Annotated in this window: 50 protein-coding genes, 1 tRNA gene and 3 pseudogenes (2 of these 54 only partly in view); 24 read left to right on the plus strand and 30 right to left on the minus strand. The window is 58.7% G+C overall.

The genetic code is table 11. The features are described from left to right. The 14 genes and pseudogenes from BLT55_RS07315 to BLT55_RS07375 all read right to left on the minus strand — a co-directional run. Nucleotides 1-69, minus strand: the beginning of a protein-coding gene (locus BLT55_RS07315) for an amino acid ABC transporter ATP-binding protein (RefSeq protein ID WP_054999465.1). The gene continues 729 nt to the left of window position 1, outside the view; only the first 69 of its 798 coding nucleotides appear in the window; it begins with the start codon at nt 67-69; its stop codon lies beyond the left edge, outside the window. After that, nucleotides 62-712, minus strand: coding sequence for an ectoine/hydroxyectoine ABC transporter permease subunit EhuD (gene ehuD, locus BLT55_RS07320; protein ID WP_054999464.1), 651 nt, complete (start codon nt 710-712; stop codon nt 62-64). The genes BLT55_RS07315 and ehuD overlap by 8 nt, the downstream gene beginning before the upstream one ends. A gap of 2 nt (nt 713-714) precedes the next feature. Then, a complete protein-coding gene (gene ehuC, locus BLT55_RS07325; RefSeq protein WP_054999463.1) occupies nt 715-1392 on the minus strand; it encodes an ectoine/hydroxyectoine ABC transporter permease subunit EhuC in 678 nt (225 codons plus the stop codon). Between the two features lie 55 nt (nt 1393-1447). After that, nucleotides 1448-2320: an ectoine/hydroxyectoine ABC transporter substrate-binding protein EhuB gene (gene ehuB / locus BLT55_RS07330; protein ID WP_054999462.1), complete on the minus strand. Its 873-nt coding sequence runs from the start codon at nt 2318-2320 to the stop codon at nt 1448-1450. A gap of 258 nt (nt 2321-2578) precedes the next feature. Next, a complete protein-coding gene (locus tag BLT55_RS34715) occupies nt 2579-3448 on the minus strand; it encodes an ABC transporter ATP-binding protein (RefSeq protein WP_412778948.1) in 870 nt (289 codons plus the stop codon). Between the two features lie 18 nt (nt 3449-3466). Continuing rightward, nucleotides 3467-4273 (minus strand): annotated as a pseudogene (locus BLT55_RS34720) (ABC transporter ATP-binding protein); the annotation flags it as partial. After that, a complete protein-coding gene (locus BLT55_RS07340) occupies nt 4270-5187 on the minus strand; it encodes an ABC transporter permease (RefSeq protein ID WP_054999460.1) in 918 nt (305 codons plus the stop codon). The pseudogene BLT55_RS34720 and the gene BLT55_RS07340, both read right to left, overlap by 4 nt. A 4-nt stretch (nt 5188-5191) precedes the next feature. Beyond that, entirely contained in the window at nt 5192-6142 is a 951-nt protein-coding gene (locus BLT55_RS07345; RefSeq protein ID WP_054999459.1) for an ABC transporter permease, read from the minus strand. Then, entirely contained in the window at nt 6139-7770 is a 1632-nt protein-coding gene (locus BLT55_RS07350) for an ABC transporter substrate-binding protein (RefSeq protein ID WP_054999458.1), read from the minus strand. The genes BLT55_RS07345 and BLT55_RS07350 overlap by 4 nt, the downstream gene beginning before the upstream one ends. A gap of 416 nt (nt 7771-8186) precedes the next feature. Continuing rightward, nucleotides 8187-8843, minus strand: coding sequence for an NAD(P)H-binding protein (locus BLT55_RS07355; protein ID WP_054999457.1), 657 nt, complete (start codon nt 8841-8843; stop codon nt 8187-8189). Nucleotides 8844-8903: 60 nt separating this feature from the next. Then, nucleotides 8904-9290 carry a nuclear transport factor 2 family protein gene (locus BLT55_RS07360; protein ID WP_054999456.1) on the minus strand — a complete coding sequence of 129 codons (387 nt, stop codon included), beginning with the start codon at nt 9288-9290 and terminating at the stop codon, nt 8904-8906. A 54-nt stretch (nt 9291-9344) separates the two neighbouring features. Then, nucleotides 9345-10448, minus strand: a complete 1104-nt coding sequence (locus BLT55_RS07365; protein ID WP_054999455.1) for an alkene reductase — start codon at nt 10446-10448, stop codon at nt 9345-9347. Nucleotides 10449-10505: 57 nt separating this feature from the next. After that, on the minus strand, nt 10506-11087 hold the full coding sequence (locus tag BLT55_RS07370; protein ID WP_054999454.1) for a TetR/AcrR family transcriptional regulator: 582 nt from the start codon (nt 11085-11087) through the stop codon (nt 10506-10508). 123 nt (nt 11088-11210) lie between these two features. After that, nucleotides 11211-11969, minus strand: coding sequence for an SDR family NAD(P)-dependent oxidoreductase (locus tag BLT55_RS07375; RefSeq protein WP_054999453.1), 759 nt, complete (start codon nt 11967-11969; stop codon nt 11211-11213). Between the two features lie 159 nt (nt 11970-12128). Here BLT55_RS07375 and BLT55_RS07380 point away from each other — a divergent pair, with 159 nt between their 5' ends. Continuing rightward, nucleotides 12129-13028, plus strand: coding sequence for an AraC family transcriptional regulator (locus tag BLT55_RS07380; RefSeq protein ID WP_054999470.1), 900 nt, complete (start codon nt 12129-12131; stop codon nt 13026-13028). 24 nt (nt 13029-13052) lie between these two features. Here the strand turns inward: BLT55_RS07380 and BLT55_RS07385 are convergent, their stop codons facing one another. The 3 genes from BLT55_RS07385 to BLT55_RS07395 form a co-directional block, all read right to left on the minus strand. Next, a complete protein-coding gene (locus tag BLT55_RS07385; RefSeq protein WP_007249406.1) occupies nt 13053-14912 on the minus strand; it encodes an ABC transporter ATP-binding protein in 1860 nt (619 codons plus the stop codon). Between the two features lie 403 nt (nt 14913-15315). Then, nucleotides 15316-16008, minus strand: a complete 693-nt coding sequence (locus BLT55_RS07390) for a hypothetical protein (RefSeq protein WP_054999452.1) — start codon at nt 16006-16008, stop codon at nt 15316-15318. Between the two features lie 385 nt (nt 16009-16393). Further along, a complete protein-coding gene (locus BLT55_RS07395; RefSeq protein WP_054999451.1) occupies nt 16394-17308 on the minus strand; it encodes a LysR family transcriptional regulator in 915 nt (304 codons plus the stop codon). A gap of 310 nt (nt 17309-17618) precedes the next feature. Here BLT55_RS07395 and BLT55_RS07400 point away from each other — a divergent pair, with 310 nt between their 5' ends. The 5 genes from BLT55_RS07400 to pgm all read left to right on the plus strand — a co-directional run bounded on the left by BLT55_RS07400 (nt 17619) and on the right by pgm (nt 26508). After that, a complete protein-coding gene (locus BLT55_RS07400) occupies nt 17619-18641 on the plus strand; it encodes a zinc-dependent alcohol dehydrogenase family protein (RefSeq protein ID WP_054999450.1) in 1023 nt (340 codons plus the stop codon). Between the two features lie 688 nt (nt 18642-19329). Next, entirely contained in the window at nt 19330-20832 is a 1503-nt protein-coding gene (locus BLT55_RS07405; RefSeq protein WP_054999449.1) for a hypothetical protein, read from the plus strand. Nucleotides 20833-20926: 94 nt separating this feature from the next. Then, nucleotides 20927-22327 (plus strand): aminotransferase-like domain-containing protein, encoded by a 1401-nt coding sequence (locus BLT55_RS07410; RefSeq protein ID WP_054999448.1) that lies wholly within the window; start codon nt 20927-20929, stop codon nt 22325-22327. 177 nt (nt 22328-22504) lie between these two features. After that, on the plus strand, nt 22505-24757 hold the full coding sequence (locus BLT55_RS07415; protein ID WP_054999469.1) for an ATP-dependent DNA helicase: 2253 nt from the start codon (nt 22505-22507) through the stop codon (nt 24755-24757). A 104-nt stretch (nt 24758-24861) separates the two neighbouring features. Continuing rightward, nucleotides 24862-26508, plus strand: a complete 1647-nt coding sequence (gene pgm / locus BLT55_RS07420; RefSeq protein WP_054999447.1) for a phosphoglucomutase (alpha-D-glucose-1,6-bisphosphate-dependent) — start codon at nt 24862-24864, stop codon at nt 26506-26508. A gap of 106 nt (nt 26509-26614) precedes the next feature. On the opposite strand, the gene BLT55_RS07425 is transcribed toward pgm, so the two are convergent. Beyond that, nucleotides 26615-26890: a peptidylprolyl isomerase gene (locus BLT55_RS07425; protein ID WP_054999446.1), complete on the minus strand. Its 276-nt coding sequence runs from the start codon at nt 26888-26890 to the stop codon at nt 26615-26617. 141 nt (nt 26891-27031) lie between these two features. On the opposite strand from BLT55_RS07425, the gene BLT55_RS07430 reads away from it, so the two are divergent. Next, nucleotides 27032-28201 (plus strand): PilT/PilU family type 4a pilus ATPase, encoded by a 1170-nt coding sequence (locus BLT55_RS07430; protein WP_054999445.1) that lies wholly within the window; start codon nt 27032-27034, stop codon nt 28199-28201. Between the two features lie 58 nt (nt 28202-28259). Here BLT55_RS07430 and BLT55_RS07435 read toward each other — a convergent pair whose 3' ends face one another. The 7 genes from BLT55_RS07435 to BLT55_RS07465 all read right to left on the minus strand — a co-directional run bounded on the left by BLT55_RS07435 (nt 28260) and on the right by BLT55_RS07465 (nt 36283). After that, nucleotides 28260-29837 carry an ABC transporter ATP-binding protein gene (locus tag BLT55_RS07435; RefSeq protein WP_054999444.1) on the minus strand — a complete coding sequence of 526 codons (1578 nt, stop codon included), beginning with the start codon at nt 29835-29837 and terminating at the stop codon, nt 28260-28262. Nucleotide 29838: 1 nt separating this feature from the next. Beyond that, nucleotides 29839-30861, minus strand: coding sequence for an ABC transporter permease (locus BLT55_RS07440; protein WP_054999443.1), 1023 nt, complete (start codon nt 30859-30861; stop codon nt 29839-29841). Next, entirely contained in the window at nt 30861-31925 is a 1065-nt protein-coding gene (locus BLT55_RS07445) for a microcin C ABC transporter permease YejB (protein ID WP_007249419.1), read from the minus strand. The genes BLT55_RS07440 and BLT55_RS07445 overlap by 1 nt, the downstream gene beginning before the upstream one ends. Further along, a complete protein-coding gene (locus BLT55_RS07450; protein WP_054999442.1) occupies nt 31926-33794 on the minus strand; it encodes an extracellular solute-binding protein in 1869 nt (622 codons plus the stop codon). It abuts the gene before it with no gap. Between the two features lie 186 nt (nt 33795-33980). Further along, nucleotides 33981-34262: a peptidylprolyl isomerase gene (locus BLT55_RS07455; protein ID WP_007249421.1), complete on the minus strand. Its 282-nt coding sequence runs from the start codon at nt 34260-34262 to the stop codon at nt 33981-33983. A gap of 80 nt (nt 34263-34342) precedes the next feature. Next, a complete protein-coding gene (locus BLT55_RS07460; RefSeq protein WP_054999441.1) occupies nt 34343-35425 on the minus strand; it encodes a 3-deoxy-7-phosphoheptulonate synthase in 1083 nt (360 codons plus the stop codon). 627 nt (nt 35426-36052) lie between these two features. Then, complete coding sequence (locus BLT55_RS07465) at nt 36053-36283, minus strand: DNA-binding protein (RefSeq protein WP_007249423.1); 231 nt, start codon at nt 36281-36283, stop codon at nt 36053-36055. 82 nt (nt 36284-36365) lie between these two features. Here BLT55_RS07465 and BLT55_RS07470 point away from each other — a divergent pair, with 82 nt between their 5' ends. The 6 genes from BLT55_RS07470 to BLT55_RS07495 all read left to right on the plus strand — a co-directional run bounded on the left by BLT55_RS07470 (nt 36366) and on the right by BLT55_RS07495 (nt 41666). Then, the gene (locus BLT55_RS07470; RefSeq protein WP_054999440.1) at nt 36366-36707 is read left to right on the plus strand and encodes a helix-turn-helix domain-containing protein; all 342 of its coding nucleotides are present in this window, start codon (nt 36366-36368) and stop codon (nt 36705-36707) included. 191 nt (nt 36708-36898) lie between these two features. Further along, nucleotides 36899-37543, plus strand: coding sequence for a response regulator transcription factor GacA (gene gacA / locus BLT55_RS07475; protein ID WP_054999468.1), 645 nt, complete (start codon nt 36899-36901; stop codon nt 37541-37543). A gap of 2 nt (nt 37544-37545) precedes the next feature. After that, nucleotides 37546-39369: an excinuclease ABC subunit UvrC gene (uvrC, locus tag BLT55_RS07480; RefSeq protein WP_054079997.1), complete on the plus strand. Its 1824-nt coding sequence runs from the start codon at nt 37546-37548 to the stop codon at nt 39367-39369. A gap of 32 nt (nt 39370-39401) precedes the next feature. Next, complete coding sequence (gene pgsA / locus BLT55_RS07485; RefSeq protein ID WP_007249427.1) at nt 39402-39962, plus strand: CDP-diacylglycerol--glycerol-3-phosphate 3-phosphatidyltransferase; 561 nt, start codon at nt 39402-39404, stop codon at nt 39960-39962. 67 nt (nt 39963-40029) lie between these two features. Then, nucleotides 40030-40105: transfer RNA gene (locus BLT55_RS07490), tRNA-Gly, on the plus strand. Between the two features lie 136 nt (nt 40106-40241). After that, nucleotides 40242-41666, plus strand: coding sequence for an IS1182-like element ISPsy6 family transposase (locus BLT55_RS07495; RefSeq protein WP_055001182.1), 1425 nt, complete (start codon nt 40242-40244; stop codon nt 41664-41666). Nucleotides 41667-41922: 256 nt separating this feature from the next. Here the strand turns inward: BLT55_RS07495 and BLT55_RS07500 are convergent. Next, nucleotides 41923-42198, minus strand: a pseudogene (locus BLT55_RS07500) (type II toxin-antitoxin system ParD family antitoxin); the annotation flags it as partial. Nucleotides 42199-42735: 537 nt separating this feature from the next. On the opposite strand from BLT55_RS07500, the pseudogene BLT55_RS07505 reads away from it, so the two are divergent. Beyond that, nucleotides 42736-43403 (plus strand): annotated as a pseudogene (locus BLT55_RS07505) (DUF3313 domain-containing protein). A 20-nt stretch (nt 43404-43423) separates the two neighbouring features. Here BLT55_RS07505 and BLT55_RS07510 read toward each other — a convergent pair. Together BLT55_RS07510 and BLT55_RS33895 are read right to left on the minus strand one after the other, a co-directional pair. Then, complete coding sequence (locus tag BLT55_RS07510; RefSeq protein WP_054998850.1) at nt 43424-44860, minus strand: aminotransferase-like domain-containing protein; 1437 nt, start codon at nt 44858-44860, stop codon at nt 43424-43426. A gap of 510 nt (nt 44861-45370) precedes the next feature. Further along, complete coding sequence (locus BLT55_RS33895) at nt 45371-45649, minus strand: hypothetical protein (RefSeq protein WP_223862772.1); 279 nt, start codon at nt 45647-45649, stop codon at nt 45371-45373. Here BLT55_RS33895 and BLT55_RS33900 point away from each other — a divergent pair. From BLT55_RS33900 to BLT55_RS07550, 10 genes are all read left to right on the plus strand, one after another. Continuing rightward, entirely contained in the window at nt 45630-46151 is a 522-nt protein-coding gene (locus BLT55_RS33900) for an SGNH/GDSL hydrolase family protein (protein ID WP_223862773.1), read from the plus strand. The two genes, BLT55_RS33895 and BLT55_RS33900, sit on opposite strands and share 20 nt — an antisense overlap. 152 nt (nt 46152-46303) lie before the next feature. Next, nucleotides 46304-46519, plus strand: a complete 216-nt coding sequence (locus BLT55_RS33905; protein ID WP_223862774.1) for a hypothetical protein — start codon at nt 46304-46306, stop codon at nt 46517-46519. Nucleotides 46520-46606: 87 nt separating this feature from the next. Beyond that, a complete protein-coding gene (locus BLT55_RS07520) occupies nt 46607-48508 on the plus strand; it encodes an iron-containing redox enzyme family protein (RefSeq protein WP_223862775.1) in 1902 nt (633 codons plus the stop codon). 18 nt (nt 48509-48526) lie between these two features. Continuing rightward, on the plus strand, nt 48527-49570 hold the full coding sequence (locus tag BLT55_RS07525) for a hypothetical protein (RefSeq protein WP_054998849.1): 1044 nt from the start codon (nt 48527-48529) through the stop codon (nt 49568-49570). A 13-nt stretch (nt 49571-49583) separates the two neighbouring features. Continuing rightward, the gene (locus tag BLT55_RS07530) at nt 49584-50207 is read left to right on the plus strand and encodes a LysE family translocator (RefSeq protein WP_042912828.1); all 624 of its coding nucleotides are present in this window, start codon (nt 49584-49586) and stop codon (nt 50205-50207) included. Nucleotides 50208-50296: 89 nt separating this feature from the next. Next, on the plus strand, nt 50297-52138 hold the full coding sequence (locus BLT55_RS07535) for a carbamoyltransferase family protein (protein ID WP_054998848.1): 1842 nt from the start codon (nt 50297-50299) through the stop codon (nt 52136-52138). A 29-nt stretch (nt 52139-52167) separates the two neighbouring features. Then, nucleotides 52168-52317, plus strand: coding sequence for a hypothetical protein (locus tag BLT55_RS33420; RefSeq protein ID WP_167359954.1), 150 nt, complete (start codon nt 52168-52170; stop codon nt 52315-52317). 20 nt (nt 52318-52337) lie between these two features. Beyond that, entirely contained in the window at nt 52338-53657 is a 1320-nt protein-coding gene (locus BLT55_RS07540) for an aspartate aminotransferase family protein (RefSeq protein ID WP_054998847.1), read from the plus strand. 59 nt (nt 53658-53716) lie between these two features. Continuing rightward, nucleotides 53717-54319 (plus strand): formyltransferase family protein, encoded by a 603-nt coding sequence (locus BLT55_RS07545; RefSeq protein ID WP_054998853.1) that lies wholly within the window; start codon nt 53717-53719, stop codon nt 54317-54319. 62 nt (nt 54320-54381) lie between these two features. Continuing rightward, a complete protein-coding gene (locus tag BLT55_RS07550; protein ID WP_007249439.1) occupies nt 54382-55011 on the plus strand; it encodes a LysE family translocator in 630 nt (209 codons plus the stop codon). Nucleotides 55012-55168: 157 nt separating this feature from the next. Here the strand turns inward: BLT55_RS07550 and BLT55_RS07555 are convergent, their stop codons facing one another. Together BLT55_RS07555 and xylG are read right to left on the minus strand one after the other, a co-directional pair. After that, nucleotides 55169-56305, minus strand: coding sequence for a sugar ABC transporter permease (locus tag BLT55_RS07555; protein WP_054998846.1), 1137 nt, complete (start codon nt 56303-56305; stop codon nt 55169-55171). Next, on the minus strand, nt 56306-57389 hold the 3' portion of the coding sequence (xylG, locus tag BLT55_RS07560) for a D-xylose ABC transporter ATP-binding protein (RefSeq protein WP_054998845.1). The gene runs 488 nt beyond the window's last position; 1084 of the gene's 1572 nt are visible here — the last part of the coding sequence; its start codon lies off the right edge, out of view — the gene reads right to left on this strand; it ends in the stop codon at nt 56306-56308.

The following is a 57389-nucleotide window of genomic DNA, read 5'->3' on the forward strand; positions in this document are numbered from 1 at the left end:
GACCACTTGCCTGAGCTGTATCTGCACCTCAGTGGCGGGCAGGGCGGCGTTGTGTGCGAGATCAGGCATGATTGCGCCTTTCCAGGTAGTTGAACAACAACGAGGTCGGCACACTGATCGCCAGGAACATCAGTGCCATCACCGTGTACGGCTCGTTGTAGCGATAGGTCATGCCCGCGATCTGCTTGGCGGCCTGAAACAGTTCGGGGATGGTGATCACCGCCAGCAGCGGCGTTTCCTTGAACATGCCGATCAGGTAGTTGCCCAGCACCGGCAGCATCGGTTTCAACGCCTGCGGCAGAATGATGCGTCGCCAGGTGTCGCCCCGGTCGAAGTCCAGCGCACGCGCCGCTTCCCATTGCCCGGCAGGGATATCTTCGATTGCGCCGCGACAAGCCTCGGCGATATAAGCCGCGTAATAGCACCCCAGGCCGATCACGCCGGTGGTGATCGCCGGGAAGGTGACGCCTGCCAGCGGCAGCGCGAAGAACAGCACATACAACTGAACCATCAGCGGCGTGTTGCGGAAAAAGCTCAGGTAAGCCTTACTCAGGCAATGCACGAGGCTGATCTGCGAGCGTAATGCCAGCGCCAGAATCAGGCCCAGCAGCACCGCCAGCAGAAACCCCAGCACCACGACCTGAACGGTGACCAGCAAGCCCTGAAACAGCTCGGGCATGATCGACCAGGCGAATGCAACATCGAACTCCATGGTCAATTCCTCGCCCGACGCCACGCCGTCGCGTGTCGTTCATAACGCCTGACCAGCCAGCTGAGCGGCCAAGCCATCATGAAATAGCAGACCAGCACGATGCTCCAGATCAGTGTCTGCTGGCCCAGCGTGGTGACCAACTGGCTGCCACTGAAGGTCAGGTCGGTGAGGGTGATCAGCGAGACCAGCGAGGTGGTTTTCAGCAGCTCGACCAATTGATTGCCCATCGGCGGGATCATGAACGGCAAGGCCTGCGGCAGGATGAGGCGGCGAAACGCGCTGACCGGCCCGAAATCCAGTGCCCGCACCGCATCGCGCTGCCCCTGGCTGACGTTGATCAGTGCCGAACGGATGATCTCCGAACCGTAGGCTGAAAACGTCAGGCCCAGACCCAGTACTCCGGTGGTCATCGGCGACAGGCGAATACCGAACAGCGGCAGGATGAAGAACAGGTAAAACAGCAGCACCAGCGCTGAAATACCACGCAATACTTCGACGTACAACGTGGCAAACCAGCGCAGCGCCCGGAACGGCGACAGGCGCATCAGGGCGATGACGAAGGACAGCACCAACACCAGCAACTCGGCGAGGAAGGTGATCTGCAGCGTAACCAGTGCGCCGTGCGCCAGTTGTCTGGCGATGAAACCGGCGGTTTCCAATGTGGCAGGGTCAACAGGCATGGCCTTACTCGTGTGGCTCAGGGCCTTTACTGCGCGCCCTCGCGGGCCGTGCAGGTCACAGGTTGCAGCGTTGTGCTGCGGTAACGGTCGGCTCAGCCAGCTCGTTTTCGGTGTAGCCGTACTTTTCAAGAATCTTCAGCAGTTCGCCCGACGCCCGGAGTCTGGCCAGTTGCTCGTTGAACGCTTGCTCGAAGGCCGGATCGTTTTTCGGCAGGCCGTAGGCGTGGTAATTCCAGCTCGGTTTGCCATTGGCATCCGGGATCTGCTCGAACGGCAAGGCCCGCTCGATATCCGCACTGTTGGCTTTCTTGATCAGGCTGATGACTTCTGCATCCGGGAAATACACCACGTCGACCCGACCGGCCTGCAAGGCGGCCAGCGCCTCGGTGTCCTTGTCGAACAGCACCACATTGCTGTTGGCGATACCGCTGTCTTTGGCTTCCTGAACCTGATTGCTGCCCGGTTGCGTGGCCAGCCGCGCTTTGCCGTGGGTGGCCACGTCTTTGAGGCTATGCAGGTTCAGCGGGTTACCGGCCTTGACGATGAACGCACCGCCGGAGCGCGTTACCGGGTTGGAGAACGAGATGACTTTGCAGCGGTTCGGGTTGATGAACAGACCGGCGCCGATCAGATCGAAACGGCCTGCGGCAAGGCCTGGTACCAGCGAGCCGAAGTCAGTGATAGGTGTCTCGATCTGCGTGATGCCCAGCGGTTCGAGAATCGCCCGCAGTATCTCGACATTGGCGCCTGTGGCCTTGCCGTCGGTGCCGATGTAGGCATACGGCTGCTCGTTGGCGATGCCTGCGGTCAGGCCATCGCTACGACCTTTTTCCAGCAGCCCGGCCAGCGCCGGAAAAGACATGACGGCGTTCAACAGCAACGCCGAACCGAACAGGGCGGGGAAGGACAGGGGGTTGAGACCTTTCATTGCGTGTGCTCGAAGTAAGGGAAAAGGGGCGTCTCGCTGAAGCGGCCTGATCGTGTCGATCAAGCGCCTACATTCGCGTCGTCTTGCCTGCTTCCTGCGTGGCAATGCGTTTTTGCATAGAGCGCAACTCTATAGCTATAAAAAAATAAGTTTAAATATCGATAGGGAATATGCATATGCGTTACCAAATGTTTCCGCAGAACGGGTTCAGCGTGCATAAAGAAGTCGCCCAGCTTTAAGTCGCAATGTTTGCAGTGGTCAGTGTCGCGCGACTGCTTGTGGGTGATTGTTTGCAGAGGCAGGTGTTCCGTGCTGAGCCGCCACCTGCTGCTCAAGGCGACGGCCAGGGATGGCGTCAATCAATTCCTGAGTGTAGGGAGCTGCAGGGCGCTCGAAAACGTCGCTGGCCTGGCCTTGTTCGATGGTCTTGCCCTGCTTGAGCACCAGCACCTGATGAGCGATGCTGGCAACCACCGCCAGATCATGAGAAACTAGGACATAGGCCATTCCGGATTCGGCTTGCAGCTCGACCAGCAGGTCGAGAATCTGCGCCTGTACCGATACGTCCAGCGCCGACACTGGCTCATCGAGCAGCAGCAAATCCGGCTGCAGCGCCAGCGCTCTGGCGATTGCTACGCGCTGGCGCTGTCCGCCTGACAGTTCACGCGGTAGCCGGTCCAGATAGGCCACTGGCAGGTGCACTCGCTCGATGAGCTGGCGGGCGGCCTGTTCCAGTTCCCGGCCTTTCAGCAGGCCGAACGAGACCAGCGGCTCGACGATACTTTCGAATAACGTGAAGCGTGGGTCGAGCGCTGCGAACGGGTTTTGCTGCACCAGCTGAATGCGTCGTCGCAACGGTCTGAACTCGCGCCAACCCAGGTCGGTGACGTCACGCCCTTCAAGCAGCACTCGTCCGGAGGTCGGTTTCTCCAGGCCCAGCGCGATGCGCAGTGCGGTGCTCTTGCCCGAACCGGACTCGCCGACGATGGCCAGGGTCTGACCGGGAAATACTTTGAAATTGACGTCCTGCAACGCGTGTAACTCGGCCTGCTCACCTTTGACGTAAGGCAGTCGGTAGGTCTTGCCGATGTTACTCAGCGTCAGCAGTGGCGTGTCATTGGCCAGCACAGGGCGTGATGCCAGCGAGCTTTTGCGCTGACCGAATGCGGGAGCGGCGGCGATCAACGCACGCGTGTAGGCATGGTCCGGGTTGATAAGAAGCTGCTCGGGCGTGCCTTGTTCGACCAGTTCGCCTTTGTTCATGACCAGCACCCGGTCAGCGCGGTCGGCGGCCACGCCAAGGTCGTGGGTAATGATCAACAAGGAAATGCCGCGCTCGCTGACCAGGCGTTGCAAATGATCGAGGATTTTACGCTGCACGGTGACGTCCAGCGCGCTGGTAGGCTCGTCGGCGATGATCAGGCGTGGATTGCCTGCCAGTGCGATGGCAATCAATACACGCTGGCGCATGCCGCCGGACAGTTCGTGCGGATACTGGCGGGCGCGCAACACAGGTTTGTTCAGACCGACTTGCTGCAACAGCTCCAGCACATCGGCATCGACTGTCGGATAACGTCCGCCACGCGCTTGCAGCAGCGCTTCGGCAATCTGCCGACCGATACGCAAGGTCGGGTTGAGGCCGACCATCGGGTCTTGTGGCACCAGACCGATCAGGCTGCCGCGAACCCGGCGTTTCTCGCGCTCGGAGGCATGGCTCAGATTCTGCCCATCAATATGCAGTTCGCCCTGGGTAATGGTTGCGTGGTCCGGCAGCAGACCGAGGATTGCGTTGGCCATCGTCGACTTGCCGGAACCGGACTCACCGACAATTGCCACGGTTTCGCCTTGCGCAACCTGAAACGAAACGTTGTGCACGGCCTGATTGATCTGGCCGTCGAAACGATAGGCGACGCCCAGGTGCCGGATGTCGATCAGTTGCGGGGCGTCAGTCATCGTTGAACCTCTTCCAGCGTACGGGCGATGTGGTTGAAGCTGAACACCACGGCGACCACGAACAGGCCGGGCAACAGCGAAACCCAGGGAGCAGTCATCAGAAAGTGTCGGCCGTTGGCGATCAACGTGCCCCATTCGGCGGCGGGCGGTTCTGCGCCAAAACCGAGAAAGCTCAGCCCGGCAGTCGCCAGAATGGCCGCACCGAAGTCCAGCGTGGCGAGCACTGCTACCGGGCCCCAGGCGTTGGGCAGAATGTGTCGCAGCAGGGTGCGGGTCCAGCTGGCGCCGCCCAGCCGCGCCGCCTCGACGTAGGGCAGAGTCTTGACCCTCAGCACTTCAGCGCGGGTGGTGCGGGCGAAGCCGGGGATGATGCCCACGCCCACTGCGATGGCCACCGGAAGGGTGCCGAAACCGATGGCCGTGACAATCGCCAGCGCCAGCAGCAAACCGGGGAGGGCCAGCAATACGTCGACAAAGCGCATGATTACAGCGTCTATCCGGCCGCCTGCGAAGCCGGAAATCACTCCCAGGCTAAGGCCGCCCGCCATGGCAATACCTACCGCCAGCAGCGCCGCCTGCACCGACAGGCTGGAGCCATGCACCACGCGAGTATAAAGATCACGGCCCAGTTCGTCGGTGCCAAACCAGTGCACGCTATTGGGCGGAGTGAGCTTGTCGGTGGGTGAGGTGGCGTAAGGCGCGTAGCTGGTCAGCAGGTTGGGCGCCAGCGCGGCCAGCAGCGCAAAGGCCACCAACGCCACGGCGAGCACAAACCCCGGTCGGCGCAGCAGCGGCTTGACTGCTTCGATGACTCTACTGAATCTGCTGCGGCGTCGCCATTGCGCCGCGGATGGGTTTTTAGAGGTGAGAACAGCCTGGGTCAGGCGTGCAAGGCGATCGTCGAAAATGGTCATGGCGTCAGGAGACCTTTGGCGTGTGGGCGATGCGCGGATCCAGCGCGGGGTACAGCAGGTCAACGATCAGATTGACCACAACGAAGGCCGCTGCCGAGACCGCAACGATGGCCAGTACCACCGGAATGTCCTGGCGCAGCACGGCTTCCTGAGCCAGGCGGCCGACCCCGGCGCGGGCAAAGATGGTTTCCACCAGCACGGCCCCGGAAACGGTGTTGCCCACTTGCAGACCGATCAGCGTCAACAGCGGCAGGGCGGCGTTCTTGAACGCATGGCGGGCTTGAACCTGCGCGCGGGTCAGGCCTTTGGCGTAGGCGGTGATGATATAGGGTTCTTTCCACACGCCCTGAAAGCCACGTTGCAGAACCTGGGCGTACACCGCAGCGCTGGGGATCGCCAGCGTGACGGCGGGCAGGATCAGGCTGGCAAAGCCCTGATTGCCGGTTGCCGGGAACCAGCCGAGGCTGAACGCGAACAGCTGAATGAACAGCAGGCCCATCCAGAACACCGGCACCGAGAAGCCCAGCGACGGCAAGCGTGACAGCGCCACTTTCAGCGGCTGCCAGCTTACATAGGCGGTGAGGTACGCCAGACCGATCCCACCGATCAGCGAGAGCACAATGGCCAGACCCGCCAGGCTCAGGGTTTGCGGCAGACGCTCGACCAGCAGTTCCGAGACCGGGCGGTTGAGGGTCAGCGAATTGCCGAAATCGCCGTGAATCGCGCCCCACAGCAGGTTGAAATACTGTTCGAAAACCCCGCGATCCAGCCCGTAATACAATTTGGCCTTGGCCAGATCCTGGGCGGACAGGGAGTCGATCTCGACCCCCGAAGCGCTGAGCATGATCGACAGCGTGTCGCCGGGCAGCAGATACAGAATGAAATAGGTGATGCTGTAGGCACCCCAGAGCACCAGCAGCGCCTGCGCGATCCGGCCGAGGATATAGCGGCTCATGGCGCTGCAAATTCGATGTCGTTGAACAGCGCGAAACCTTCGGCGGTCCAGTGGAAGTTACGCACGTTTTTCGCCGTGGCGGCCTGCCAGACCCGCTCGTAGACCGGAAACGCCGAGCCTTCGTCAATCAGCAGATCCTGCAGGTCGCCATAGGCTTTTGCGCGCTGCTCGCTGCGCGTGGCGGTCAGTCCGGCGTCGAACAGTTCAAGCGCTCTGGGCAGCGTTTCGGGCGCGTAGAGGTTGGTGGCCAGGGTCGAGCTGTTGGCACTGCGCGGGTCGATAATGGTTTGCAGGATGATCGGGTCGGCGCGGGTCATGTAGGTGGAGGTCAGGTCATAGTTACCCGCCGCGTTGGCGGCGGCCCATTCTGCGGTGGTCACGACATTGAGTTTGAGTTCGATACCGACCTTGCGCAGTTGATCCTGAATCAATACGTCGCCAGCGGTTTCAGCGGGCGACAGGTTATAGGCCAGCTTCAGACGTTTGCCGTCCTTGTAACGATAGCCGTCGGCGTTTTTCTGCCAGCCGGCTTCGTCCAGCAGGCGCCCGGCACCTTGAGGATCGTAGGCCAGTTTGTCGGCCTGGCTTTTGTAGAACGGAGTGGTGATGTCGTAAATGCCTGTGACCACCGGAAATTGCGGGTTGTAGACGGTGGCCGCATAGGTTTTGCGGTCGATGGCCTTTTGCAGCGCCAGGCGCACGTTACGATCGGCCAGAATCCGATTGCCGCGAGTGTTGGGGTACATGTTCAGGGCCGGCCCTGGCAGTGAACGGCTCTGGATGGTCGCGCCTTTGGACGTGAACAGGTTGAGGTCCACCTCGGAAAACGGATTGCGAGGCCAGAGGATATCGACCTGGCCCTGCACGAACTGGCCGTTGCGCACGCTCTCTTCGGGAACGTAACTGACCTCGACCGCATCCAGATGCGCCTCGCCCTTGTTTTGCGCATTGGCCGATGGCCACGCATAGCCTTTGCGCTTGGTCAGGCGCAGACCGCTTTCCGGCGTGTAGCGTTCCAGCACAAACGGCCCGGTGCCGATGATCGCGCCCAATGAGCGTTGTTTGACGCTGAGCGCGTAGGATTCCGGAGCGAGAATGGCGAGGTTGGTGGTGGAGGTGGCTTGCAGGAATCCGGCATTGGGTTTGGCCAGTACCAGCTTGACGGTGAAGTCATCCAGCACTTGAGCGTGGTCATAGCCCTTCAGATAAGTCGCGCCAAAGGTGGCGGGCAACTGGTCGGCGAACGCCTTGTTGGTGTCATAGGCGGTTTTCACCGCCTGCGCATCGAAACGCGTGCCGTTGCTGAAGGTTACGTCCTTGCGCAGATGAAAGGTGTACGCCAGCGCATCGTCACTGACCTCCCAGCGTTCAGCCAGCCACGGAATGATCTTGCCGGTCTGCGGGTCCTGATCGGTAAGGGACTCGGCGACATTGCGCAGTACCACCCGGTGCTCTAGCCAGTAGACCTGGAACGGATCAAGGCTGACCAGCGTGGTGTTGTCTCTGAAAAACGCGACCTTGAGCGTCTTGCCAGGCTGACTGTCCTGGCCCGAAGGTGAGCAGCCGAGCAGAACGACGGCGCTGATGGCGGTGAGCAGCAAGCGCGATAGCAGAGGGCGACCAGTCATCGCACTGCCCTCCGGTGTGCGAGTCGGTCCGGTGATGGCAAAGGGTGAGTGCGATACATGGAAAAATCCTCTTAAAATCGAGCGCAGCGCTCCAGCTGGTTTTAAGAACCTATTCTTATGATGTGAGGCTGTAGAAGTCTTTTTTCTTCTAAGCTAATATAGAATTTTATGAATACTTGGGTAAAGTATTATTATTTTTTAGCATTTATCGATCGGCGGCGGAGATTTGCGAGAGAACATCATGCTGGCGAGCAGACGCGAAGATTCCTGTATTTTGCCCTCAGGTCTTGTTGCGTACGGTTTCGAAGGCCGATGCTGCGTCCTATAATCCGCGCTTCAAGGACTGCCCGACGCAATGCCTTTTTGGTGAAGAATTATCAGAGGCGGTGAGCTCGTTTAGTCATTGCTGATCCGCATCAGCGCTGGCTGAATGCTTTTACCGCCTGTTCGACAGGTGTGGGGCCTTCGGTAACCTCGATGATCTGTCGGGATACTTCAGGCTGATCGACCAGTGCCGCCAGAAAAGCCGCTACGTCATCGCGCGCGATGTCGCCGTAAGGAATGGCCAGGCCTGCGCGAATCTTGCCCGAACCCGCGCGATCGACCAGGGTGCCCGGCCTTATGATGACCCAGTCCAGGGCGGACGATGCCAGGCATACATCGGCGTTTTTCTTCACTTGCATGTAATTCTCGAAGCCCGCGGAGGTGTCTTTACCGCGTGCGGCTTCGGGAAATGCCGACACCAACAGAAAACGCCGCACGCCGGCGAGTTCAGCGGCTGCAACTGAAGTTTTCAGCCCTTCGCCGTCAATGGCGTTGGTCAGCTCAATGCCTGCGCCCCCGGCTCCGGCGGTGAAAATCACCACGTCGCTGTCCGCCATTGCGCAGGCCAACGCAGGTGCATCCATCTCGACAAGGTTTCCGAGCAAGGGCAGGGCGCCGGTCGCTTTGATCAGCGCCGACTGTTGTTCCTTGCGGTGCAAGGCGATTACTTCATGACCGTTGTCACCAAGGTTTTTTATGAGGCGCAAACCAACCTTGCCTGCGGCCCCGATGACAAAAACTCTGGACATCAGATATTCCTCTGTTAACGGGGTGCCGGCACTCTTTGGTGTCGGCACGCTCTTGTCGAATCAACCTTCGAACTGGTGGTAAACCCTGGCAATCACTTTCCAGTTGCCATCGATTTTGATCAGCGTCAGGTAGTCATTGTAATCAGCACCAATCGCGTCTTTTTCCATGTCAATGCGAACCACGGCGGTGGTTGGGGTGATAGCGAGTATGTCCAGGCGCGTGGTGATATCAGGCGCAGTGCCGTTGGTTTCGACAAACGTGTACAGGTTGCTGATCGGCCCGCCCAGCAATTGACCGTTGGTGAAGCCATACATCACCGCATCCTTATGGAAAGCTTCTTCGATAGTGGCGACGCTACCGATACGCAAGCCCTCTACGTATTTGCTGGCGGTGGCGATGACAGCGTTGTAATCACTGGTGGGTACGGCTTTGATGTTTTTGCTCATAAGGTGGTACTCCTGGGTTGGGAACAGCTAAAAGAGCAGGGGGTCACGCCGCTTTCAATACGTCCCGAGCGGCCAGTCGGTGTAGCCTTTGGCACCGCCGCCGTAGTACGACTCACGAGGGGCGATGGTCAGTTCGGCCCCATGAAACAGGCGAGCGACGAGGTCGGGGTTGGAGATGAACAGGCGGCCGAAGGCGACTGCGTCGATCTTGCCCTGCGCCCGACGCTCGATCGCCATTTCAAGGTCGTAGTTATTGTTGCCAATGAACGGGCCGTTGAACTGAGCGCTCAAGGCATCCATGTCGACCCCTTCCGGGACTTCGCGGGACGTAGCCGTTGCGCCTTCGACAAAGTGCAGATACGCAAGATTGAACGTGTTCAACCGCTGGATCAGGTAACCATGCAGGCCCATTACGTTGCTGTCCGGCGCGGTGTTGCCGGCATCGGGCGTCACCGGCGACAAGCGAATGCCGACCCGGTCGCTACCCCAGATGTCCACGATGGCCTGAGTCACTTCCAGCGTCAGGCGAGCGCGGTTTTCTATCGAACCGCCGTATTGGTCGGTGCGCTGATTGGTGGAGTCGCGCAGAAACTGATCAAGCAGATAGCTGTTGGCCGAGTGCACTTCGACGCCATCAAAGCCGGCCCGTTTGGCGTTTTCGGCTGCGTGCCGGTACTGCTCGATGATGTCGGGAATCTCATCGGTTTCTAGCGCGCGCGGCATGGAAACGGGCACAAAACCGTCGACGGTATACGTGTTGCCTTCGGCCTGGATGGCGGAGGGCGCGACCGGGGCTTCACCAGCGGGTTGCAGGTCGACACTGGAGAACCGGCCGACGTGCCAGAGCTGGCTGACGATCTTGCCACCGGCGGCATGCACCGCGTCGGTGACTTTCCGCCAGCCCGCGACCTGCTCTTCATTCCAGATCCCGGGCGTTGCAGCGTAGCCTCGGCCTTGAGCGGAAATGTTGGTCGCCTCGGCCACGATCATTCCTGCTGTCGCACGTTGCGCATAGTAGGTCGCGTGCAGGTCGTTTGGCACACCGTCCTCGGCATAACGGCTACGTGTCACAGGCGCCATCACAATCCGGTTCGCCAAATCTATTGAGCCCATCCGCACGGGAGAGAAAAGATCGGTGGTTTTACTCAAATCATTCATAAGTAATGTCTCGAAGTAGACCGGTCGTCTACTAGAAATGGTTAAAAAAAGCACCCGCTACTTGAGCAGGCGCTTGGTCATGTTCAGAGCTTTATCGAAGGACTCGGTGGACTTGTTGACCTTTACCAGCAGGGAGGCGCCAAGCCAGAGTTGATAAAGCGATTCTGCGAAACCCTGATGATCGTCTTCGGGATGAATGCTGCCGTCGGATGCACCCATTTCTACACATGCGGTGATGCGCTTGATGATTTGTGCAGTGCCGACTCCCAGCACGCGACGCATGTCCTCTGACAGATCGCACACTTCAGCACCCAGTTTGACGACCAGGCACTTACCTTCGGGAAGGTCGGTGCCTTGGGTTTCTGACCAGTACATGAAATAGGCCAGTAATCGCTCCGCACCTGTACCGGGGCGTGCCATAAGAGCGTCAACCCGGCCCAGGTACTCGGAAAAATACTCTTCCAGCAGCGCCTGACCAAATTCTTCCTTCGATTTGAAATAATAGTAGAACGAACCTTTGGGTACGCCCGCGGTGCTCAATACTTCTGCGAGACCGACAGCGGTGTACCCTTTGTTCGTCATCAGCGACCTGGCAACATCGATGATGTGCTGGCGCATGTCGTGGGCTGGTTTCTTCATAATGGCGAGCAGACTACTCGCAAACCGACCGGTCGTCTAGTAGGTGCTTGCCTTGATCTTTCAACCGCTAGCGAAAGGTGTTCGGGTGAAAATGGATATTCCGCGTGGCAACCGAAGCTGCCCTTAGAGCAATTGCCCGCCGGAAATGTCGAACGTGGTGCCGTTAGCCCAGGCCATGTCATCGGACAGAATGGCCGCAACCGCGCCGCCTATATCATCCGGCAGACCGACACGGCCCAACGCGATGCCTTGTGCCACATAGGCGTTCACGTCTTTATTGTCGCGCACTGCACCGCCGCCAAAATCGGTTGCGATGGCGCCCGGGGCAATCGCATTCACCCGAATATGGCGCGAGCCGAGTTCTACGGCCATGTAACGGGTCAGCACTTCGAGCGCGGCTTTGACCGCCGCATAGAGGCTGTAGCCGGGCAGGGTGAAGCGCACGAAACCGGAGGAAACATTGAGGATACGGCCGCCGTCTTGCATGAGCGGCAACAGTTTTTGCGTGAGGAAAACCGGGCCGCGAAGGTGCGTGGCGACCAGTGAGGCAAACTGTTCTTCGGTTGCGTCGACGAAGTTTGCGAAGAGACCATTGCCGGCGTTGTTGACGAGAAAGTCGAAACGCTCGCGGTTGAAGTCGGTTTTCAGCGTGTTGATTACTGCGTTTGAAAACGCTGGATAAGTGGCGGTATCGGTCATGTCGAGCGGCAGCATCGACACCTTGCCGCCTTGCGCCTCGATTTCCTGCTTCAGCGATTCGGCCTCGGCCACGCCGCTGCGATAAGTACCGATGATGTGTACACCGCGTTTGGCGAGATGAAGGGCCATGTTGCGGCCGAGGCCACGGCTGGCGCCGGTGATAAGTGCGATTTGCTGGGTCATGGGTTTATCTCTGCTGGGTTTGGGCGCGCCTGTCGGCGCTTTCCTGACCCGCTCAAGATAGGCAACAAGGGGTTTGTAACCCACGCCCGATACGCTCAATTGATTGCCTGATTGTCTCAACCCGCTTGAGCTGTGGCGGGGCGCATGCATAATCGCGGCATGAACAATGACCTCGCGCCGCATCTCGCTATCGCCCTGCGCCATGCGCCACCGGGCCTGACCGCTACGCCAATCCCACGGGTGGATATCTGCGTCGGCCAGGGCTTTACGGAAAAGGCACCGTGCCTGTATCGCTCGATGATCTGTTTCATCCTGCAAGGGTCGAAGCGCATCGCGATCAATGAGAATCTTCTGAGCTACGACAGTGAGCATTACCTGATCAGCGCCCTGGACCTGCCTTTGAGTGGGCAGATTCTGGATGCAGAAGGCGGGCAGCCTTATGTGGCGGTCTCAGTGGTGCTGAACCCGGCCCTGTTGGCGGAGTTGGCGGCGAGCATGCCGGCGATTCACGAGAGCACACAGAAAGGCATCGGTATTACGATAAACCCGATGTCCGCGCCGCTGCGAGACACGCTGCTACGCTTATTGTCACTACTCGACACACCTGACGATATCCCGGTTCTGGCGCCCATGGTTGAACGGGAATTGCTCTATCGTCTCCTGCAGGGGCCTCAAGGACGGCTGCTGCGGCAGATTGCACAACCCGAAGGCGCGCTGAGCAGCATCCGCCGCGCCGTTGCCTGTATTCGAGACAATTACAACGTCCGGCTGCGCATCGATGCATTGTGCGATGCCAGTGGCATGAGCCGCGCCAGCCTGCATCGCCATTTTCTGTCGATGACCGGCCTTAGTCCTGTGCAGTATCAGAAACAACTCAGATTGCAGGAAGCTCGCCAGCTTTTGCTGGCTGGCGAGCATCGCGCATCTGACGTGGCATTCGCGGTCGGCTATGAAAGCGCATCACAGTTCAGCCGCGAATACCTGAGGCAATTCGGCGCATCGCCTGCCCGCGACGTGCGTGAAATACGGCAGGCGATTGCTGCTTCGGCACGGACGTAAACAGCCGTAGCGGGCCGCTCACGCTCATGCCTGGTCCGCCGACTCGGCCACGCCTTGATCCTCGCCCAGGAACCCGCCGCTCTGGTGATGCCACAGCCGCGCATAAACACCGTTCTTCGCGAGCAGTTCGGCATGCGTGCCTTGCTCGATGATGCGCCCGTCATCCATGACAATGAGCCGGTCCATGGCCGCAATCGTGGACAAGCGGTGGGCGATGGCGATCACGGTCTTGCCTTGCATCATTTCATCGAGGCTTTCCTGAATGGCCACTTCGACTTCCGAGTCGAGCGCGCTGGTGGCCTCGTCAAGCAGCAGGATCGGAGCGTTTTTCAGCATCACCCTGGCAATCGCGACACGTTGACGCTGGCCGCCCGAAAGCTTGATGCCGCGCTCACCCACCAGGGTGTCGTAGCCGCTGTGGCCTTGTTTGTCGCTCAACTGGCTGATGAAGCCATCAGCCTGCGCATTGGCGGCGGCACGGCGGATTTGTTCGTCGGTCGCATCGGGTCGGCCATAGGCGATGTTGTCGCGAATGGACCGGTGCAGCAGAGACGTGTCCTGAGTGACCATGCCGATGGCGCTGCGCAAGCTGTCCTGAGTGACATGCGCGATGTTTTGCCCATCGATGCGAATCTCGCCTTCATCCACGTCGTAGAAGCGCAGCAGCAGGTTGATCAGCGTGGATTTCCCGGCGCCCGAGCGGCCCACCAGGCCGATTTTCTCGCCCGCACGAATGTTCAGGCTCAGGCCCTCGAGTACCTGACGTTCGCCGTTGTAGTTGAAGCCCACATTGTCGAAGGTCACCGCGCCACCCACCGTCTTCAGGACAGTCGCGTCAGGCGCATCCTGCACCTTGGGGCCGCGGGTCAGCGTGGCCATGCCGTCCTGCACGGTGCCAATGTTCTCGAACAAAGAGGTCATCTGCCACATGATCCAGTGCGACATGCCATTGATGCGCAACGCCATGGCAGTAATTGCCGCCACAGCACCTGTACCGATCTGACCTTGATGCCACAGCCACAGGGCGTAACCGCCAGCGGCCATGATCAGCGCGACCACTAATGCCTGATTGACGATCTCGAACTGGCTGACCAGACGCATCTGGCGCAAGCCGGTCTGCTTGAAATCCTCCATCGCTGCGCGTGCGAAATGCGCTTCACGCTTCGAGTGGGAGAACAGCTTCACCGTGGTGATGTTGGTGTAGGCATCCGAAATACGCCCGGTCATCGAGGAGCGCGCATTGGCCTGCTCCTGGCCGACCTTGCCCAGCCGCGGCACGAAGTACAGCATGGCCAGCCCGAACAAGATGATCCAGGCAATGAATGGCAGCATCAGTTTCAGGTCGAAGGCGCCGGCCAGTGCGATGATCGCGACAAAATAAACGCCGATCCCCGGTGCGATCTCGATAAGGGTGAACAGCACATCGCGCACCGACAGCGCAGTCTGCATCACCTTGGTGGTGACCCGGCCGGAGAATTCGTCGGAAAAGAACGAAAGACTTTGCCGCAGCATCAGGCGATGGAAGTCCCAGCGCAGCCGTAGCGGCAGGTTGATCGCCAACACCTGATGCTGAACCATCGTGCGCAACGCCACCAGCGCAATACTGGCCAGCAATATGATGCTGATGCTCCACAGCACACGACTTTCCTGCAAAGCCCCATCGCCGCCGGCCTGCCAGGTCGAAAGCAGGTCCACGACCTGCCCGAGGAAAGAAAACAGCCAGGCCTCGTAAAGCGATACACCAGCACTGAGCAGCGCCAGTGCAAGGATGTAGCCGCGAGCGCCCCGCGTACAGGCCCAGAGAAACCGCGCCAGGCCATCAGGCGGTGGCGGTACTTCGTCAGGCGGAAAGGGGTCAAGCCATTTTTCAAATGCGCGAAGCATGGTGATCTCCAAAACGAACCCGTGAAGATTCGGGTATTAAAAGCCGATGTGCAACCTGTCGAGACGCTGCTTGCCCGTGCACTTGGGGTTGAACTTGCGGGTCAGTGATCGTCGGCAACTCTGCGCAGGATGTCCCACGGTGCCATTACCTGTGTCACTGCGGACAAAGGGTGAGTTCAATCGCTTATCTGGATGGCAGTGTCGCATCCAACAGGCTGTCGGTGACTCGACCTTACGCTGGCTTGGGGATGTTGCATTGTTTGCGGGACAGAGAGTGACTGTTTATGCATTGGGCTAACTGCTCGCAGCCATTTCGCTGACCATCGGCCCTGCTATTTGTGCAAAACACGGTCGCCAGCCGGGCGACCGCGATGGCGTTATCGGGTCACCGGCCGATCAGTCATCAGGCAATGCTGTAAGCGTTGAAAGCCTTGCCCTGTTGCAAAGCGGTGATGATGTTTTTACGGGTCACCGGCAGTTCGCTGCCTTCATTGTCGACGAAGTTGGTTTCTTGCAGTTCGGCTTCATCACCTTCACCGACGAAGGTAAACCCGAGAAACTCCAAGGCTTCGCGGTCGACGTTAAGGTTGGAGCGCGGGGTGCGCGATGGCAGGCTGACACTTTGGCCGTCCTTGCTGATGGTGTAGACCTCGGCTTCCTTTTTGGCACGCGCTGTCTTGCTCTTCGCGGTAGACGGATTGCTGATCGCCTGATGCGTCTGGTTCAGCACCTTGAGCGCCAGGCCGTAGACCAATTCCTGAAACGCCGGGTCGTTCTTGTAGCTGGACAGAATCCGGCTGATCGGGAACTGCGTGCCAAGATCGGCCAGCGCCGCGCTGTCTGCCGCTTCGGCATCCTTGAGGCGCTTCAACTGGCCCATCAGTTCGTAGGCATTGTCATCATCGTGCTCATCCTGCGCCAAGCGAATGGCGGCACGCAGCTCGCGGATTTCTTCGCTTTCCTTGGCGGTCTGGAACGCATCAAGCACCATCTCGCTGATGGTCTTGGCCTGCGGCACATGCTGCGAAAGACCAATGGCGCTTTCATATTCCAGCTTGGAGGAGGACAGGGCTTCGTTGGTCTGGGAGTCAGGCATTGAATTTCACTATTCAGATTTGAGACATTTCAGATTTGAGGCGCGAAACGCTCAGGGCGTTTCGGGGGGGGCGTAATTTAGTGGAGCGACGCGAGGATGTCACGGACCATTAGCGGGGAGGTCTGGCTTGACTCCTTTAGCCACTGGCGGCAATTGGCTTGATCTGGATCACGCAATTGCCCGCTTTGTTTGTCCTTGAGCCAAGGGCCTGAGCGAGGCGGCTTGCTCTTTGGGTGTGATGTTCGCTAAATCCAGTAAATTGTGGCTAAACGAGCAAAAGCGCAGTAAGACACAAAATATGGGAATTAAGCAGCTTGAACGATGCCATTGGGCCACGCTGGTCTCCAATCCCGGCCTGACCGGTCGCCTGTTGATCGTGCGAAACCTACAAACTGTCCGGATCCCCAAAAAACATCTGAATCCGCGACCTCAACCACCGCTCCCCCGGATCATTATCCTGCGCGCCCCTCCAGGCCATGTGCAGTTCAAACGTACGCGTCTCAATCGGCAGGTCTTCAGCTCGAACACCTCCCGCCGCCGTCAGCACCTGCGCAGCGTAATCCGGCACGGTGGCGATGATGTCGGTGCCGGTCAGCAGCGTTGCCAGGCCGTTGAACTGCGGGACGGCGAGGACGACGTGGCGTTTGCGTTCCAGTTTTTCCAGGTGTTCGTCGATAAAACCGCTCAGGTCGCCGGCGAATGACACCAGGGCATGGGGGCGGGCGCAGAAGTCGTCGAGGCTCAAGGGGCCGGGAATCGAGTCAGCGCGCAGGAGTTGAGGCTTGCTGCGGCGCAAGACCTTGCGTTTGGCGTTGGCGGGCAGGTCTTGGGTGTAGCTGACGCCGACCGAAATTTCGCCCGAGGCCAGCAGCGGCGGCATCAGGATGTAGTTGACCCGCCTGACCACCAGTACAATTCCCGGTGCTTCGGAACGCAGGCGCTTGAGCAGGGTGGGCAGCAGCGCGAATTCGACATCGTCGGACAGGCCGATGCGGAATACCGAGGTGCTGGTGGCCGGGTCAAACTCCGAAGCACGGCTGACGGCGGTCGAGATGGAGTCCAGTGCCGGGGAGAGCAGACCGAAGATTTCCGTCGCGCGGGCAGTTGGCTCCATGCTGCGTCCGGTGCGCACGAACAGGGGGTCATCGAAAAGACTGCGCAGGCGCGAAAGCGCGGCGCTGATTGCCGGTTGGCCGAGGAACAGTTTTTCCGCCGCGCGTGTCACGCTTTTTTCATGCATCAGGGTTTCGAAAACGATGAGCAGATTGAGGTCGACACGACGCAGGTCGTTACGGTTCATACAGAATATCTCGGGCCATTGGTCGGTTGAGGACGTGAGCAGGGTGCGATAGTACGAGCAAACGCTGATCAGGCGCAGCGAAAATTAATCACCGCGCCGTCGAATGTCCACATGGCTTGCAATGTTTCGTCGACATGCGAACAATGGCGGCCGTTCTGCCTGTCGGCTGCCAGACGCTGTCTGGCTGTGACCTGTAGCGCACAGGACACAATCGATGACAGGCATGTCGACTATTAATAGCCACCGATGGTGTTACCGGCAATGCCCGGATAAAGTTTGTGGCATCAAGGTTTACTAGGCGAGGTTCTAAATGTCCCGCACGATCCGTTTTCACCAGTTCGGCCCGGCCGAGGTGCTCAAGGTTGAAGAGCAACCCGTCGCGTCGCCTGCACCCGGCGAGGTGCAAGTGCGCGTGCAGGCCATTGGTGTCAGCTGGTATGACGTTCTCTGGCGGCAAAATCTCGCTTCGACCCAGGCGCGGCTGCCTGCCGGTCTGGGTTACGAAATGGCGGGTGTGGTCACTGCGCTCGGCGAAGGGGTCGATGACCTGCACGTAGGCGACAAAGTGGCCAGTTTTCCTGCCGCCGACGCCAACCAGCATCCGGTCTATGGCGAGTCCATCGTGATGCCGCGTCTGGCGCTGACCCGCTACCCGGATGTGCTGACGCCTGTCGAAGCCAGCGTGCATTACACGCCGTATCTGGTGGCCTATTTTGCCTACGTCGATCTGGCGCGTATCAAGGCTGGGCAAACCGTGCTGGTCACCGATGCCAGTCATTGTTCCGGGCCTGCGTTCGTACAGTTGGGCAAGGCGCTGGACGTACGTGTCATCGCCGCGACCAAGACTGAGGATGCGCGTGAGTATCTGTTGTCGCTGGGCGCCGACAAGGTGGTCGTCACCGAAGAGCAGGACCTGTTGATGGCGATCAACAAATACACCGACAACCGCGGCGTCGATGCGGTTTTCGATGGTCTGGGCGGCCCGCAGATGTCGATCATGGGTGACGTGCTGGCGCCACGCGGCAGTCTGGTGCTGTATGGCCTGCAAGGCGGCAATCAGACTCCGTTCCCGGCCTGCGCAGCCTTCCAGAAGAACATCCAGTTTTACGTGCACTGCCTGGGTAATTTCACCGGCAAACCGGAATTGGGCATCACTCAGGATCAGCAGGCCTTGCAGCGTGCCTTGCAGGACATCAACCAGATGACGGCCGACAAGGTATTGAAACCGTTGCAGACGCGCAGCTTCCCGTTCGAGCACGTGGTGCAGGCGCACCGTTACATGGATGTCTGCCCGATTGGCGGGCGTGCGGTACTGGAAGTCGAGTCTGTCTGATTCAGCACGTTTTTAAAGCTGATGTCTTTTATCCAGAAAGCCTTCCACCCGAAAGGCTTTTTTGCATAAAGTCGGGGGAGGCAGACGATTGATTAATTGTCTGCCGATCTGTTGCGCGAATGAAGTAAGTATTCAAACCTAGGGAGGCGCTGATTTATTCGATTTTTCGTCCCTGCAACGCTCTGGAGGCCTTGATTTATCTGGGGGCAACAGCTGGGTTTTAGAATAAATCAGCGTCTCCCTAGAAGTGTGACTGGCGGGTAAGTGGTCGGCGTGTCATTAGCGGTTTATAGATGTTTATAACGTTCCTCTGTGGCGAGTGTATGCAGTTGAAGTTTCCTACGAGCGAGGCTGTAAGTGCGACGCACATAAAAAGTGTGGCACGCAGGAAGACCTGATTGCGTGGCTCAGGCAGCAGCTGTCAGCCAGGCATTCACTGACGCTTTGATTCATAATTTCGCTTGAGCATTAAACAAAAAGTTTAAAGTCATGGCGATGATCCCCCTCGGCTGCGGCCCGTTGTGTAAGGCAAAGTGTATATTGTAATTATTTTGGAGGGGCTGATAATACTTGGGTAATTATTACTCAGGGAATGAGTCATGCTCGACTACACATTTGATTGTCAGGCTGATGTTCAATGCTGTGCCCGCCCGTTGCCGTGTCTTGTTCGACGGGCAGGTGACCTACAATGAGTTCTATCCACGAACAGGCAATGAATTACGTCTACCAACAAGTGCTGCAGCGTTTGTTGGGGTATTTCAGTCGTGCTGAGCGTACGGCATTGCAGTTGCTGATTCAGCGGTTGATTGTCGCCGCTGGCGGGATCGAGCGAATATCCGGCTTCAAAGTGCTGGTGGCCTTCGGAGGCGGCAAGGACAGCGCCTACACGCTGGCTTTTTTGCGCGCCGCTCAATTGAGTATTGCCTGTCGCTCGCCCGGCACTTTCAATCTGCGCGTCGCCACTCGCCGTCATGCGGGCATGACCCCGGCGGTGATGGGCAATATCAACCGCACCTATTCGGCATTGTTTCTGTACGACGATCCGCGGGTCGAGATGCTGGTGATCGACAACCAGTACACGCAAGCCTTTGAGCCGGACCTGCCTTTTTCCAGCGCCGGTCGCGAGCAGAACCGCATGGACGTGCTGCTCGGTGGCCATCTTTCCGCCGGAGACGCGCGCACCACGTTCTGCAATACCTGTTACCTGGGCCTGGCAGAGTTTCTGGGGCGCGCGCTGAGCTGGGGCAGCGGTGTCGATGCGGTGCTGAGCGGTGATTCGCGCCGGGAGCAAAAGCAGTACATCACCTGGCTCATGCGCCTGGCGCAGCGCACTGGCCAACACCCCGGCCATTGGGGCAACCAGACGCTGAGCGGCGTTCTGAAGATGATCGACGCCATCGGTCAGGCCTATTATCACGAGCTTTACGGGGACGATCCGCAAGGTCTGCGCGCCAGTCGGGCTGCCGCCGTGGCCGGCAAAGCCAGCGCGCCAGCGTTCATCACCATCGCCGATCTGGTCAGCTGCAAGGCTGATGAGCACTGGAGTCTGCTCACCGAGTTTCTGGATTTCCGTTTCGACGATCTGGCGTTCAGCTTCAGTGAATCGGACTGCGCCAATCCGTTGCTGATGGCACACATGCGTGGCCTCAGCGCGCAATATTTGCACGAGCGCAGCTACGCCGACGGGATTGCCGAGTACCTGGAGCTGGCGGCTTCGCTTATGCGCCGAAAGCAGATGCCGCCTCGGTTGATTGATAAAGCGTTGAGTGCTTATGCCGGGCAGGCGCGTATCGACATGCGCCGCGAGCTCGCTTCAAACTTTGCTCAGGAAGGTTTTGGCCTGAGCGAAACCCAACTGGTCTGTATGTTGTTCTCGCCCTTCGTCGATCAGGGCCGTGGTCTGGAAGCGTTTTTGCGCAGTTGCCATCCCGGCATGCTGGTCGCGCTGCCAGACCTGCACAAGGCGCTGTCAGGCTCAACTGCCCCGGATCAGGTCATGCAATGGCTGGTGGACATCAGCGGTTTGAGTCTCAAAGGGCTGCAGAACCTCTATGACAAGCAGCGCGTGGACTTTGCTGATCCGGATTCGCTCATCGCCAGAATACGTGCCGCCGACCCTGACAAGGGGCGGGTCATGAGCCTAGATCCGGCCACCGGCGAGGCGCTGGCAGAGGTGCTCTCCGGGCGCTGAACCGGGGGGCGGATCAGGGCTGTGGCCGGTCGCCTGGCAGCAGCCCTGTGGTGATCGCCCGGACTTATTGGCGACTGAGCGCTGGATGACTTGCATGAAAGACCACACCGACTTCGCCTACCAGGCGGTTTATCGCTACCTCGTCCGTCTGGCCAATCAGGAGCAAGGCGAGTTGGTGCTGAAGATGCCGTCGCTGCGCCAGCTTGCGCGCCGCCTGCGCGTATCGATCTCCACGGTGCAAAGTGCTTACTTGCTGCTGGAGGAAGAGGGACGCGTCTATTCGGTTGCCAAATCGGGTTATTACGCGATGCCGCGTAGCGGCGCATCAGATCCGCAACACAACCGGAACGATGACCTTTTGCACGCACTGCTATACAACGCGAGGCGTCCCGGCATGCTGCTGCTGAACAGTGACGAGCCAACGCTGCTGCACTGGCCGGAAAGCCCGTTACTGGCCATCGAGTGTGGACTGGCACGTCATTATCCACGTTCGCGCGAGGCTGATTTTCAGCCATTCGGCGAGCCGGAATTGCGCACCGCGCTGGCGGCGCGTTATACCCATGATGCAGCGCATTGCTGGCACGCAGACAATGTTTACATCACGCCCGATTTGCTCGCGGCGTTCATGATGGTGATCGATACGCTGCAACTGCGCGGTGGGGCGGTTCTGGTGGAGTCGCCCTGTGCCTGGTCCATGCTGCGGGTGTTGCAGTCGCTTGATATCCAGGTCCACGAGTTGCCGCTGGATGAAACCGGCAGCCTCGATCCTGAGCAACTGGAGCGTCTATTACTGGAAAACACCCTTGGCCTGGTGGTGTTGTCCTCGTTTCTCAATCCGCTGCGCGGCAGTGCGCGCCCGTCAAGCAATAGTCAGGCGCTGGCTGACGTGATCAATCGTCATAAGGTCTGGGTGCTGGAAAATGACAGCCACAGCGCCTTGAGTTTCGCTGGCGAGGCCTGTCACTTGCGTCACCTGATCGATCCGCAACGCCTGGTGATCATGGGGGCTTTAGACAAGACCCTCGGCCCGGAAGCGCCTTACGGCTATCTATTGTGCAACCCGCTCGAAGACCGCTGGCACGCCGGTTTTCTGCTCCGCGCGTTCGAGTTGCCGCGCCTCCGCCAGAGGGCAATTGCCAGGCTGTACAGCAGCGCACGGCTGGATACCCGACTGGGCGGGCTGCGCGACGTGCTGGCGCAACGCACGTCAGCGATGACGCAGCAACTCAATGAGCATGCGGGTGATGCGCTGCGCTATGCAGTCCCGGCAGGGGGCTGCGGTGTGTGGGCCGAAAGCCGATACCCGGTGAACATGCGCCAGGTCTTTGACTGGATGCTCGACGAGCACATCGTCATTGCCCCCGGCGAACTGTTCAGCCTGCAAGGTCGGTATGCGCAGTGTTTGCGCATCAGTTGTGCCATTGACTGGAGCCGCGATGTGGCTGGATTGCTGACTAAGCTTGGAGAGGCCGTAAACAGAGCGCGGCTGTCTTAGTCCGCTGACGGGACAGCCGTCGATCCATTTGTATTTGCCAGACGTGTTTCAAGGCTGTTAACTGGACGCTTGTCCAGTATTTGCAAACAACGGCTCTCCCGCGCAGTGACTTCCCAGACTTCCGTCAATCCCGATACGACGCCAGCCCCCGCCAGCGATTCGCCCGAACGTTATGTGGTGGCAGTACGCGCCTTGTGCGAGTTCACGGCCAAAGTGGGCGATCTCGACCTGCGCTTCACGCCATCACCGACCGCTCAGGAAGGGATTGCCGGGCATCGGACTGTCGCGGCGCGGCGCGGTGCCGATTATCAGGCCGAATTGTCCTTGACGGGCGACTATCGCGAACTGACCGTGCGCGGCAGAGCGGATGGCTATGACGCGGCTCGCAATCAGCTGGAAGAAGTGAAGACCTATCGCGGCGAGCTGGAGGCCATGCCCGCCAACCACCGGCAGTTGCACTGGGCACAGGTGAAGGTCTACGGCTGGCTGCTCTGCCAGCGCCTGCAACTGGAGGACGTCACGCTGGCGCTGGTGTATTTCAATATTGTCAGCGAGCAGGAAACCCTGATTTGCGAGCCTTTCAGCGCCGTTGCGCTGCAACAATTCTTCGAGCAGCAATGCGCGATCTTTCTCGGCTGGGCGCAGCAGGAACTGGCGCACACTCAGGCGTTGCACGCGACCCTGAGCACGCTGAAATTTCCCCATCCTGCATTCCGCACCGGGCAACGCGCACTGGCGGAATCGGTTTACAAGGCGGCCAGCACGGGCTGTTGCCTGATGGCTCAGGCGCCAACCGGTATCGGTAAGACTGTGGGCACGTTGTTTCCGTTGCTCAAAGCCGCGCCCGGTCAACGACTGGACAAGATTTTCTTTCTCACGGCCAAGACGCCGGGACGCCGTCTGGCGCTGGATGCGTTGCAGGTGATCAATCGCAGTGCGCCCGAACTGAGGCTGCGGGTGCTGGAACTGGTGGCGCGGGACAAGACCTGCGAGTACCCGGGCAAGGCCTGCAACGGTGATTCCTGCCCGCTGGCCAAAGGTTTTTACGATCGCCTGCCCGCGGCGCGCCTGGCTGCGCTGCAATCGCCCTGGCTGGATCAGGTCAGCGTGCGCGACGCGGCGTTGTTGCATCAGGTCTGTCCGTATTACCTGAGCCAGGAGCTGGCGCGCTGGGCCGACGTGGTGATTGCCGACTACAACTATTACTTCGACTTCAGCGCGCTGTTGTTCGGCCTCGGCCAGCTCAATCAGTGGCGGGTGGCGGTGTTGGTCGATGAAGCGCACAACATGGTCGAGCGGGCGCGCCAGATGTACAGCGCCAGCCTCGACCAAAGCCAGCTGAAAGCGCTGATCCAGACCGCTCCCGAACCCGTGAAGAAAGCGCTGCAGCGTGTCGACCGGCAATGGAATGCGCTGCACAAGGCGCAACTCGCCGAATACCAGGCCTATTCAGCGGCTCCGGACAAATTTCTCAACAGCCTGAACCTGTGTATTTCGACGATCGGTGATCATTTCAACGAACACCCGCAGGCAGTGGACGGCACGTTGCAGGGCTTCTATCTGGAGGCCATCGGTTTTGCACGCATTGCCGAACTGTTCGACGAGCACTTCATTTTTGATATCAGCCGGCGCGAGGCGGGCGGCAAGCGTGTGTTGTCACGGCTGAGCCTGCGCAATGTGGTGCCCGCGCGCTTCGTTCGCCCACGCCTGAGCGCCGCACGCAGCAGCGTGCTGTTTTCCGCGACGCTCAACCCCCGGCATTACTACGCCGACCTGCTCGGGTTGCCGGCCAATACCGCCTGGATCGACGTTGAATCGCCGTTCAATCACAAGCAACTTGACGTGCGGATTATCAGCCGTATTTCAACCCGCTTCACTCATCGGCAGGCGTCACTGGCGCCGATTGTCGAGCTGATGGCTGAGCAGTTCGACGCCAGGCCGGGTAATTATTTGGCGTTTTTCAGCAGCTTCGATTACTTGCAACAGGTGGCCGGGCTGATGGCGCGCACGTATCCGCACATTACCTCGTGGCAGCAGGCGCGAGGCATGGGCGAAGCTGAACGCCAGGCGTTTCTTGATCGTTTTACCCTGAGCAGTCAGGGCATCGGCTTTGCGGTGCTGGGCGGCGCGTTCGGGGAGGGGATCGATTTGCCGGGTGCACGCTTGATCGGCGCGTTCATCGCGACGCTGGGCCTGCCGCAACTCAACCCCGTCAACGAACAGTTCAAGCAACGCATGGCCGCACTGTTCGGCGCTGGCTACGATTACACCTATCTGTACCCCGGCATGCAGAAGGTTGTGCAGGCAGCGGGCAGGGTGATCCGCAGTCAGAATGACAAGGGTGTGGTGATGTTGATCGACGATCGCTTTGCCGAGCCCAAGGTGACTCAGCTGTTTCCGGCATGGTGGCGACCTGAAACCTCCGGTTAGGGATCGATACCCGAGCATCGCTGTCGGACTGCCAGTAAACTGCCGCACTGATCGTGTTTTTTCACGTGGCAGTCTTTTTAGTATTCGCTGTTCATGGAGGTTGTATGAGTCTCAGTCCTTTCGCCGGCAAGCTGGCACCTGCGCAGTTACTGGTTGATATCCCGAGACTGGTCACGGCTTATTACACCGGCCAGCCTGATGCATCGGTGCCCACCCAACGCGTAGCGTTCGGCACGTCCGGGCATCGCGGCACTTCATTCGAACTGGGTTTCAATGAATGGCATGTGCTGGCTATCAGCCAGGCGATCTGCCTGTATCGCAAGGCCAATGGTATTGACGGCCCGCTGTTCCTGGGGGCTGATACTCATGCGTTGTCCACGCCTGCTGCGGCCTCTGCACTTGAAGTGCTGGCAGCCAATGGTGTGCAGGTCATGATTTCCGAAGGCGACGAATACACGCCAACGCCAGCGGTTTCCCACGCAATCATTTGCTACAACCGTGGGCGCACGTCGGGTCTGGCTGACGGCATCGTTATCACGCCATCGCACAATCCGCCGCAAAGCGGTGGCTTCAAGTACAACCCGCCCAATGGCGGGCCAGCTGACAGTGACGTCACCAAGTGGATCGAGAACAAGGCCAACGAGCTGCTGGCCGAGAAAATCGTCGGTGTTTCGCGTATCAGCCATGAAAAAGCCCTGCGCGCCGACACCACGCACCGCCATGACTACCTCAATACCTACGTGGCTGATCTGAAAAGCGTCATCGATCTGGACGCGATCCGCAATTCAGGGCTGCGTCTGGGCGTCGACCCGCTGGGCGGCGCCGGAGTGAATTACTGGTCGGCGATTGGCGAGCATTACGGCCTTAATCTGGACGTCGTGAACACGTTTGTCGATTCCACGTTCCGTTTCATGACGGTGGACTGGGACGGCCAGATTCGTATGGACCCGTCATCCAGCCACGCCATGCAAAGCCTGATCGGCCTCAAAGACCGCTATCAGGTCGCTTTCGCCTGCGACCCGGATCACGATCGGCACGGCATCGTGACCCCGACGGGCGGACTGATGACGCCCAACAGCTACCTGGCAGTGTCCATCGACTACCTGTTCCAGAACCGTCCGGACTGGCGCGCCGATGCAGCGGTCGGCAAGACCGTGGTCAGCAGCGGCATGATCGATCGGGTGGCCGCTCGTCTCGGCCGTCGCTTGTATGAAGTGCCGGTCGGCTTCAAGTACTTCGCGCAAGGGCTGTTCGAGGGCTCGTTGGGCTTTGGTGGCGAAGAAAGTGCCGGGGCTTCGTTCCTGCGGCGTGACGGTACGGTCTGGACCACCGACAAAGACGGCCTGATCCCGGCGTTGCTAGCGGCGGAAATGACAGCGCGTGTCGGTCGTGACCCGAGCGAAATCTACAAGACCATGACCGATGAACTGGGCGAGCCGTTTTCGACCCGCGTCGATGCCAAGGCCAACCCGCAGCAGAAAGCGTTGCTGAGCAAGTTGTCGCCAGAGCAGGTGACGTCCACTGAACTGGCTGGCGAGCCTATTCAGAAGGTTCTCAGCCATGCGCCAGGTAACGATCAGGCGTTTGGCGGCGTGAAAGTCATGACCGAGAACGGCTGGTTTGCAGCGCGTCCGTCAGGCACCGAGGATATTTACAAGATCTACGCCGAGAGTTTTGTCAGCGAAGACCACCTCAAACGTCTGGTGGCAGAAGCCCAAGTGCTGGTCGATGGGGCCATTTCGCCCAGGTAAGACGAGCAACGGCATGCCTGTGTTCGCGCGGGCATGCTCTTGCTGATGCATTCTGAAACCTCGGGTCGCAAAACGGCCCGGGGTTTTTTGCTTCAAGGCGTGACGGTCAGTCGCGATAAAAAACCTGAACCAGGTGATAGCCGAATTTGCTTTTGACCGGGCCGTGCACAATGCGCAATGGCTTCTTGAAGATTATCTGGTCGATGGCGCCCACCATCTGCCCAGGCCTGACTTCGCCGAGATCGCCGCCACGTTTGCCGGACGGACAGCTAGAATGTTTTTTGGCCAGCACATCAAACGCCTCGCCCTTGGCGATGCGCTGCTTGAGCTGCTCGGCTTCTTCGGCGGTTTTCACCAGAATATGGCGGGCCTGGGCTTTCATGTCGCAATATCACCTGTCGCAAAAGGCTGCCATTATGCCTGTCCTTATCAGCGCTTGCCTGCCTTGTGACGTGCTGCCGCCTGTCGCGCATGCCGCCACGACGGCTCATCGTTTGCTCATTCATCTTGTACGGTATTGATTATGGATTTTCCGGCGCTGTTGAAGATTCTGGCCAATCAGGACGGATCGGACCTTTATCTTTCCACCGGCGCACCGCCGTGCGCCAAGTTCAACGGGGTGCTCAAACCGCTGGGCAGCGAGACCTTCAAGCCCGGCGAAGTGGCGTCGATTGCCCAGGGGCTGATGGATGAAGAGCAGAAACTCGAGTTCCTGCGCGAACTGGAAATGAACCTGGCGGTGTCGCTGGCAGGTATTGGTCGTTTCCGGATCAATATCTTCATGCAGCGCAACGAAGTGTCCATTGTCGCCCGTAACATCAAACTGGATATACCACGCTTCGAAGACCTGTTCCTGCCGCCGGTGCTGCTCGACGTGGTGATGGAAAAGCATGGCCTGGTGCTGTTCGTCGGTGCCACCGGGTCGGGTAAATCGACCTCGCTGGCAGCGCTGATCGATTATCGCAACCGCAATGCCAGCGGGCACATCATCACGATTGAAGACCCGGTGGAGTTTATCCATCGGCACAAGAAATCGATCGTCAATCAGCGCGAAGTCGGCGTCGATACCCGCAGCTTTCGCGCGGCGTTGAAGAACACCCTGCGTCAGGCGCCGGACGTGATTCTGATCGGCGAAATCCGTGATCGCGAAACCATGGAACACGCGCTGGCGTTTGCTGACACCGGGCACCTGGTGATCTCGACCCTGCACGCCAACAACGCCAATCAGGCGCTGGACCGTATCATCAACTTTTTCCCGGAAGAGCGGCGTGCACAGTTACTGCATGACCTGGGTAACAACCTCAAGGCGTTCGTCTCCCAGCGGCTGGTCAAGACCCCTGATGGCAAGCGCCGGGCAGCGGTGGAAGTGATGATGGGCACGCCGACCATTCGCGATCTGATCCAGCGTAACGAACTGACCGAACTCAAAGACATCATGGAGAAGTCCGGCAGCCTTGGCATGCAGACGTTTGACAGCGCGTTGTTCAATCTGGCCGTAGAGGGGGCGATCAGCGAAGAAGAAGCGCTGAAGAATGCCGACTCGCAGAACAACGTGCGGCTGCGTCTCAAGCTGCACAGTGAAGGCGGGGCCATCACCCTGTCCACACCGCCCCCGGCACCCACCGGCAGCCGCACAGCCAGCACCGCTGAGTGGGGTTTGGTCGACGATGACGAGCCTGGGCCGCAGGCGTAAGTCGGATAACGTGTCGCTCGCCCACGCGCTCCGAGTAGAAGCTCCGTGATGGGGCAGATCACTCAGGATGCGCCGCCGCCAGCAATTCCTGCGTATACGGATGCTGCGGTGCATCGAATACCTCGTGGCTGGCACCGCGTTCGACCACTTTGCCGTCCTTGACCACGATCACGTCATGGGCCAGAGCTTTGACCACGGCCAGATCGTGGCTGATGAACAGGTAGGTCAGGCCATGTTTTTGCTGGAGATCACGGAGCAGGGCGACGACCTGTTTCTGCACGGTGCGGTCCAGTGCAGAGGTCGGCTCGTCGAGCAGGATCAAGGCCGGTTTCAGCACCAGTGCACGGGCAATGGCGATACGCTGACGTTGGCCACCGGAAAACTCATGCGGGTAACGATGGCGACTTTGCGGATCGATACCCACCTCCTGCAACGCCCGAATCACCTCGGCGTCGCGTTGCTCGAGCGAGAGCGGGCTGTGCACCTCCAGCCCTTCGCTGATGATCTGCGCCACGGACATGCGTGGGCTGAGGCTGCCGTAAGGGTCCTGAAAGACCACTTGCATCTCTTTGCGCCACGGGCGCATCTGTTTCTGGCTCAAGCTGTCCAGCGCCTGCCCGCGAAAGCGGATGCTGCCCTGCGATTCCACGAGGCGCAGGATCGCCTGGCCGAGTGTCGATTTGCCGGAGCCCGACTCGCCGACGATGCCCAGCGTCTTGCCGCGCTCGATGCTCAGGCTGATGTCGTCCACTGCTTTCAGGTATTCCTGATGTCGTCGCAACAGGCCGCCGGTCAGCGAGAACCAGACTTTCAGGTTATCGACCTGCAGCACGGTTTCCCGGCTGTCGCGAGGCAGCGGTTCTCCCGCTGGCTCGGCATCCAGCAGCAGGCGGCTGTAAGGGTGATGCGGCGCTTTGAACAGCGACTTGCAGTCGGCCTGCTCGACAATCTCGCCAGCGCGCATCACGCACACCCGCTGCGCCACGCTGTGCACCAGGTTCAAATCATGGCTGATCAGCAGCAGTGACATGTTCAGGCGCTGCTGCAGCTCTTTGAGCTGCAGCAGAATCTTGCGTTGCACAGTCACGTCCAGCGCCGTGGTCGGCTCGTCGGCAATCAGCAGCTCGGGCTCGCACGCCAGCGCCATGGCGATCATCACCCGCTGACGCTGGCCGCCAGACAGCTGATGCGGGTAGGCTTTGAGGCGCTTTTCAGGCTGTTGAATGCCGACCAGTTCCAACAGCTCGATAATACGCTTGTGCGCTTCACGACCGCTCATGCCGCGATGCAGCAACAGGGTTTCGCCGATTTGCCGGGCCACGCTGTGCAGCGGGTTCAGCGAGGTCATCGGCTCCTGGAAGATCATCGCAATCCGGTTGCCCCGCAGCTCGCGCAGGGTGCGGTCGTCGGCGCCCACAAGTTCTTGCCCGCGGTAGGTGATGCTGCCAGTGGTCTGCGTGCCGCTGCGAGGCAACAGTTGCAAAATCGAATGCGCGGTGACCGATTTACCCGACCCGGATTCGCCGACCAGTGCCAGGCACTCTCCGCGCCGGACATCCAGGCTCAGGTCGCTGACCACCTTCTGGCCGTTGAAGGCGACGCTCAACTGGCGAATTTCGATCAGATTTTCCGACATGTCAGGACCTCGGGTCGAAGGCATCGCGTAGCGCCTCGCCAATTAACACCAGCAGCGTAAGAATCAGAGCAAGAGCAAAAAACGCGGTCAGGCCCAGCCAGGGCGCTTGCAGATTCTGTTTGCCCTGAGCGATAAGCTCACCCAGCGAAGCGCTGCCTGCGGGCATGCCGAAGCCGAGAAAATCCAATGCGGTCAGGGTCGAAATGGCTCCTGTCAGGATGAACGGCAGGTAGCTCAAGGTCGCCGTCATGGCGTTGGGCAGAATGTGGCGCATGATCACTTTGCGATCCCCGAGGCCCAGCGCGCGTGCTGCCTTGACGTATTCGAGGTTGCGGCCACGCAAAAACTCGGCACGTACCACGTCAACCAGCGTGAGCCAGGAAAACAGCGCCATGATGCCCAACAGCCACCAGAAATCAGGTTCGACAAAGCCAGACAGAATGATCAGCAGATAAAGCACCGGCAAGCCCGACCAGACTTCGAGCAGACGCTGACCGAGCAGGTCCACCCAGCCACCGTAATATCCTTGCAGCGCTCCGGCCGTGATGCCGATCAAGGCGCTGATGAAGGTCAACGCCAAAGCGAACAGAATCGAGACCCGGGCGCCGAAAATGACCCGTGCCAGTACGTCCCGCGCCTGATCATCCGTCCCCAGCCAGTTTGTGGATGAGGGCGGGCTGGGGGCTGGAATGGTCAGGTCGTAATTGGGTGTGTCAGCGCTGAACGCAATCGGCGGAAACATCATCCAGCCGTCGCCCTTGGCAACCAGCTTGCGCACGTAATCGCTGCGGTAATCGGGCTGGAACGGCAGTTCGCCGCCGAACACCTGCTCCGTGTAGCGCTTGAAGACCGGAAAATACAGCGAGTGCTGGTAACTGACCACCAATGGCTTGTCGTTGGCGATCAGTTCGCCGCCCAGGGTCAGGGCAAACAGGCCGCAGAACAGCCACAGCGACCACCAGCCGCGACGGTTGCTGCGAAAACGCTCCAGGCGGCGACGCGCCAGCGGTGAAAGGCTGCGCATCAGGCACTCCTCGCGCTGAAGTCGATTCTGGGGTCGACCAGCATGTAACAGATGTCACCGACCAGTTTGATCAGCAGACCGAAGACCGTGAAAATGAACAGCGAGCCGAACACCACGGGATAGTCCCGCGAAACCGCCGCTTCATAGCTCATGCGACCCAGACCATCCAGCGAGAAAATCACCTCGATCAGCAGCGAGCCGGCAAAGAATACGCTGATGAATGCCTGAGGAATGCCACACACCACCAGCAGCATCGCGTTACGAAACACATGCCCGTACAGCACCCGCCGCTCGCTCATGCCTTTGGCACGCGCGGTGGTCACGTATTGGCGGGTGATTTCATTGAGAAAGGAATGTTTGGTGAGCAGCGTCAGCGTGGCAAAGCCGCCAATCACCAATGCCGAAACAGGCAACACCAGATGCCAGAAGTAGTCGGCGATTTTGCCAACGGTCGATAACTCATTGAAGTTGTCCGACACCAGCCCGCGTACCGGAAACCAGTCGAGCGAGGTGCCGCCGCAGAACACCACCACCAGCAGCATGGCGAACAGAAAAGCCGGCATTGCGTAGCCGATGATGATCGCGGTGCTGCTCCAGATATCGAATTGACTGCCATGCTTGACCGCCTTGCGAATCCCCAGCGGGATGGACACCAGGTACGTCAGTAATGTCGCCCACAGTCCCAGCGAGATCGACACCGGCATCTTTTGCAGGATCAGGTCCGTTACGCTGGCGCCGCGAAAGAAGCTGTTGCCGAAGTCCAGCCGGGCATAATTCTTCAGCATCAGCCACATACGTTCGTGCAACGGCTTGTCGAAACCGTACTGTCGTTCGATGTCCTTGATCAGTTTGGGGTCCAGGCCGCGTGAGGCGCGGGAATGCCCGGCACCGGCCGATTCGCTGGCAACGGCACCCGCCGTCACGCCGCCGATACCTTGCAGGCGGGCAATGGCCTGTTCGACCGGCCCGCCTGGCGCGGCTTGTACGATGAAGAAATTGACCAGCAGGATGCACAGCAGGGTAGGGATGATCAGCAGCAGGCGCCGCAGGATGTAACCGAGCATTCAGTTGATCTCCGCAGGAAGGGCTGACGCACCGCGCTTCTCGGCGAATTGCTCGTTGGTCAGCGGCGTCGGGCTGATCTCCCACCAGGTTTCGATGGCTTCATTGTTGCTGGCCTGGATCTTCGGAATACCGAAACGGTTCCACCACACGGTGGAAGAGCCCGGCGGGTAATAGTTGGGTATCCAGTAGTCATTCCATTGCAGCACCCGGTCCAGACAGCGTGCGTAGTCTGTCATCGTCTGTTTGCTGTCGGCTTTGAGCAGACCGGCAATCAGGGTATCCACTGCCGGGTCCTGGAGGGCCATGTAGTTGCTTGAACCAGGGTCCATAGCCACTTTCGAACCGAAGTTATTGTACAGCTCGGCCCCCGGCGAAGTGGAGACGGCGTAGCCGGTGACGATCATGTCGTAGTCACGCGCCATGACCCGGTTCAAATACTGCGCGGCATCGATCCGGCGAATATCGAAATGGATACCGATCTGCGCCAGGGTGCGTTTATAGGGCAATAGCATGCGTTCGAAACCGACCTGGCTGTTGAGGAAGGTAAAGCTGAACGGTTCCCCTTGTGCGTTGACCAGATCATCGCCTTTCGGGGTCCAGCCTGCTTCTTTCATCAGCGCCAGGGCTTGTAGTTGCTTGTCACGAATGAAACCTGTGCCATCTGTTTGCGGAGCCTTGAAAACGCTGTCGAATACCTCGTCGGGCACCGTGCCACGCAGAGGCTCGAGGATTTTCAGCTCGGCAGCCGTGGGCAATTGAGTGGCGGCCAGCGCCGAATTGGAAAAGTAGCTGCTCTGGCGGATGTACATGTTGCGCATCATCTGCCGGTTGGTCCATTCGAAGTCCCAGAGCATGGCCAATGCCTTGCGCACGCGGCGGTCCTGAAACATGGGCTTGCTCAGATTGAAAACGAAACCTTGCGAGCTTTGTACCGCGCCCTTGGCCAGTTGGCCTTTTTGCAGTCGCCCGTCATTCAGCGACGGGCCTTCATAGCGGATGGAATAACCGGTCGCGGAGAACTCGCGGTTGTAGTCGTAGGCACCACCTTTGAGGACCGTGCGCGCCACGTCGATATCGCCGAAATACTCGACGATGAATTTATCGAAGTTGTACACGCCTTTATTGACCGGCAGATCCTTGCCCCACCAGTCAGGATCGCGCTCGAAGGTGATGCTGCGGCCCGGGTCGACATGGCCGATGCGGTAAGGACCGCTGCCCGGTGGCACCTCGAAACCGGCACCGCTGGCAAAATCACGGGTTTTCCACCAATGTTCTGGAAACACCGGCAATGAAGCGAGATCAAGGGGCAGCGTGCGGCTGTCGTTGTTCTTGAAGTCAAAGCGGATCTGCGTTGCCGATTCGACGTGCACGCCGGCGACGGCTTCGAACTGGGTCCGGTATTGCATGCTGCCTTGGGTCATCAGCAGATCGTAAGTGTATTTGACGTCGTCGGCCGTGATCGGTGTGCCATCAGCGAAGCGTGCTTTCGGGTTCAGGTAGAAGCGCAGAGACAACCCGTCCGCGCCCCGTTCCATTTTTTCAGCGACCAGCCCGTACACCGTGTAGGGCTCATCCAGGGAACGTGCTGCCAGCGGCGAATAAAGCATGCCATTGATCTGTGACACGCCCATGCCTTTGTCGGTAAACGGCATCAGGTGATCGAATTGCCCGATCTCGATGGCCGAGCGGCGCATGCTGCCGCCTTTGGGGGCGTCGGGGTTCACGTAATCGAAGTGCCTGAAATCGGCCGGGTAGCGCGGCGCTTCTCCATAGACGGTCAGGGCGTGCTGTGGCTGTGCGGAAACATCCTGAAAGGCACCGACGAACGTCAGCGTTAAAGCGATCAACGATAAACAGGCAACACGCATGACTCGAATCCTGACTGACATTCGCGAGCTGATGCCAGGGTCAAGGGCAACCAACTGCTTCATAGCGCTATCTTCTACAGGCAAAACAGGGCTTCGCCAAGCCGCTGCCGGTGATTGCCTTGAACTGCACTACAAACGAAGACGGCCCATCCGAAGATAGGCCGTCTGTTCATCCGCGGGACAGGATCAGTCCTGGCGGCTGGTCACTTCCAGCAGGTGATAGCCGAACTGAGTCTTTACCGGACCCTGAACAACATTCACTGGCGCGCTGAATACGACCGTGTCGAATTCCTTGACCATCTGGCCTGGACCGAACGAACCCAGATCGCCACCCTGACGGCTGGACGGGCAGCTGGAATTGGCCTTGGCGATTTCCGCGAAATCAGCGCCGCCTTCAATCTGCGTTTTCAGTTCGTTGCACTTGTCTTCGCTCGAAACGAGGATGTGGCGGGCAGTGGCTTTAGCCATGGGAAACAATCTCCTGTTAAAAAAAGAATCAGCCTACCGGATTCAGTGCGGCATTTCCCGACAAAGTTCCATCATCAACGTTATCGGTAGCGCAGCCGGTCTACCGCTCCGCGCAACAGCTGTTCCGTGCCTGCCCAGCCCAGGCAACCGTCAGTGACCGAAACGCCGTACGTCAGCGTTTCCCCTAGCGCCTGGCAGCCGTCGAACAAATGGCTCTCGATCATCATGCCGATCAACGCAGCATTGCCCCGCAGCCGCTGCTCCAGCACATCATTGAACACCTGCGGCTGGCGCAGCGGGTCCTTGCCACTGTTGGCGTGGCTGCAATCGACCATGATTCGTGAGGCAATCCGGTTTCTGGTCAGGCTTGCCTGCACCTGGGCAACATGCTGCTGGTCGTAGTTGGGGCCGCCATGGCCACCGCGCAGAACAATATGGGTGCCCGGGTTGCCTTGGGTTTCGATGATCGCCGGATGGCCATCGCGGTCCATACCGAAGTGGCGATGCGGATGAGCAGCCGAGCGCATGGCATCACAGGCCACTGCGACGCCACCATCGGTGCCGTTCTTGAAGCCGACCGCCATCGGCAGGCCGCTGGCCATTTCGCGATGGATCTGCGACTCGGTGGTGCGTGCGCCGATGGCAACCCAGCTCAGCAGGTCGTCGAAATAGCCGGCGGCCATCGGTTGCAGAATCTCGGTGGCGATCGGCAAGCCCAGCTTCAGCATGTGCAGCATGAGCTGTCGCGACAGCGCCAGCCCGGCGGCCATGTCGTCACTGCCGTCAAGATGCGGATCGTAGGCAAGACCTTTCCAACCGACCGTGGTGCGGGGTTTTTCAACGTAGGCGCGCATGACCAGCAACATCTGGTCGCTGACTTCAGCGGCCAGGGCGGCGAGGCGCTCTGCGTATTCGAGCGCCGCTCGTGGGTCATGGATCGAGCAGGGGCCGACGATGATCAACAGTCGGGAGTCTTCACCCTCGAGAATGGCACTTATCGCACGACGATGGGCGCTGACCTGTTGGCTCAAAGCCGCATTCAGCGGCAGGCGGTTTTTCAGCTCGAGCGGGCTCGGCAAACGTTTTGCGACGGGGCGGGCGTCCAGCAAAGAGACGGTCTGGCTGGACAGGTCGGACGGTTTTACGGCAACGGACGAATTCATGTTCTGGCTTCCTGGGCGGCGGGGCGCTCCCGCTCGAACCCTACTGGGGTGTTCGACAATGGGCCGTATCGGCCGGGCATTTACAGTTGCCACCTGGCAGTGACCGGTCGGAGGCGGCAGGCTGTTCCGAGCGGGACTTGCTAAATCGCCAGGCGAAGTCGATTTCGTTGCGGTAATAAGTGGCGTCGTTCATGTCGTGATCCTCAAATGATGCAGTGTGATTTTTCAGGGCTCTAAAAAACGAAACCCCCGGTCGGGAAGCCGACCGGGGGTAGAGAATTCTCTGGTTGGCGTCCCCTTGAAGTGGGCGCCGGACAGGTATCAGGCGCGCCAGTGGCTAAACCAATACCCATAATAAGTGTTGAATTGCAGACCCGTGCTCAACGATGCCGCGCGCACAGCCACAGAGCAGGCACAGCGATCGACGCTTTTGCAGGCCTGGAGCAGTGAGAGGGTGGATCGTGACATGGTGATCTCCGTTGAATGAACAGGAGCTTACTGCAAGAAAGGCGAAGCATTCAATTGGAAAATCACATCGGTCTGATTATCGATGGGGGTGGGGAATGCGCTGCGTGGGACGAGAAAGTCAGAGAATCGAATCAGCTGTTTGACAGGGCAGGTTGACGCTTATTCCTGAGGCTTGTCCAGCCCGGATGCTTCGCCGGGAATGGTGCCTATCTTCATGCCTAGCAAAACCGCCACCTTATGCGCCTCGCCGCGTCGGCCCTTTTTGCGGCCTGCCAACACCTGATAAGTCGTCGCCGGGTCAATGTTGTTTTCACGTGCGAATTGCTGAACAGATTTACCCTGTTGTTCTAGCCAGGCCTTGGCTTGTGCAGCGGTGCGTATTCCGGGCATAGTTCAAAACCGTTCAAATCAGTTTAAATTTAGATCGATTCTACCATTCGTAAGGATGGGGTCAACAGGGTTATGCATTCAAATGAGTGGAATTGGATACCGGCTAAGAAAAGAAAGAGAACGTCTGGGGTTGTCCCAGCGTGTTTTCGGGGAAATCGGCGGTGTTGAAGCAAACGCTCAGGGCAAATATGAAAGCGGTGAACGGCCCCCCAAGGCCGATTACCTGGCTGCGGTGGCGGCCAGAGGCGTGGACGTACTTTACGTGCTCACCGGGACACCCACACCGACCCCGGTCAACGATCTAAGCGATGCTGAAGAAATAGTTCTGGGCAGCTATCGTGTACTGGACAAGGAGCATCAAGACGCCATAAGACGTCTGGCCACCACGATTGCCGAGCTTTCCGCACCTGACAGCACGGTTTAAAGACGCTTTCAGGTCTTCGATGACAGGGGGGGGCGATTCGCTACTTTGTGAGGGATTCGGGACTCCCTGCAGACCCACTCAAACGCATTGATGACTAATTATTGCGAGTCATACTTCTCAGTGCTAGGTCTGACTCGCGGTTTTTGTTATGGTGATTGTCATTCGTTATGACCGTTGCGCGAGGTGTCTGCTTGATTAGGGGGCTAGTTGTCGATGACCATGATCTTGTCCGGACAGGCATCACTCGCATGCTGGCCGACATAGACGGTCTGCAGGTCGTGGGGCAGGCGGATTCCGGTGAGGAATCGCTGAAGAAGGCGCGCGAGCTCAAGCCCGATGTCGTGCTCATGGACGTCAAGATGCCAGGCATCGGCGGCCTTGAAGCGACGCGCAAAATGCTGCGCAGCCACCCGGACATCAAGGTGGTTGCCGTCACCGTCTGTGAAGAAGACCCGTTTCCGACCCGCTTGCTCCAGGCCGGTGCTGCGGGCTACATGACTAAAGGTGCAGGGCTGGCCGAGATGGTTCAGGCCATCCGTCTGGTGTTTGCCGGTCAGCGTTACATCAGCCCGCAGATCGCTCAACAACTCGCGTTGAAATCGTTTCAGCCACAGGTCAACAATTCGCCGTTCGATCTGCTCTCCGAACGCGAGATCCAGATTGCTCTGATGATCGTGGGCTGCCAGAAGGTGCAGACCATCTCCGACAAACTGTGCCTGTCGCCGAAAACCGTGAACACTTACCGATATCGTATCTTTGAAAAGCTTTCGATCAGCAGCGATGTTGAACTGGCTTTACTTGCTGTACGCCACGGCATGGTAGATGCCAGCGCCTGAACATGACCCAGACATTCGATCCAAGTGCATTTCTCGCGACCTGTAGCGGTCGCCCCGGCGTTTACCGCATGTTTGACGCAGACGCCACGCTGCTTTACGTCGGCAAAGCCAAAAACCTCAAAAAGCGTCTCGCCAGTTATTTTCGCAAGACCGGCCACGCACCCAAGACCGGAGCGCTGGTAGCGCGTATCGCCCAGATCGAAACGACGATCACGGGCAATGAAACCGAAGCATTGTTGCTGGAGCAGACCCTCATCAAAGAGTGGCGGCCTCCCTACAACATCCTGCTGCGCGATGATAAGTCTTACCCCTATGTGTTTCTGTCCGACAGCGCGTTTCCGCGACTGAGCATTCATCGCGGCGCCAAGAAAGCCAAAGGCCGATACTTCGGGCCTTATCCGAGTGCGGGCGCCATTCGCGAGAGCCTCAGTCTGCTGCAGAAAACCTTTCAGGTTCGCCAGTGTGAGGACAGCTACTTCAAGAACCGCACCCGGCCGTGCCTGCAATACCAGATCAAGCGCTGCAAAGGCCCGTGTGTCGGCTTGGTCGAGCCGGAGGTTTACGCCGAAGACGTGCGCCACTCGGTCATGTTTCTCGAAGGGCGCAGCAATGCGCTGAGCGACGAGCTGAACACTGCGATGGAAAAGGCCGCGATGGCGCTCGATTTCGAACGCGCGGCCGAGTTGCGGGATCAAGTGGCATTGTTGCGCCGCGTCCAGGATCAGCAAAGCATGGACGGCGGCACCGGTGATGTGGATGTTGTGGCTGCGTTCGTCAATCCGGGTGGAGCCTGCGTGCACCTGATCAGCGTGCGTGGCGGCCGGGTACTGGGCAGCAAGAACTTCTTTCCGCAGGTGGGCATAGAAGAGGAGGTCGGCGAAGTGATGTCGGCGTTCCTGGCTCAGTATTTTCTCGGCGGCATCGACCGGGAGCTGCCCGGCGAAGTCATTGTCAACGTGGTCAACGAAGACTTCCCGGCGTTGATTGATGCCATCGAAGAGCTGCGCGGCGTTGAAATGGTCATCAGCCACCGCGTGCGCGGAACCCGGGCTCGCTGGCAGCAGATGGCCGTTACGAATGCCGAGCAGGCGCTGGCGGCGCGGCTGGCCAATCGTCAGCACGTTGCTGCGCGATTCGAGGCGCTGGCTGTGGTGTTGGGGCTCGACGACCCGCCGATGCGCCTTGAATGCTATGACATCAGTCACTCCAGCGGCGAGGCGACGGTCGCGTCGTGTGTGGTGTTTGGCCCGGAAGGGCCGATCAAGTCCGATTACCGGCGCTTCAATATCGAGGGCGTGACGGCGGGCGATGACTATGCGGCCATGCACCAGGCGCTGACCCGCCGCTACAGCCGGATCAAGGCCGGGGAGGGCAAATTGCCCGATGTGCTGCTGGTCGACGGTGGCAAGGGGCAGATGTCCATGGCGCGCGATGTGCTCAACGAATTGCAGGTTCCTGATCTGATTCTGCTGGGCGTGGCCAAGGGCACAACGCGCAAGGCCGGTTTTGAAACACTTTATCTGAACGATGCGGCGCATGAGTTCACGCTGCCGGGTGATTCGCCAGCGCTGCACCTCATTCAGCAGATTCGCGACGAGGCTCACCGCTTCGCCATCACCGGTCACCGGGCGCGACGCGGCAAAACCCGACGCACGTCGACCCTTGAAGGCGTTGCCGGAGTAGGGCCGACCCGGCGTCGGGATCTGCTCAAACACTTCGGTGGATTACAGGAATTGTCCCGTGCAAGCATCGACGAAATCGCAAAAGCACCCGGAATCAGCAAAAAGCTCGCAGAGTCGATTTATGCAAACCTGCACAGCGAGTAGAATGCCCGCTCACCTCGTAGCCAGTTGTGCCGATGAATATCCCTAATCTGATCACCGTACTACGCGTCTTACTGATTCCGATCTTCATTTTGTTGTTCTACATGCCTTATCACTGGAGCTACATGGCAGCCAGTGCAGTCTTTGCGTTCGCTGCGGCGACCGACTGGCTCGACGGGTATCTGGCACGTCGCCTTGAGCAAAGTACGCCGTTTGGCGCCTTTCTCGACCCGGTGGCAGACAAACTGATGGTGGCGGTGGCTTTGGTGCTGCTGGTTCAGGCGCACGCCAACCTCTGGCTGACCCTGCCCGCAGCAGTGATCATTGGTCGCGAAATCGTGATTTCTGCGCTCCGCGAATGGATGGCCGAGATCGGTGCGCGTGCCCAGGTTGCCGTGTCCAATATGGGTAAATGGAAAACCGCCGCACAAATGCTCGCGCTGGTGATCTTGCTGGGCAACCCGCCTGCCATTACTTTCTGGGTGATCTTCGGCTACGCCTTGTTGCTCGTTGCCGCGGGGCTGACCCTGTGGTCGATGGTGCAATACCTCAGAGCCGCATGGCCACACCTCAAGACCACTGCGGAAAAAAAATAAGTTTTTGAATCAAAGGCTTGACGTCGTTATTCGAATCGCTAGAATAGCGGCCTGTCATCAAGACAATGCGGGAATAGCTCAGTTGGTAGAGCACGACCTTGCCAAGGTCGGGGTCGCGAGTTCGAGTCTCGTTTCCCGCTCCAATTATTGTTCTACAGGCTTCTATTGAAGTTTGCAGAAACTGAAAAAAGAGGCTTTGCAGACTGTGTGAAAACCTAGCAATCTGCGCAGCGCTCAAAGAAAATGCTCCGTATCGAAAGATACAGAGCATTTTTCGTTATGGCCTACATCCAAGGTGAGTCCCGCAGCCAGACCAGCCTATTCCCGGTCTCGCTGGAAGAGTTGATCCCCGAGGATCACCTCGTTCGTGTCATTGACCTGTACGTTGCCAGGCTCGATCTGGTGCAACTGGGCTTCGATAAAGCGATTCCAAAAAGCACGGGGCGCCCTGCTTATGATCCCGCCGATCAGCTAAAACTCTACCTCTACGGCTATTTTCAGCGGATTCGCTCATCGCGACGTCTTGAAGCCGAGTGTCAGCGCAACATCGAAGTGATGTGGCTGATCAACCGGCTCAAGCCCGACTTCAAGACCATCGCCGATTTTCGCAAGAACAATAAACCCGCCTTCATCGCGACCTGCCGTGCTTTCGTTCGGTTTTGTCGCACGGCAGGCTTGATCGCCGGTGAGTTGGTGGCCATCGACGGCAGCAAGTTTCAGGCGGTCGCATCCTCACGGCGTCATGTGAATTTGAAGCAGCTCAAGCGCCAGGAAGAAAAACTGGATAAGCGCATCGCTCAGTATCTGGCCGAGCTGGATGAGGCCGACAAGGCTGAAACCACAGATTCAATTGATCGCAGCGCAATCAAGGTAGCCCTGGCACAGCTTGAGGCTCGACAACAGGATAATCAGAGTTGCCAGGCACTGATGCGTTCGATGGGCATCGAGCAGTTCAACACCCATGAAAGCGATGCCCGAATGATGCGCACGGCCAAAGGGCCACGTGTGGCCTACAACGTGCAAACCGTCGTGGACGCCGAGCATTGCCTGATTTTGCATCATGAGGTCACCCAAGATGGCGATGACCGAAAGCAACTGGAGCCGATGGCCAAGGCCGCCAAAGCAGAGTTACAGCAAGATGATCTGACGGTCACTGCCGATGCCGGCTACTCCAATGGCAAGCAGTTTCAGGCCTGCGAGGATGCTTCGATTACGGCCTATGTACCGCCCAATCGTTCGAAAAACCCTGGCAGTCAGGAAGAGCAGCTCTTTGAGCGAAAAGACTTTATCTATGAGACCGGACACGATCGTTTCCAGTGTCCGGCAGGCAAATGGTTAACGCTAAAACAGCACAACAAAGGTGATCGGATCTATCAGGCTGAGGTCGATGACTGCGCCAACTGCGCGCTGAAAACGCAATGCACTCGAGCCCGGCGCCGTTATGTCTCACGACATGCCCATGAAGAGGCTTTCGAGCGGATGGAGCAAAGAATGCAGGCGCATCCTGAGATGATGGCCAACCGAAGATCCATCGTTGAGCACCCCTTCGGCAACCTCAAGCAATGGCTATTTGGTAATGGCCGTTTCTTGCTGCGACAACTGGAGGGTACAAAAGCTGAAATGGCCTTGGCGGTGAATGCCTATAACCTGAAACGAGCGATTAAAGTGCTCGGTGTGCGCCATCTGATGGCTTTGATGGGCTGAGCGGACATTTTTTTCGTCTGCTGCCAATACAAAAAAAACGCCCCGAACAAGTCGGGGCGTTTGCTTGGGCCTTCATCAGTGTGTTTTCACACAGTCTGTTTGGCCTCTTTTTTCGTTCCAGTAAGTTCCACTCGAAAGCACTACCAGCCACGTTTTTTTAGTACATTTTTCAGTACATTAATCTGGTGTTTGGTAGATCATTTTTTTCGTGGGACTCGCCTCTCTGAAAACCGTACAAATCTCCTCTATTCAAACGAGACGGAGAAGTTGCCTCAAGGCTCAAGCCCTCGAGGTAGTGCTCCAGATCCCCTTTGGTCAACTGAGTAAAGCGCCCGCGCTCAAGGTCCATGAGGCCGATCGAGGTCGCCTGGCGTAGGGCCTCAACTTTGGCGGTGTCTTCGGCGACGCGCTGTTCCAATAGACGCAAACCTTCTCGCATCACTTCGCTGGCATTTTGATAGCGGCCGGACTGAACCAGGTCATGGATGACCTGTTCCTGGTGAGGGGTGAGCACAACGTTTCGTGTCGCCATCTTTAGCTCCAGCTCTGGGCAAACAGGTTCTTTCGATCATTAGCATATTTATGCCATTTTGCCCCCGAACACATAGTTTGTGATTTGTATCTGACGAACTGTGTCGCAGGGGGGGGCAAGTATTTAATCCAATCCTTCCGAGCGGCCATCGATCCTGAGCGGGAGAGGGCTCCAGAACACCTGCTCATGGTGTTACTCGCCTGACGATCAGGCTCGTTACAGCCGCGCGCGATACCTGAAGCCTCTCGTCCCGATCCCCATCAACGGGTGAGTTGAACGCTGTCTTCAATCAAGTCTTGGGCTACTGCGGCTATCACGCTGCGCGGCTTCCTCGCCGGCGCGGGCCTATCCAAATTACCTCTCAAAACCATACTCATGTGTACATTTTGGATTGACGCGCAATGAGTAGCCGACTAAAACTATACCTGCCGGTACAGTTTTGGTGGGAGAGTTTTCCTGATTGGCCAACAATGAATCCAGAGCTGTCTGGCGACTCCTTCCGAATTTTTCTAACCTGATTGAGCTGAAGCATTGCGCATGCACCACGTTAACCACATGAAGCTGGCCGGGCTTTTGCTTTTGGGGGTTCTCGTCACAGGTTGTGCCAGCCATGAACCGTCCCCTTATTCGGGTATCGACTCTTCGCTTGAAATGCGACCCAACAAACAGGACAACACAGGCCGTACGCCTTTTAAATATTCGACATCGGTCAACTGGCACAAATACGACCAGATCATGCTTGAGCCGGTGGTGATTTACTCAGGTGCGGACGCGCAGTTTTCAGGCCTGGAGCGTAAGGACAAGACAGTTCTTGCCAACGACATGACGGTCAAATTCTCGGAAGCGCTGGGGCAGCATTTTCGATTCACGGCAACTCCCGGACGAGGGACGTTAAGGATTCGTCTCACACTGACCGGGGCAGAGACCACAGTGGCGGGTTTATCGACGTTCTCCAGATTCGATATCGGCATGGGGTCCTATAACCTCGTTCAGGCTGCAAGGGACCGTGAAGGTACATTTACCGGGTCCGTCAGTTATGTGGTCGAGATCTATGATGCGTCCACTTCGCAACTCCTGGAGTCTTACGTGAGTCGTCAGTATCCGAAGTCTATGACATAAACGCCACGTTCGGGCGGCTGGCGGCGGCGCAGGCAGGCATTTCCCGTGGGGCGGAGGAGCTGGTTGATATTTTGCTTGCTGATTGAAGTCAAACAGTTTTTATCGATCAAGCGCTACTGCTACTCGACTCCAGGTGTATCAACTGGCTGATGGTCTGTCCGACCTTGAGTACGGCCTTTTCAACTTTTGAAGTGGGCGGGTTGGCAAAATTCAGCCGCAGACAGTTACGGTATTTCCCTGCCGCCGAGAAGATATTGCCATTTGCCACTTGTACTTCCTGCGCTTCCAGCAGGCGGTTGAGGGCGTGGGTGTCGAACTCCTCGGGCAGCTCGACCCACAGGGTAAAGCCACCCTGGGGCTGGCTGACCCGTGTACCTGCCGGGAAGTAGCGATTGACCCACTCAATCATCAGCTCGCCGTTGCGTTTGTACTGCTTGCGCATACGGCGCAGGTGCAGCAGGTAATTGCCCTTTGCAATGAATTCGGCCACCGCCAGCTGTGGTTGAGTGGCCGTCGAGCCCGAGCCGATGAACTTCATGTGCAGCACCTGCGGCGAGTAGCGCCCCGGCACGATCCAGCCAACCCGCAAGCCGGGTGCCACGGTCTTGGAGAACGAACTGCACAGCACTACGCGATTGTCTTCATCAAAGGACTTGAGTGAGCGGGGCCGTGGATAGCGGTGCGAAAGGTCACCGTAGATATCGTCTTCGATAATGGGCACATCGAAGCGTTGGGCCATGCGGATCAACTTGAGCTTGCGGTCGTCGGGCATGATGTAGCCCAACGGGTTGTTACAATTGGCGGTGAGCTGGATGGCTTTGATCGGCCACTGTTCCATGGCCATTTCCAGAGCTTCCAGATTCATACCTGTGACCGGGTCTGTAGGGATTTCGAGTGCCTTGAGCCCGACTGCCTTGAGGATTTGCATCATGCCGTAGTAGCTCGGCGAAGCCACGGCCACAATGTCACCGGGCGCGCAAATCGCTCGTATCGCGATGGCCAGCGCTTCCTGGCAGCCGCTGGTGACCATGATGTCCGCCGCGCTCAGGCGACAGCCCGAGTCGATCGACAGCCGGGCTATTTGTTCTCGCAACCCCAGTACACCCTGAAGATGATTGTACTGCAGGCTGGTACTTTCAGCGCTTCGGCTGATTCTCGACATGGCGGTCAGCAGAGGCTTGAGGGTCGGCACGCTGATGTCCGGCATGCCGCAGCCCAGCTGAACGATATCGGAGCTTTGATCGAAGCGCATCAGCTCCTGGACCATGTCCCACTGGGAAATGTCCACTGGCCGAAGAACAGGCCGGCCCATCTGCGGCAAAGGTGCCACCCGCCGATCGGTCGGGACGAAATAGCCTGATTTGGGGCGCGGTATCGCCAGGCCGGAATACTCCAGTACGCGGTAGGCCTGTTGCACGGTGGTCAGGCTGACGCCGTGCTCGTTGCTGAGCGTGCGTACGGAGGGCAGGCGTTCGCCAGGGCCGTACAAGCCTTGCTCTATACGGCTGCTGATCAGTTCGGCGAGGTTCAGATAAAGAGTCATGTGCCTGACTGTAGCGACTCATCTGTAGCATAAAAAGGCACAGATAGACCTTTTTTCAAGAAATTTTCAGTCAAACTGGCCTATCTGTATTTAAAAAATTAAGAATTATTGTATCTGCAATACAGATCATCGCCTTGGGATGATAGCTCTATAACGGTGCACGGCTCAGTCGCAAAGGATAGACGAAGAATAGCCAAGTGCCAGCTATCGCAATTGGTTTCTGAATAGGCGTCTACATGACCAAGTCAGATATCTGAATCTGCACAGCACATATCGAGAGGATCAAGCGCCATGACGGCAAGGATGACGCTCACACCGCAGATGGCTGAATACGAGCAGAAGTTCACCGACAGCGGGGAGGTTCGCTGGCTGCCCTACCTGATGTACTTCCACCCGACTGAACATCGCTCCCCCGTGGTCAATACTGACCTGGCCGGGTTTCGCTACTCCGAATCACTGACGACGCGCTACTCGGTGATAGACAGCGGACAAAGCAGTGGTTCTGTGCGTTTACTGGCGGGCAGCTCCACCGTATTCGGCATCGGTGCCAGTTCCGACAGCTGGACGCTGTCTTCCCGTCTCACCCGGAACGACTCGCGCGGACAGCGCTGGATCAATTTTGGCGGTCGCAGTTTCAACTCCACTCAAGAGTTGCTGTTGTTTACCCTGAACAAACATCACCTGCCCAAGGTGGACGAGATCGTGCTTTTTTCCGGGTTCAACAACCTTGGTCTGGCGCGCCAGCCTCAGGAATATCGCGGCGAGCACGGTGCATTTTTCAACTGTCATCAGTTTTTCGACGCATTGGCCCCCGCACAACAGCGCCTGGAGCCTGTCGAACCTGTTTGGCAAGGCTCAGGCGCCAGACCCACCGGCACCGCAATCCATGCAGGAACAGATCGATTATGCCGCCGACCTGACCTTGCAGCATCTGGATATCTGGCGCGCCCTGGCGACGGATATGGGGGCGAAGCTGACCTTCATCCTGCAACCTTTGGCGGGCTGGGTTCGGCAAACCGGCAGCCCCGAAGAACAGCAGCTGTTTGCCGAACTCGACCAGGCGGGAAATTTCACGGAAGTGTATGGCGATATTCTGCAGACCTCGGTACGTGAAGCTTACGCCCGGCGCCTGCGGGCCGGTGCGCAAGACATGGGCGTGGGCTTTGCCGATATCACACCTTTGCTGGCAGAAGCGTTGAGCCCTCACGACTGGCAGTTCGTCGACCGCATTCACTTTACCGACGCCGGCAATGACCTGGTTTCAAAACTCATTCTTGATGTCACTCGCTAAAAGGACTTGCCCATGAAATCCATTAAGAAGTTTTTCCAGCGTCTGTTTGGGAAAAAGAAGAAAAAGCCGGACTCTTCTATTTATCCGATGTTTTGATAACCAATGTTCTGACAAAAAATGTGTTGGTGCTGCACTGAGCAAGGTGATTTGCCATGGAAGGCCCGGTTTCACATCGGATGACAAGCGAGGGCACGTGGCGCGAGCTGTATCGCTCGGCGCTCAGCCCTGAATGTTTTCTGGAGGCTACGTACCTCGAATGCCTGCTGGGTAAATGTGCGTCCATGCCGCTGGCATCGCTCTCGCAGCACATCGAACAGTGGCAAGCCACGCAGACCAAGGCTTATGCCGCCGCCGCGGCAGAGGCCTGAAAACACGGGAATGGCCGCGCTTTTGCTCAGGCAATGGCTATCTATTCGGCGCCTGTGGCGTCTGTTTCAGGGTGTTGGCTGCAAGGCATGAGTGCGCCCGGGGTGTTCGAAGATCCGGCGCAGTTGAGACTTATGCAACTGTTTGCCCACGATGTCGGCGTCGGCTACCCGAACGCCTCACGTGCTGATCATTTCAATGCGTTGCTGGCCCAGTTGCAGTTAACGCCCTTTGCCCTGGCACCTGTGCAACTGGCCGCATTACCAAGCCTTTGCGACGACGCCTTTGAACTGCCCGCAGTGCTAATGGCGCTCAGCCGCCGTAGTGATGAGTTCGGTGATGAAATGTGCGGTATCGACTGGGCGTTGCGCAGCGTGGGTTTATACCCTGGCTGGGCAGCGCTGGGGCAGTTAGAGGGCCTGACGCTGGAGGTGCGGCGTCTGGACCTGAGTGAGTCATTCACAGGTCTTGAGCCCGCGTCGCTGCGACAAATCAGCCAATGGATCGTGCACCGGATCACCGAGCAAGGCGACGCTCGGGAAGCGCGGGTCATCCGTGGTGCCAACTGGTTGTTCGCTGCGTTGCAGCGCTGGGACGCGCACCTCTACAACGCGTCGGTGAGCGCCACGTCCCCGCAGCATGCCATGACGCAGCTGATGCAGCGCCTGGCCCGGGTCGGTGCGGTGTATCACCAGAATTACCTGATCGAAGGGCGCAGCCTGGCGCAATGGCTGGAGGAGGCGCAGGAAAACCCTCTGCCTTTGCTCGATGTCTTGTCACGCAGCCGTCTGATCGTCCCTGGCGACTCGAAAAACAGCCTGCTGGTGACCAGTCTGATCGCACCGACCGGGCGTATGTTCCGTATCTTCAGTGAGGCAGACCTGAGTGTGATTCGCCAGTGGATTGACTGGCTGCCCCAGGCTGCAACCAGTCAACTGCTGCCTCTACAGCCCGTCTCCCGCCCGCCCGTCGACCGGGTGCCGGACATGCCGACGCCGGTCGAGGCTGGCCGCTTTCCCGCCAGCCTGCGCGAGGCCTATTTCGTCCTGCAAGGTCGCGCTTTGGCACCGGCCACCCGAAAATTTGCCCATGCCTATGTGTCCGGCTGGCTGGCACGCTCACAGCGTTCGCTGAAGACGTCCGAGCGTCAATTGCCCGAGCACTGGGGCACCAACGTGCTGCGTGCCTGGTTGCTGGACAAGCATGATGAGAATGGGCGGCAGTTCGATGACAGCGATCCGGAGCAAATACCGAGCCGCGAAGAAATTATCGAGTCCACCCTGCAACTGGCGCCCCTCACGCTGATCGACGGTGCCTGGCTGCAAGGCTTCACTGATCTGGGGCTGGCGTCCTCTCATGTGGGCTGCGCCTTGTTTCAGACGTATTGGGACGAACTGGGCAACGGCATCGCCGCGCTCAATCATCCCAAAATATACCGCGATGGCTTGCGCGAGATGGAATTCGAGCTGGCGCCCACTGGTAGTCGTGAGTTTGCCGAGGACCCGCGCCTGCACGAGGATTCCTTCCGCCTGCCGGTGTACTGGCTGTGTCTGGGCAAACTGCCGGTGACGTTCATGCCGGAAATCCTCGGCATGAATCTGGCCATGGAGTTATCCGGTGTCGGCGGCAGTTATCGGGCGGCGCGTCGCTTTCTGCGGCATTACGGTTTCAGCACCGCGTTCGTCGATCTGCATAACACCATCGACAACGTTTCCACGGGCCACTCGGCGTGGGCGGCCGATGCGATCGACGCGCACATGCGCTCGTTGGTTTCTGAACGAGAGGTCGTCGAACAGTGGCATCGGGTGCGGGTGGGCTATGAGTCCCTGGCGCCGATGCCGGGCAAATGGGGTGAGGTATTGCGGCGGTTGGGAATTTCTTCGGCAGGCAGCTTGCTGCCGCGTGACAAGCGTCGTGCCGCGGTATCCAGCGGTTATCTCCATCACTTGCCGATCACCCGGAAAGTACTGGAAGAAGTGCCCGGACAATAAGCATCATAAGGAGCCGCTATGTCTTTAGTAGAAGTGCACAACGAATGGGACCCGCTCGAAGAAATGATCGTGGGTGTCGCCCATGGTGCGCGCGTGCCCCGGCCTGACAAGGGCCTGTTCGCGCTCGATTACAGCGAGCATCACGATTCGCCGCACGAGATTCCGTCAGGCCCTTATCCCGAGCAGCTTATTGAAGAAGCCCAGGAAGATCTGGATGCCTTCGCGGCGTTTCTGGAGTCTCACGGAGTTACGGTGCGTCGCCCCGAAAATACGTATCACGCCGGGCTGTTCGGAACGCCTGACTGGCAGACCGACGGCGAATACAACTATTGCCCTCGGGATGTCTTGCTGCCGATCGGCCAGACCATTATTGAAGCGCCAATGGCCTTGCGCAGCCGCTACTTCGAGCCCTTTGCCTACCGCGAGCATCTGCAAGCGTATTTTGCCAGTGGCGCCAACTGGATATCTGCTCCGAAGCCGCGACTGGGTGACAGTACCTATCGGGTAAACCCGCGTGAGGGCTCGATCATTGCCAACGACGAGCCGATCTTCGATGCAGCCAATGTCCTGCGCATGGGGCGTGACATCCTTTATCTGGAGTCACGCAGCGGCAATCGGCTTGGCTACGAATGGCTCAAGCGCGTACTAGGTGATCAATACAGGGTGCATGCACTCAGTGGCTTCTACGACGGAACCCACCTTGACACCACCATCACGCTGGTACGTCCGGGCCTTGTGGTAATGAACCCCGAGCGCATCGGCAAGCATCAGGTTCCCGAGGTCTTCAAGAACTGGGACATCATCTGGGCTCCCGAAATGGTCGACACCGGTTACTGCTGGTCCTACCCGCGTGCGTCAATCTGGCAGGGCATGAACTTCATCATGGTCAACCCGTCGCTGGCGGTGATCAATGATCAGCAGGTCCCGCTGATTCGCGCGCTGGAACAGCACGGTATCGATGTCGCACCCCTCAAGATGCGCCATGCGCGCAGCTTGAGCGGGGGCTTCCATTGCGTCTCGGTCGATGTTCGTCGACGCGGTACGCTCGAAGATTACCGCTGACAAGGGCGTAAGCATGCAGAACCTGGATTACTACTCGATCGCGCTGTTCGTGATCGCCACCTGTGTCACGCCAGGGCCCAACAACATCATGCTGATGTCATCGGGCGCCAATTTCGGCATGGGCCGCACTCTGCGCCATGTAGCGGGGATCAACATCGGCTTTCCGTTGATGCTGGTGGCTGTCGGCCTGGGTGCCGGCGCGATTTTTCGGCAGTACCCCAGGCTGCACGATGTGCTGCAGTTGATCGGGACGGTTTACCTGTTGTTCCTGGCTTATCACATCGCCAGTTCACCCACTGCGGACTTGGGCGACAAATCAGGCAAGCCGTTGGGGTTCACGGCCGCCGCTTTGTTTCAGTGGGTCAACCCAAAGGCGTGGGTCATGGCCGTGGGGGCGGTGCTGGCGTACACCTCTCCGCTGGGTTCCTACACCGTGCAGGTGGCGCTGATTGCGTTGCTGTTCTTTGTGCTGGGTTCACCGTGCTCCATGGTGTGGGTTTTTTTCGGCCAATACCTGCGGCGTTTTCTGACCCGGCCACAACGTTTGAAGGCGTTCAACATCTGCATGAGCCTGGTGCTGGTGGTATCGCTGATACCGGTTATACGAGGCCTGCCATTCGCTCAATGGTGGTCTTGAGTACAGAGAAAATTTGCCGTGCCGCCCGCCAGGCGATCGGCTCAAGCAACTCCATGGATTGGCATGATGAGATGAGGATGCACCGTTAAATGGCTATTTACGTCTTAGGAATATCTGCCTTCTATCACGACAGTGCCGCAGCTCTGGTCAAGGATGGTGTGCCCGTGGCTGCCGCGCAGGAAGAGCGCTTTACCCGTGTTCGCCATGACCCGGCTTTTCCGACCCAAGCGATTGCCTATTGCCTGGATGCCGAGGGAATAACCTTGAATGATCTGGAGGCCGTGGTCTATTACGAGGACCCTCAAGAGAAATTCTCGCGGGTTATTTCTTCGTTCGCCAGTGGCGGCATCGGTGGTGCGCGCACGTTTATCAACGCGATGCCGGAGTGGATTCGCTGGAAATGGAACGTGTTGAAGTTCGTCGACGAGCAACTTGAGCTGCTCAACCGAGGCAAGGCGCCGCGCACACAGGCGTCGCAGCATCACCGCTCGCACGCTGCCGCGGCGTTCTATCCGTCACCGTTTGAAAACGCCGCCGTGCTGTGTATCGACGGCATTGGCGAGTGGCATTCGACCACGATCTGGCGCGGCAAGGGCTCCAGTCTTGAACTGAAGAACTCGATTTCCTATCCGCATTCCATGGGCTTGCTATATTCGGCAATGACCTACTACTGCGGCTTCAAGGTCGATTCCGGGGAATACAAGCTGATGGGACTGGCGCCCTATGGCCAGCCTGTTCATGCCGACAAGATCCGCGACGAGCTGATCAATATTCGCGATGACGGCTCGTTCACCCTGAACATGAAGTACTTCGAATATCTGCGCGGTGAACGCATGGTCGGCGAGCCCTTCGAAGAACTGTTCGGCGGGCCGATCCGGCAACCAGAAAGCCCGATCTCCCAGCGCGAATGCGATCTCGCGGCGTCGATCCAGAAAGTCACCGAAGAAGTGGTGCTGGGGCTGGCGACCGCCGCCGTCAAGCAGACCGGTCAACGTAACCTGTGCCTGGCCGGTGGTGTCGCGTTGAACTGCGTGGCCAACGGGGTACTTAGCCGCTCCGGGCGTTTCGACTCGATCTGGATTCAACCCGCAGCCGGAGACGCGGGTTGTGCTCTGGGGGCTGCGCTGGACTACGCCGTCAAGCAAAGCGGTCGACCGCACCTGGCGAGAAGCAAGCCCGATGCCATGAGTGGCAGCCTGCTGGGGCCGGGTTTTGACGACGAAGAAATTGCCGCATTTCTGCTGGAAAACCACTATCCCTTCACGCGCTATGACAATGCCGGGCTATATGACCAGGTGGCTGCTCGTCTGGCCGAGGGTGCCGTGGTCGGCTGGTTTCAGGGGCGCATGGAATTCGGGCCCCGCGCCCTAGGCGCGCGCTCGATTCTGGGCGATGCGCGCAATCCCGAGATGCAGCGCACCATGAATCTGAAGATCAAATACCGCGAGTCCTTTCGCCCGTTTGCACCGGCGGTGCTGGCAGAAGATGCCGGGAATTATTTCGATATTTGCGAAAAAAGTCCTTACATGCTGATGGTCGCGCCGGTGACCGACTCGATCAGATCGCCGCAGTCGCTGCAAGAGGACGGTCCGCAGCGCGGTCTGGGCAGCATCAACAATGTGCGCTCGCAATTGCCGGCGGTGACCCATGTCGACCTGTCGGCCCGGGTGCAGACGGTGACTGAAGAAAACAACGCGCCCTTTACCTACCTGCTGCGCAGTTTCAAGGCACGCAGTGGTTGTTCTGTACTGGTTAATACCTCGTTCAATGTGCGCGGCGAGCCAATAGTGTGCAAGCCAGCCGAGGCATATGCCTGCTTCATGCGCACGGAAATGGACGTTCTGGTGCTGGGCCATTTTGTCCTGGAACGGCCGGGCCAGCCGGCGTTCGTCGAAGCCGTCGACTGGCGCAACGAAATCCCGCTGGACTGACCGCCCCATCAATTATCCGGAGATGTTCCATGCTGAAATTGCTCGCGTTTCTCATATTTTTCATCGTACTCCTGCCTGTCGGTCTGACGCGTTCAGTGTTCCATTCTTCCCGGTTCGGGCGGCGCTTTCATCAGGCGCCGACCGCTTGGGATCACTCCGTCAGTGAACTGCAACGCTAACGATCTAGGGAGCCGTGCTCATGTCAAAAGTGATCTATAAAAATCTTGGTACCCCACCGCTTCTGGCCACAGGCGGGGCAGGGGTCTGGCTCGAAGATGCAACCGGCAAACGCTACCTGGACACCTGCGGCGGTGTCGCGGTGTCGAGCCTGGGCCACGGCCATCCACGTATCGCGGCGGCCTTCGAGCGCGAGGCGAAAAAGCTGGCCTGGGCGCACGCGGGCAGTTTCACCACGCAGGCAGCGGAGCAGTTGGCCGAAAGCCTGGTGACGGCCAGTGGCGGCCTGGCGCGGGCGCAGTTTTTGTCAGGAGGGTCGGAGGTCATGGAACTGGCGATGAAAATCGCTTACCAGTACCAGTGCGAGCGGGGGTTGCCCGAGAAATCGGTGTTCATCTCGCGGCGACAGAGCTACCACGGCAGCACGCTCGGCACGCTGAGCATTTCCGGCAACCCGCAGCAGCAATCTGTATTCGGCCCGCTATTGCCAAAGGCCGAGTTTGTATCGCCGTGTTATGCCTACCGTGATCAGCGTCATGACGAAAGCGAAGAGCAGTACGCAACCCGCCTGGCCGAGGAACTCGACCAGAAAATCCGCAGCCTGGGCAGCGAAAATGTTGCGGCTTTTTTCGCTGAAACAGTGGTGGGTTCGACTAATGGTGCCGTTCCCCCAGTGCAGGGTTACTTTCGCAAGATCAAGGCGGTCTGCGAGCGGCATGATGTGCTGCTGGTCCTCGATGAAGTGATGGCCGGCATGGGGCGTACCGGTCAACTGTTCGCCTATGCCGACGATGGCATCGTGCCGGACATGGTCGCCGTAGGGAAAGGCCTGACGGCCGGTTACATCCCCATCTCGGCGTTGTTGATCAGTGAGCAGGTGCATGCGGTGATGGCCGGAGGCTCTGGCGTTCTTGGCAACGGTCAGACTCATGTCAACCACCCGCTGGCCTGTGCCATTGCTCTGGAAGTGCAACAGGTCATCGCTGAGGAGAACTTGCTGGCCCAGGTGCGCCAGCGCGGCGAGCAGCTGCGCAGTTGGCTCAAGGAGAGCCTGGGTGACCTGGATATCGTCGGCGATGTGCGCGGGCGCGGGCTGTTTGTCGGTGTCGAGTTTGTCGAAAGCCGCTCCACCAAAGTGCCGTTCAGCGGCGGCGGTGCCTACTCCGCATCACTCAAAAAAGAGGCCCTGCAGCACGGCCTGCTGATTTACCCCGGCAGCGGCACGGTGCAGGGCATAGAGGGCAATCATGTGCTGTTTGCTCCGCCGTTCATCACCAGCGAAAGCGAACTGGCGCAAATGGTCGAGCGTTTTAGTGCGGTGGTGCGGGCGGTCGCTCACTAGCGAGTTGTCGAGTTACCGCAGCGGTTTCAGCCACATTATCTAGATAGGGAGCAGTGAAGGTGCAGACAATCGAGTCATGCAAGGACAAAGTCCTGTTGTCGGTATGTACGATGGACTGGTGTGATCACGGGGTGGAGTTCGCCAAAACGGTATTCTCCAACCTGGAGGTGTTTTGCTGGGACCCGGGCGATCCATATCCCTACCATCTGGATAACTGGGAAGGCGACTGGATCATTTCCTACCGTGGCGATTTCATATTCCCGGAGAGCATTTACAAGAATGCACGCAAGGGAGCGATCAACCTGCACCCTGCGCCGCCTAAATATCGCGGGCTTGGCAGTCAGCATTATGCGATCTATTACAACGATGAAACCTATGGTTCTACCTGCCACCATCTGGCGCCATCAGTCGATAGCGGACAGATCATAAATGTCGCGCGTTTCAACATAGCGCCAGCCGAGACGGCATCGTCACTGCGCCTGCATGTCGGAGCGTATTGCCTGCAACAGTTCATTCATCTGCTCACCGATTACATCCTGCAAGGGCAGCCCTTGCCGGTATCGTCGGAGAACTGGGGGGAGCGGCTGTACAAGCAATCCGAGCTCAAACCCTGGATGGAAAAAATCCGTGCTCAGGAGCCGGATCATCGTTGCTTCAAGTAAGTTTTCCTGGCAAGCCACTTCAAGCTACCCATAGCTTGAAGTGCTCACTGAAGAGTGCACCTATGTTTGAGTTTTCGAGTTTTTTCGCGGCGCTGGGTGTTTACGTGATAGGCACCGCCAGCCCTGGGCCGGGCAACCTCGCGATTGCCAATACCTCCCTGAATTACGGCCGAACGCCGGGTCTGGCATTGGCCGCCGGGGTGATTTCCGGTTCGTTGTGCTGGGGAGCGATGACCGCTGCCGGGGTTTCGGCGCTGTTGATGTCCAACTCGCAGACCATGCTGTGGCTGAAAGTGCTGGGGGCCTGCTATTTGTTCTTTCTGGCCTGGAAGTCGATTCGCAGTGCTCTGGCCCCAAACGCCGCTCTGGTGTCGCGGGTGCGTGAAAAACAAAGCCGAAACCTGGGATTTTATCTCCAGGGCCTTGGCATTCACCTCACTAACCCCAAAGCGGCCTTGACCTGGTTCACAGTGACCACCGTCGGGCTCAGCGCCAACGCGCCTGCGTGGGCCAGCTTCGTTTTGGTGGCGGGCTGCGCGCTGTTAGGGTTTCTGATTTTCTGCACCTACGCGTTGGCATTTTCCGCGCAATCAGCAGAGCCGTTTTTCACCCGGACACGTAAGTCGTTTGGTCTGATTTGTGGTGTGTTCTATTCGATCATTGCCATCGGCTTTCTCAGCTCGCTGTTCTGATCATCCTCAGGGCAGCCTTCAGAAGCACCGCCAGTGGCGACAAGTCGAGCGTTTTCTGAAGGCTACCTGCTGCTTGTATGAGCGGCGTTCATACAAAATGTAATGAACAAAAAGAATGATAGTAAAATTTTATAATCAAAAATAATAATGTTTGCAGTCAACGCCGCCCGGCCCGCGTGCTCACATCAACCCATACCGCCAGCACCAGAATCCCGCCCTTGACGATCATCTGCCAGTAACTGTCGACGTCGAGCATCGACATGCCGTTATCCAGGCTGGTGATCACCAGCGCGCCAAGCAGGGCACCGTAGACCGTTCCGGAGCCGCCGCGCATCGACGTGCCGCCAATGAAGCAGGCGGCGATGGCGTCGAGTTCGCCCATGTTGCCAGCCGAAGGCGAGCCCGCAGCCAGGCGTGCGGTATTGACCAGCCCGGCGAGTGCGCACATGACCCCCATGATGCCGAAGATCCACAGCTTCACCGCCTGCACATTGATACCGGACAGGCGGGTGGCCTCCATGTTGCTGCCGACTGCGTATACCCGTCGGCCGAACACGGTCTGGCTGGTGACGTAACTGAACACCCCGAGCAGCACCAGCAACAACAGGACCGGAACCGGAATGCCGTCGTAGCTGTTCAGAATGTACACAAACCCGGCCAGCACGGCGCCGATCAACGCGACGCGCAACAGGTCGCGCAGTATTGAATGGGGCATAAGGCCATGCAGGGCGCGATTGCGGCGTTGTTTCCAGGTCAGAAAGATCGTCAGCGTCATCAGCAACAGGCCCAGCCCGGTGCCCACCGCGTGAGGCAGATAGCCCTGACCCACATAAACCAGCGACGGCGACACCGGTGCAATCGTGGTGCCGCCGGTGATCCCCAGCAGCACACCACGAAACGCCAGCATGCCACCGAGCCCGACGATGAATGACGGAATGCGCAGGTAGGCGGTCATGTAGCCATTGGCCAGGCCGATCATCAAACCGCACAGCGCCACCACGCTCAGGTTCGCCAACAGCGGAACGTGATAGACCACGTCGAGAATCGCTGCCAGCCCGCCGAGCAAACCGAGCATCGAGCCCACCGAAAGATCGATTTCACCGCTGATGATCACCAGCACCATGCCGCAGGCCAGGATTCCGGTGATGGACATCTGCCGCAGCAGGTTGGAGAGGTTGCGCGGGGTGAGAAATCCACCCTCGGTATGCCAGCTGAAGAATAGCCAGATCACGGCGATGGAAATCACCAGTGCGAGCATTTTGTAGCGGGTGAAAAACTGTTTGACCTGATTCATCTACGCGGTCTTCCGGTCGTTATTGTTATGGGTATTGTCGTCAGGGCTGTCGGGGTGGCTGAGTGCGGCAGCAAGCACCTGTTCCTGGGTGAGTTCATGGTTGATGAAGTCGCCGCGCAACCGGCCTTCGCCAATCACCAGCACACGGTCGGATACGCCCAGCACTTCGGCCAGCTCGGAGGAAACCATAATGATCGAAACACCTTCGGCGGCCAGCGCGCCCATCAGCTTGTAGATCTCGTATTTGGCACCTACATCCACACCTCGGGTAGGCTCATCGAGAATCAGCACGCGAGGTCGGGTCAATAGCATCTTCGCCAGCACGGCTTTCTGCTGATTGCCACCGGACAGGCTGGTGATCGGCAGGAACGGGCTTGCGGTCTTGAGGTGCATGCGCGAGATTTCCCGGTCGATGCTGCCCAGTTCGGCCTCTGCGTCGATACGGGTCATGTTCGCGTACTGGTCGAGGACGGCGAGGGTGATGTTCTGGCCGACGCCCAGGTCGGGAATGATGCCCTGACGCTTGCGGTCTTCAGGCACCATGGCCAACCCGGCGCGGATCGATTTGCGCGGCGTGCGCGTATCGATGATCCGGCCGTCCAGCCATACCTCGCCGCTGTAGCGTCCTGGATAGGCACCGAACAGCGCCGAAACCAGTTCCGTGCGGTCAGCACCCACCAGCCCGGCGATGCCGAGAATTTCTCCGCGCTTGAGGACAAACGAGATGTCGTCCACGCGTTTGCGTCTGGGGTTATCGACGTCGTAACAGGTGATGTGTCGCGCCTCGAAAATCACCTCACCGACATCGTGGGGTACGGTGGGGTACAGATTGCTCATTTCGCGCCCGACCATCTGGGTGATGATCTTCTGGATGTCCATTTCCGTCATGGCGGTGGTGGCAATATGCTTGCCGTCGCGGATCACTGAAATGGTGTCGCATACCGCCGCCACCTCATCAAGTTTGTGCGAGATATAAACGCAGGCAACACCTTTGGCTTTCAGGTCGCGAATGATGCCCAGCAGCACCTCTATCTCCGAGCGGGTCAGGGCCGAGGACGGCTCATCGAGGATCAACAGCCGTGCC

Origin of the sequence: Pseudomonas cannabina (assembly GCF_900100365.1) — a bacterium.
GTDB lineage: Bacteria > Pseudomonadota > Gammaproteobacteria > Pseudomonadales > Pseudomonadaceae > Aquipseudomonas > Aquipseudomonas cannabina.

Excerpts from the sequence above, each read along its gene's own strand:
- BLT55_RS07390 (WP_054999452.1), bottom strand. The coding sequence starts at position 16,008 with ATGCCTGACTCCCAGACCAACGAAGCCCTGTCCTCCTCCAAGCTGGAA.
- BLT55_RS07405 (WP_054999449.1), top strand. The coding sequence starts at position 19,330 with ATGAGTTCTATCCACGAACAGGCAATGAATTACGTCTACCAACAAGTG.
- BLT55_RS07430 (WP_054999445.1), top strand. The coding sequence starts at position 27,032 with ATGGATTTTCCGGCGCTGTTGAAGATTCTGGCCAATCAGGACGGATCG.
- ehuB (WP_054999462.1), bottom strand. The coding sequence starts at position 2,320 with ATGAAAGGTCTCAACCCCCTGTCCTTCCCCGCCCTGTTCGGTTCGGCG.
- BLT55_RS07395 (WP_054999451.1), bottom strand. The coding sequence starts at position 17,308 with ATGAACCGTAACGACCTGCGTCGTGTCGACCTCAATCTGCTCATCGTT.
- BLT55_RS07385 (WP_007249406.1), bottom strand. The coding sequence starts at position 14,912 with ATGCTTCGCGCATTTGAAAAATGGCTTGACCCCTTTCCGCCTGACGAA.
- BLT55_RS07340 (WP_054999460.1), bottom strand. The coding sequence starts at position 5,187 with ATGACCATTTTCGACGATCGCCTTGCACGCCTGACCCAGGCTGTTCTC.
- BLT55_RS33905 (WP_223862774.1), top strand. The coding sequence starts at position 46,304 with ATGGAAGGCCCGGTTTCACATCGGATGACAAGCGAGGGCACGTGGCGC.
- BLT55_RS33895 (WP_223862772.1), bottom strand. The coding sequence starts at position 45,649 with ATGACAGTTGAAAAATGCACCGTGCTCGCCGCGATATTCCTGAGGCTG.
- BLT55_RS07530 (WP_042912828.1), top strand. The coding sequence starts at position 49,584 with ATGCAGAACCTGGATTACTACTCGATCGCGCTGTTCGTGATCGCCACC.
- BLT55_RS07350 (WP_054999458.1), bottom strand. The coding sequence starts at position 7,770 with ATGACTGGTCGCCCTCTGCTATCGCGCTTGCTGCTCACCGCCATCAGC.
- pgm (WP_054999447.1), top strand. The coding sequence starts at position 24,862 with ATGAGTCTCAGTCCTTTCGCCGGCAAGCTGGCACCTGCGCAGTTACTG.
- BLT55_RS07525 (WP_054998849.1), top strand. The coding sequence starts at position 48,527 with ATGTCTTTAGTAGAAGTGCACAACGAATGGGACCCGCTCGAAGAAATG.
- BLT55_RS07360 (WP_054999456.1), bottom strand. The coding sequence starts at position 9,290 with ATGAGCAAAAACATCAAAGCCGTACCCACCAGTGATTACAACGCTGTC.
- BLT55_RS07410 (WP_054999448.1), top strand. The coding sequence starts at position 20,927 with ATGAAAGACCACACCGACTTCGCCTACCAGGCGGTTTATCGCTACCTC.
- BLT55_RS07370 (WP_054999454.1), bottom strand. The coding sequence starts at position 11,087 with ATGAAGAAACCAGCCCACGACATGCGCCAGCACATCATCGATGTTGCC.
- BLT55_RS07465 (WP_007249423.1), bottom strand. The coding sequence starts at position 36,283 with ATGCCCGGAATACGCACCGCTGCACAAGCCAAGGCCTGGCTAGAACAA.
- BLT55_RS07550 (WP_007249439.1), top strand. The coding sequence starts at position 54,382 with ATGTTTGAGTTTTCGAGTTTTTTCGCGGCGCTGGGTGTTTACGTGATA.
- BLT55_RS07470 (WP_054999440.1), top strand. The coding sequence starts at position 36,366 with ATGAGTGGAATTGGATACCGGCTAAGAAAAGAAAGAGAACGTCTGGGG.
- BLT55_RS07365 (WP_054999455.1), bottom strand. The coding sequence starts at position 10,448 with ATGAATGATTTGAGTAAAACCACCGATCTTTTCTCTCCCGTGCGGATG.
- pgsA (WP_007249427.1), top strand. The coding sequence starts at position 39,402 with ATGAATATCCCTAATCTGATCACCGTACTACGCGTCTTACTGATTCCG.
- BLT55_RS07435 (WP_054999444.1), bottom strand. The coding sequence starts at position 29,837 with ATGTCGGAAAATCTGATCGAAATTCGCCAGTTGAGCGTCGCCTTCAAC.
- BLT55_RS07535 (WP_054998848.1), top strand. The coding sequence starts at position 50,297 with ATGGCTATTTACGTCTTAGGAATATCTGCCTTCTATCACGACAGTGCC.
- uvrC (WP_054079997.1), top strand. The coding sequence starts at position 37,546 with ATGACCCAGACATTCGATCCAAGTGCATTTCTCGCGACCTGTAGCGGT.
- BLT55_RS07455 (WP_007249421.1), bottom strand. The coding sequence starts at position 34,262 with ATGGCTAAAGCCACTGCCCGCCACATCCTCGTTTCGAGCGAAGACAAG.
- BLT55_RS07445 (WP_007249419.1), bottom strand. The coding sequence starts at position 31,925 with ATGCTCGGTTACATCCTGCGGCGCCTGCTGCTGATCATCCCTACCCTG.
- BLT55_RS07555 (WP_054998846.1), bottom strand. The coding sequence starts at position 56,305 with ATGAATCAGGTCAAACAGTTTTTCACCCGCTACAAAATGCTCGCACTG.
- ehuD (WP_054999464.1), bottom strand. The coding sequence starts at position 712 with ATGGAGTTCGATGTTGCATTCGCCTGGTCGATCATGCCCGAGCTGTTT.
- BLT55_RS07440 (WP_054999443.1), bottom strand. The coding sequence starts at position 30,861 with ATGCGCAGCCTTTCACCGCTGGCGCGTCGCCGCCTGGAGCGTTTTCGC.
- BLT55_RS07355 (WP_054999457.1), bottom strand. The coding sequence starts at position 8,843 with ATGTCCAGAGTTTTTGTCATCGGGGCCGCAGGCAAGGTTGGTTTGCGC.
- BLT55_RS07540 (WP_054998847.1), top strand. The coding sequence starts at position 52,338 with ATGTCAAAAGTGATCTATAAAAATCTTGGTACCCCACCGCTTCTGGCC.
- BLT55_RS33420 (WP_167359954.1), top strand. The coding sequence starts at position 52,168 with ATGCTGAAATTGCTCGCGTTTCTCATATTTTTCATCGTACTCCTGCCT.
- BLT55_RS07425 (WP_054999446.1), bottom strand. The coding sequence starts at position 26,890 with ATGAAAGCCCAGGCCCGCCATATTCTGGTGAAAACCGCCGAAGAAGCC.
- BLT55_RS07380 (WP_054999470.1), top strand. The coding sequence starts at position 12,129 with ATGAACAATGACCTCGCGCCGCATCTCGCTATCGCCCTGCGCCATGCG.
- BLT55_RS07510 (WP_054998850.1), bottom strand. The coding sequence starts at position 44,860 with ATGACTCTTTATCTGAACCTCGCCGAACTGATCAGCAGCCGTATAGAG.
- BLT55_RS07495 (WP_055001182.1), top strand. The coding sequence starts at position 40,242 with ATGGCCTACATCCAAGGTGAGTCCCGCAGCCAGACCAGCCTATTCCCG.
- BLT55_RS07400 (WP_054999450.1), top strand. The coding sequence starts at position 17,619 with ATGTCCCGCACGATCCGTTTTCACCAGTTCGGCCCGGCCGAGGTGCTC.
- BLT55_RS07375 (WP_054999453.1), bottom strand. The coding sequence starts at position 11,969 with ATGACCCAGCAAATCGCACTTATCACCGGCGCCAGCCGTGGCCTCGGC.
- BLT55_RS07520 (WP_223862775.1), top strand. The coding sequence starts at position 46,607 with ATGAGTGCGCCCGGGGTGTTCGAAGATCCGGCGCAGTTGAGACTTATG.
- ehuC (WP_054999463.1), bottom strand. The coding sequence starts at position 1,392 with ATGCCTGTTGACCCTGCCACATTGGAAACCGCCGGTTTCATCGCCAGA.
- BLT55_RS07460 (WP_054999441.1), bottom strand. The coding sequence starts at position 35,425 with ATGAATTCGTCCGTTGCCGTAAAACCGTCCGACCTGTCCAGCCAGACC.
- BLT55_RS07345 (WP_054999459.1), bottom strand. The coding sequence starts at position 6,142 with ATGAGCCGCTATATCCTCGGCCGGATCGCGCAGGCGCTGCTGGTGCTC.
- BLT55_RS07450 (WP_054999442.1), bottom strand. The coding sequence starts at position 33,794 with ATGCGTGTTGCCTGTTTATCGTTGATCGCTTTAACGCTGACGTTCGTC.